Genomic DNA, 57413 nt, shown 5'->3' on the forward strand with positions numbered 1-57413 from the left:
TGGAGATAAAGTTTTTCTGGAACCCTATAACGGCGCCAAGGAACATGCTGCAGACCTTTTAAGTTTGGTTGCTTTAGAAACGGTTGACAATCCTTTTCAACAAGAGAATGTGAAGCGTTTACAAGAGATCGTTGAGAACAGGCTGGGCATAATAGAAAAGACGATAAACATTAAGAGTCGTGGCGGGAGCGTGAGCGTAGATGAATTGCTGAGGGGCAAAGTGTTCATGGATGATGCTCGTAATGTGATCAAAAAAATGCAGGCAGAAGAAAAACGCCTGTTGAGCGCGAGAACCGAAGAGCTGAATAAAATATCGGGCTATACACCTGCACTTATCTTGATTGCTGCCGCGCTGGCGATCTTAATTACCTTTTTCTTCTACAGAAAAGTATCCGGCGATTTCACGATAAGAATGAAATTACAAAAGGAGCTGGAAGAAAAGAATGAGGAGATTGATAACAGGATAGAAGTGATACAAAATATTGCTGGCAAGATTTCTAACGGTGACTACCAGATACGGCTTGATGAGAAAGAGAAAGATGGTTTGGGTAGTTTGGCAATATCCTTAAATGCCATGGCTGAATCCCTTCAATATTCCTTTTCATTGCTGGCAGATAAAGAATGGCTACAAGCCGGAATTGCCAGTTTAAATGATAAAATGGTGGGGGAGAAGAATTTGGAGGTCCTTACCAATGATGTAGTCGAAAATATTGTGGGACACACAAAGAGTGCTGTGGCTGCTTTCTACCTGCTTGGAGAAGATCAGCGCCTACACCTGGAGGGAAGTTATTCCCTAACAGACGTTGAAAAGAGAAGAGTTTTAAAAATAGGAGAAGGTATACCCGGGCAGGTTGTTAAATCTGGTAAATCCATCATCATCGATGAAATCCCGGAGGGAGAGATGACCATCAGCTATGCTTCAGGCTCGACGCCTCCAACAAGCATTGCTGCAATTCCTGTCTTAAGAAATGGGATAATGGTAGGGGTAATTGAATTGGGTTCTTTAAAAGCTTATACGCCGTTGCAGCTTGACTTTTTAGACAATGTTTCTGAGAACATCGGTATCGCCATTCATGTCGCCCAAAATCGCAAGCGCATGCAAGAACTCCTGGAAGAAACCCAGGCACAAGCTGAGGAGTTACAAGCTCAACACAGTGAGTTGGAAGGCCTTAATGCAGAGCTTGAGGCCCAAACCCAGAAAATCCAGACATCTGAAGAGGAGCTTAGGGTACAGCAAGAAGAGTTGCTGCAAAGTAACCAGGAACTGGAAGAGCGTACCAGCCTGTTAGAAGAAAAGAACCAGCTGATACAGGAAAGAAATCTGGACATACAGCAGAAGGCAGAACAGCTGGAACTGAGCACCAAGTACAAGTCGGAATTCCTGGCCAACATGTCGCACGAACTCCGCACGCCACTAAATTCTATACTTTTACTGTCCAAACTCATGTCTGAAAACAAAGACCTGGACGAAGAATATATTGAATATGCAGAGGTAATTCAGAGCTCCGGACAAGGCTTACTGGGTCTGATTGATGAGATTCTTGATCTGTCGAAAATTGAGGCAGGAAAGATGAAGCTGGAGTTTGCAGAAATTAATGTGACCGAAGTGGCCACGGACATGCGCTCCTTATTTAACCCAATAGCCAGAAACAAAAATCTGGAATTGATCATTGACCTGGACGAGCAGGTGAGCAATATGGTTACCGACAAGATGAGGCTGGAGCAGATCTTGAAAAATCTACTCTCCAACGCCATCAAGTTCACTTCACATGGTAAAGTTGCACTGACCATTAGAAAAGAAGAAGCAGATCAATCTGTTGTATTCCAGGTATCTGATACAGGCATAGGTATTCCGGCAGATAAGCAGGGTTTGATCTTTGAAGCATTTCAACAGGCAGATGGCTCAACACGGCGTAGGTTTGGGGGAACGGGCTTAGGCCTTTCCATCAGCAGGGAACTGGCAAAGTTGCTTGGTGGAGAGATAGAACTGACCAGTAAAGAAAATGTAGGAAGTGAATTTACCTTCTCATTGCCTATAGACGGGTCTGTTGTTGAAGTTGAAGAACCTAATCAGCGCATCATAGCAGCGCCCGCTTACTACGAAAAGAAGGCAGAGGTGCCTGAACCGAGATTTACGGTAGAACACATTCCGCAGGAAGTAGAAGACGACAGGCCTAATATCGTGCCGGGTGATAAAGTGATCCTGATCATTGAAGATGATACCTCTTTTGCTAAAATACTGTTAAACTTTACACGCCAGCGAAACTACAAAGGTATCGTTGCAGTGAGGGGAGATCTGGGTATTGAAATGGCAAACTATTATAAGCCAGTTGCCATATTACTGGATATCCAATTGCCTGTTAAAGATGGCTGGCAGGTAATGGAAGAATTAAAATCAAACCCGGAGACCAAGCCTATTCCGGTACACATCATGTCTTCTCTGGAAGTTAAGAAAGAAAGTTTATTAAAAGGGGCGGTGGATTTTATCAACAAGCCCTTTGCGTTAGAGCAGATGCAGCAAATCTTTCAAAAACTGGAGCATGCGCTAAGCAGACATCCCAAAAAGGTTTTAATTGTAGAAGAAAATAAGCAGCATGCCGAAGCGCTGAGTTATTTCCTGAGTAACTATAACATTACTACTGAAGTTGCCGGGAATGTTAAAGAAGGCATAGGCGCCTTGCATAAAAAGGAAGTTGACTGCGTAATTTTGGATATGGGTATTCCGGATAAGAATGCTTATGAAACCCTGGAAACGATCAAGAAAAGCGAGGGGCTTGAAAACCTGCCAATTATCATTTTTACAGGAAAAAACCTTTCTAAGGGAGAGGAAAGTCGCATTAAGCAGTATGCAGATTCTATCGTGGTAAAAACGGCCCATTCTTACCAGAGAATCCTGGATGAAGCCGGACTTTTCCTTCACCTGGTAGAGGAGAAATCAATAGATAAAAACAGGAAGCCTGCTTCTGAGCGCTTGGGCGGATTGTATGAAGTGTTGAATAATAAAACCGTGTTGATAGCGGACGACGATGTGCGTAATATTTTCTCGCTTACGAAGGCGCTGGAACAGCATAAGATGAAGGTTTTAGCTGCTACAGATGGAAAGGAGGCACTTCAAATCTTAAAAGACAATCCGATGGTGGATATTGTGTTGATGGACATGATGATGCCGGAAATGGATGGATACGAGAGTACCAGAGAGATTAGGAAGATGCCTGCATACAAACAATTGCCTGTTTTAGCTGTTACTGCGAAAGCAATGATGGGAGACCGGGAAAAGTGTATAGCTGCGGGTGCTTCGGATTACATTTCCAAGCCGGTTGATATTGACCAGCTGATCTCATTACTTCGCGTTTGGCTTTACGATAAAGTGTAATATGGCTAACAAAGTATTAATAATAGACGACGATAACAGAAATATCTTTGCCTTAAGCGCGGTATTGAAAGCAAGGGGATATAAATGCCTGTCTGCTACTGGCGGTGAAGAGGGTATAGCGATACTTAAGCAGGACAATGAAATTGCAGTTGTACTGATGGACATGATGATGCCCGGTATGGATGGTTATCAGGCAATTGCCGAAATCAATGGAACTGAAGACCTAAAGAACATTCCTGTGATTGCAGTTACGGCACAAGCTATGGTTGGCGACAAGGAACGCTGCCTAAAGGCGGGTGCTGTGGGTTATGTTTCTAAACCGATTAATGTGGACGAATTAACAGGGTTGTTGACCAGATATATACTTTGATTTTGGAAGGGACACAGATAGACGATGAACAGGTAGAGCATTTGCTGTCCGATCTTTTGGAGAATTACGGTTATGATTTCACCGGTTACTCCAGAGCATCTTTAAAGCGGAGGATTAACCGGCTATATGGTTTAGACAAAGCCCTTAGCTTTGCAGAATTTAGGTACAAGATCAACAATGAAAACGCTTACTTTAAAAGGTTTGTAGAACAGATTACAGTAAATGTAACCGAGATGTTCAGAGATCCGGTGTTTTTTAAGACCCTCCGTGATGCGGTATTGCCAACATTGGGGACTTACCCATTTATCAGAATTTGGTTGGCTGGATGTTCAACAGGTGAGGAGGCCTATTCTATCTCCATTCTCTTGAAGGAACTTAACCTGTTGCACAAATCTTTAATATATGCTACAGATCTAAACCCTGCGGTACTTGAAAAGGCCGGGCAGGGTATGTTTGGCATGAGCCAGATGAAGCAATATTCAGAGAACTACATTGCTGCCGGCGGAACAAAAGATTTTTCCAGTTATTACACTGCAAATTATTCCCTGGCTAAATTTAATGAGGACCTAAAAAGTAAAATCATCTTTTCTACCCATAACCTGGTATCTGATCATTCTTTTAACGAGTTTCAACTGATCCTTTGCCGTAACGTACTGATTTATTTTGACCGGGATTTGCAGCATAAAGTGCTGAATCTTTTTGATGATAGTTTGGAAGAACTAGGTTATTTGGCTTTAGGTACAAAAGAAACGGTGGATTTTTCCAGTATCTCCAAGAACTATAAAAGAGTACCCGGCCAAAAAATCTGGAGGAAGAGCAAATGACCCGAAGATGTGATGCGGTGATCATTGGCGGCTCTGCCGGTAGTTTGGAAGTACTTTTAAAGGTACTGCCAGTTCTGGATGTGAACATCACTTTTCCGGTTATTATTGTGATCCACCGCAAGCATGGTACCGATTCGTTACTGCCCGACCTGCTGTCAAGCAGAACCAGGCTTAGGGTAAAAGAAGTTGATGAAAAGGAGCCTATTGCTGCCGGGACTATTTATATTGCACCCTCCGATTATCATTTACTTATAGAGCGTGACCGAACCTTCTCTCTCGATTACTCTGAGAAAATCAATTATTCCAGGCCTTCGATCGATGTTACTTTTCAAACAGCAGCTGAAGTATATGGAGAAAAGCTCACCTGTATATTATTGTCAGGCTCTAATTCTGACGGGGTAAATGGATTAAAAAGTGTAAAATCTTGGGGAGGAACGGTGGTTATTCAAAGCCTGGAATCCGCTCAGGTAGCTTATATGCCAGCCCAGGCTAAAATACATGTAGAAATAGATCAAGAATTGGGAATTGAAAACATCGGAGATTTCATAAATTCACTTAAATAATTTATAAGTTTGTTGACAAAAAAATTAATCATTATCCTAAATGAAGAATAAGAAAGTATTTGTATTTGATGATAACGCTGATATCCTGGAATTGTGCACAATTATATTAGAAGATGCAGGATATGAAATAAAAACATCGTCGACATCTAATAATATAATTGATCAGGTACTTGGTTATACTCCGGATATTATTTTTATGGACAACTGGCTGCCAGATGTAGGTGGTATTGAGGCAACAAGGGAACTGAAAAAGCATGATACTTTAAAAGTAATACCTGTTATCTACTTTTCTGCCAATAACGATGTTAAATCCCTTGCTCAGGAGGCTGGTGCAGATGGCTATTTATCTAAGCCTTTTGACATACAAGAGTTGGAAGACATCATCACCAAACACCTTTCTTAACCTTCCTTACTTAACACCTAAAACATCCACACCCTGTTCAAATACGACATCAACAGGTATGCCTTTTTTTGTGAGCTTATCCAGGTCTGATTGCAGTTCAGGAGCTATGATTGCCTTTTCCTTTTGCGCTTTTTCTACCGCAGCTTTATTACCATTTCCCTGCAGGGTGATGATCATGTTGCCCAGCTTGTTCATGGAGTCTTCAAATTTCAAATAATCAACCTTATAGGTTCCGTTAGAATTCCTGATGAACGCTCCGTTTTCTTTAAAGAAGTTGAAACACTGCATATTGGCCATCCCGTGCGCACTAGCTGCACCAAATCTTACTGAACGTAAAATACCCGCCATGTAGGTAGTGTAAAACTGCTTCAGGTCGCCCTCCAGTTCTCCTTTTTTAAGCAATCCAGTTACCATATATAAACCTAGCACATCTGCCTTGCCTTCTTCCAGCCAGGAGAATTGTTCTTGAAGTGCTTCTTTAACGAAGCCTTTCCCTGTTATGATTTTCTTGATACCTAATCCGTGCGCTACTTCGTGAAACATCACATTGGCAAAGAAAGCATCAAAGTTGATGTATTGTTGTTGCTCTGCATCAATCAATTCTTTGGCAATGGGAACAAGAATTTTGTCAAATTTAGCCTTCATTGCATTCTTTAATTGAGAACGCCTCGTTCCTTTTTTCTGCTGGATCAGCTCATCGTTGGGCAAGTTAACCGCAATGGTTTTGGAACCCGCATTACAATCCCCAGCATAATAGATCACATCATAGGCATTAAGCTCAGAATCGGTACCTGGCTTTTCCTTTTTATACTTTGCTTCAACTGGCAAACCACGTTGCAGTTCTGGTAACATGCTTACGTATTTTGCCAGCCTCTTACTCCAGACCTTGTCTTTCACCAGAACATAAGCTTCGTAAGAAGCCCGGGCATTCAAAAGCTTGTCCTCGTAGTTTTCAATCGGGCCCAGTATGATGTCGAGCGTATTCGTCTTCATGTCAAGCCAGGCGTAGTCACTTGCGGTATAGTTGTCGGATATCAAGGCATCAGCGCGTAGGTTTAGGTACTTTTTAAATCCGGCGTCTTCAGCCAGTAGGGCAGCCTGTTTCAATAATGCTGATGCTTTTTGTAGCTCTGTAGCATAAATAATGTGGTAAGGAACGGACATGTATTTGCCTGGCTGTTCTTCCCTGATCACAGAGTATAAACCATATTTATCTTTTACATCAGAATTCTTTAGGGCATCTTTGGTCATTCCCGCCGGGTAGAAATTAAGGGCGTCTGGCTTCGGACCAATCCCTGCTACAAATGGCTTGTCGCCATTTAACCTGTCCCACGGGCCATAATTTATCCATACAAAAGATTTGGTCTTTTCATCCTTGATTGTGTTCAATAAGCTGTCGCGCTGCGGATAGACTTGTTTCCAATAGATATCATCCATTATTTGAGCTGCCTGTATCAAAAGCGGCAATATTTCCCGCTCGCTGGAGCTCAATTCGTTCACATTGGTGCTCAGTTTTACCTTTTCATAAATATCCAGCCTTTCGTCTACATAACGTTCCAGACTGTCTTTGCCAGATGCAGGCTTACTATTTGTGGCAGACTTGGTTTTAGGTTGATTGCAGGAGGCGATACTTGCTACAGTAGCAAGGCCTGCCATAAATAAACGAGCGGAAGTAGAAAATGTCATAGTGATATTGTATCGATTATTTGCGCCTAAAAGTAGTAAAAAATAGTAATTTCACAGTTTTCAAACCTACCGTCATGAAAACTGGAAATTCACCCGCTATTGCTGTTTTGGTTCTTTTACTACATGTCTTGGCGTCTTGTTCTACGAACAAATATGCTGCCACTAATAAGATTTATAAAACACAGGCAAAAGGCTTTGCCAAAACCATTGGATCTACACCTCCATTAACTCAGGGGGTTGACTCTTTTGCTGTCGATTCTCAACTGTGGGTGGGCTCTATAAACTTCGGTATAAGGAAGCCGAATTTTGTGATCTTACATCATACCGCCCAGAAATCTACTGATCAGACCATTAAAACCTTTACAGTAAAGGGGCAAAGTGAAGTTAGTGCTCACTATGTAGTTGGAAGGGATGGCAAGGTTGTCCAGATGGTGAACGATTATTTACGTGCGCATCATGCGGGAATCGGAAAATGGGGTAATGATACAGATATCAATTCTTCCTCTATCGGGATTGAGATCGATAACGATGGTTTTGAACCTTACAGCGCTGCACAAATTCAAAGCGTGATCAAAGTTTTGGCCACATTGAAGAAGCGCTATAAAATCCCAACTGCCAACTTTATCGGTCACTCAGATATTGCGCCAAGCAGGAAGCCCGATCCACATGATTTTCCGTGGAAACTGCTTGCCAAAAAGGGATTTGGATTGTGGTATGATGATATCTTGAACATGCCACCAGCAGATTTTGATACAAAGCTGGCGCTAAGGATAATGGGTTACGACATCAGTAACTTATCTGCAGCGATCGTGGCTTTTAAACGTCATTTTGTGCAAACCGACATTACGCCGGTACTGACCCCTGCAGATAAGCTGATTTTATTTAATCTCTACAAAAAATATTTGTAGTAAATGGGCTATTTATTTGATTTTGCCCAGGCATCTTTTAAAGAAACTGTGCGGTTAAAAATTAAGTTTCCTGCAGAAGATTGTTTGTCTAACGTATAGTATCCCTTTCTGATAAACTGGTAACGTCCTTCATGATCAGCAGTTTCCAGGAAAGGCTCAATATAAGCCCTGCTAATCACTTCCATACTGTTTGGGTTTAGATAATCTTTGAAATCACCTTCTTCAGCATCAGGAGACTCGACTGTAAACAGGCGATCGTACATTCTGATTTCCGCTGTCTTAGCGTGCTTACTGCTCACCCAATGGATGGTTCCTTTTACGTTGATACCGCTCGTATCTTCACCGCTTTTTGATTCTGGAATATATGAACAGTTGATCTGCGTTACATTACCTTCACTATCTTTTTCAAAACCTTCGCATTTAACGATATAAGCATGTTTTAGTCTTACTACAGCTCCTGGTGCCAGGCGAAACCATTTCTTTGCAGGCTCTTCCATGAAGTCTTCCCGCTCAATCCACAGCTCATTACTGAAAGGAATCTCTCTGGAGCCACCTTTATCTTCAGCCTCTGGATTATTTTCACCAATGAGGATCTCTTCCTGACCTTCAGGGTAATTGTTGATCACTAGTTTAATGGGGTCCAATACCGCCATTACCCTGGTTGCCGTTTTGTTGAGGTGTTCTCTTACACAAAACTCCAGTAAGCTAAGCTCTATTACATTTTCACGTTTCGCTATTCCAATTCTTTCACAAAATTCTCTGATGCTTTCCGGCGTGTAACCTCTTCTGCGAAGTCCGCTAATCGTCGGCATCCGTGGATCGTCCCAGCCACTAACTACACCTTCGTTAACCAATTGCAGCAGTTTTCGCTTGCTCATTACCGTGTAAGAAAGATTCAGGCGCGCAAATTCATATTGCTTTGATGGGAAGATTCCCAGTTTCTCAATAAACCAGTCGTACAATTCCCGGTGCGATACATATTCAAGTGTACAAATGGAGTGCGTAATGGTCTCAATGCTGTCGCTTTGCCCATGAGCAAAGTCATACATCGGATAGATGCACCATTTGTCGCCTGTCCTATGGTGTGCAGCATGTTTAATGCGATAGATAATCGGATCCCGCATTAACATGTTGGTGCTTGCCATATCAATTTTTGCACGCAAGGTACAGGCCCCGTCTTCCAGAGATCCACCTTTCATTTCAGCAAACAAAGCGAGGTTTTCTTCAATACTTCTATTCCTGAACGCGCTGTCTTTGCCGGGTTCTGTGGGTGTTCCTTTCAATGCAGCAATATCTTCTGCTGAACTATGGTCTACATAAGCCAAGCCATCCGTAATCAGCTTAACGGCATATTCATATAGTGTATCGAAGTAATCTGAAGTATATAGTTCGTTCTTCCATTGAAAACCCAGCCATTTAATATCTTCCTGCTGACTATCCACATATTCTGTTTTTTCAGTGACAGGGTTGGTGTCATCAAATCTCAGGTTGGTATAACCGCCATATTTTTTGGTCAGGCCAAAGTTCAGGCAGATTGCTTTTGCATGCCCGATGTGCAAATAACCATTAGGTTCCGGGGGGAAACGTGTAATCAGGGTCTCGTATTTACCCGTATTCAGATCGTTCTCTATGATCTCCTCAATAAAGTTCAACGACTTTTCTTCACTCATAAATCAATAAAATAGGTTCCCAAAGTTAACATAAAACGGCTAATTTACTTACATTTACCATGTACTAAGTATAATTATGGGTAATACTTTAAACAGGCCAATTCGCGTTTTGGTCGCAAAAGTAGGATTAGATGGACACGACCGCGGGGCCAAAGTAATAGCTACCTCCTTAAGGGATGCCGGAATGGAAGTGATTTATACCGGATTGCGGCAAACGCCAGAAATGGTGGTGAATGCGGCATTACAGGAAGACGTGGATGCCATCGGGGTTTCCATACTTTCCGGCGCACATATGACGGTGTTTCCGAAAATTATTGAGGTAATGAAACAAAAAAAACTCAGCAATGTATTGCTTACTGGAGGCGGAATTATACCCGATGCAGATATCAAGAAGTTAAACGAGATAGGAGTTGGGCATTTATTTACCCCCGGAACAACAATGAATACCATTGTGGCCTATATCACTGCCTGGGTTACGGAAAACAGAAATTTTTAGATATGGAATATCAGCACATTCTATCAATCGTAAAGGATCAGGTCCTCTACATTACGATAAATCGTGAGCTTAAATTAAACGCGTTGAATAAAGCAACTTTGAGTGAGCTTGCCGCCGCCATTCGGTTTGCAGAGGAAAACGAAGAAGTAAGATGCGTATTGATTACAGGTTCCGGACACAAGGCTTTTGTGGCAGGTGCGGATATTTCAGAGTTTTCCAGCTTTAATCAACAACAAGGCGAAGCATTGGCCAGAGGTGGACAAGAAATGGTTTTTAACGCCATCGAGAACTGTAGTAAGCCGGTTATAGCAGCTGTAAATGGCTGGGCGCTGGGCGGTGGATTGGAACTTGCCATGGCCTGTCACATCAGGATCGCATCAGACAACGCCAGGCTTGGCTTACCCGAAGTTACGCTGGGTTTGATTCCTGGATATGGTGGCACACAGCGTCTTACGGCACTTATTGGAAAAGGCAGAGCAATTGAAATGATCGTAACTGCCGAAGCCATAACAGCAGCAAGAGCAGAACAAATAGGGTTGGTAAATTATGTAGTGCCACAGGAACAGCTTTTTTCAAAAGCAGAAGATCTGTTGAATAAAATAAAGCTAAGAGCCCCTCTAGCTTTAGCAGCGGCAATCAGATCTGTTAACGCGGCTGGAGAAACAGGGGTTAATGGGTATGATATCGAGATCAATGAATTTGGTAAGTGCTTTGGTACGGCCGACTTCAAAGAGGGGGTTGCAGCATTTCTGGAGAAAAGGCAACCTTCATTTCTTGGTAAATAGTGTAGAAAATATTACCCATAATAAAAATAACTTCATTATATTTATTTCCTAATTGAGCCTCAGCCTATTTGTTATATGAGAAAAATATTAATTGTTGACGATGAAGTAAACATCGGCCTACTGCTATCCAAATTTTTAACCAGAAATTCCTTTATTGTTTCTACCGCAACAAGTGGATTAAGTGCCTTGGAATATCTCGCTAAAGAGACATACGATTTGGTGCTTTGCGATTATCGACTGGAGGATACTGACGGGAAAGAGATGTTGATTAAAATTAAAGAACGTTCTCCCGGTACCGGCGTAATCATTATAACGGGATATTCGGACATTAAACTTGCTGTTGAGCTCATTAAGCTTGGCGCTTACGATTATATCACGAAGCCACTTTACCCGGATGAAATATTAAATACCATAAATAAAGCGATTGAGACTCAAATTGCCCTAAATACCAATTTAAACGATACCGTAAACGAAGCACCTAAACAAAAGGCAGCAAAACAGAGCTACGTACAGGCTGATAATTTTGTAGCCGGTCAGAGCCCAGCCTCTAAGGAACTTTTAAAACAAATTCAGCTTGTTGCTCCAACTTCATATAGTGTTATCTTAACTGGCGAAAGCGGTACCGGTAAAGAATCCGTGGCGAAGGCAATACACCTCAATAGTCCAAGAAAAGACAATCCATTTATTGCAATGGATTGCGGATCGCTCACTAAAGAACTTGCAGGAAGTGAATTTTTTGGGCATGAAAAGGGCTCTTTTACAGGTGCGCTGTATACCAAGATAGGACACTTTGAGATGGCCAATGGGGGTACCTTGTTTCTTGATGAAGTGGGTAACCTTTCATACGAAATACAAGCCGCGCTATTGAGGACTGTACAGGAGCGAAAAATAAAACGAATTGGAAGTACCAAGGAGATTGATTTGGATGTTCGCATTATTGTAGCAACAAATGAAAATCTGGGGCACGCCATCCAAAAAGGAAAATTTAGGGAAGACCTTTACCATCGGTTCAATGAATTTTCTATTGATTTGCCGCCACTCAGTTACAGGGGTAAGGATATTATGGTATTTGCCAATACTTTTTTAAATTTTGCCAACCAGGAACTGAGCAGGAGTGTCCAGGGCTTTTCGGACGAAGTTGTAGAGTGTTTTCTTACTTATAACTGGCCGGGAAATGTTAGAGAGCTAAAGAATGTGGTAAGAAGAGCAACACTGCTTACAGAAACTCAGGAAATACAACTCAAAGCACTTCCTCTGGAGATCTCTACTTATGCTAAAGCTTCGGCAATTGAAAACTCAATTGTACGGGCTGAGAAGCCAAGGGATTTAAAGAATGCGGCATTGGAAGCAGAGTATGATACGATCTTAAAAGTGCTGCGGGAGGTAAACTTTAATAAGACTAAAGCGGCTAAAATCCTTAATATTGATCGCAAAACGTTATATAATAAAATGAGAGCCATTAATCTGGATACCTAGTGTTAACTGCTGTTGTTATCTTCTTTATTTCATCAATTATATTGGGATATTGCCTTTTAAAGAAAACAACAGCAATTGATAAGCTAAAGTATGAGGTTAAGGAACTAACAATCATCAACAGAAAGATTTCTGAGAAACAGGAGCTCCTTAGTCGCGCAGAGCAAATTTCTCAATTAGGTACCTGGGAAATTATAGCAGGCACTAACCAGATCAGCTGGTCTGCAGAGCTTTATAAGATCTACGGATTTCAGGATAACAATTTTGTTCCCAACCTGGAAATAAATCAGCAAGTGATTGCTCCGGAATACCGGGAAAAGGTAAGTAAGGAAATCAATAAGGCAATTGAAAACAATACTTCCTTTGCCGTTGAATATCAGGTCTTGCTGCCTTCCGGGTTGAGAAAGTATGTGCTTGGACAAGGCTATTATATTGAACGAGAGGCTAAGCTAGTAGGCACAATTCAAGATATTACGGAGCTTAAGGAAGCAGTTCTGAAGTTAAAGATAAATGAATCTTTGCTCAGAGAAGCAGAAACAGTTTCTCATAGTGGTAGTTGGGAATGGCGTGAAGGCACAGAATTCATCTTATGGTCAGATGAAATGTACCGTATCCACGGATATCTTCCCCACTCCGTATTTATCAACTTTCAGTTTTATATTACCCTTGTCCATGAAGATGACCGTGAAATATTTTTATCTGCATGTAAAAATGCGGTGGATAGGAAGCAGTCTTTCAAAATAAACTATCGGATTATTGAGCCAAATGGAAAGGTGAAGCACATACTGTCTACAGCCGAATACAGGAGAATTAGTCTGAATGATCAATATGCTTACATTGGAAACACCCAGGATGTAACCGAACTTAGAGAAGCCCAGGTACAACTGGATGAAAAAATGATTGAACTGAGCAGGTCAAATAAAGATTTAGAGCAATTTGCTTATGTGGCTTCGCACGATTTACAGGAACCATTAAGAAAGATTCAGGCCTTCGGCAACCTCCTGAAAGAAAGTCTATCAGGGGTTATTGACAGTGGGGCAATGGATTATTTGAACCGGATACATGGTGCATCTGAGCGGATGCGAAAGTTAGTAGATGACTTGCTGACCTTCTCGAAGGTTGGTCGTGAACAGAAGGCATTTACCCAAGTTGAGTTAAAAGATGTGCTCAATCACAGCATACACGAATTGGATCACCTGATCGAATTAAAGAGCGCAGTTGTAAAAGTTGACGTTCAGCAGCTGATAGATGGTATGGAATCGCAATTGACCCAGTTATTTATAAATTTGCTCAGTAATTCACTAAAATTTAATAAACACGAGCAACCAATAATAGAGGTGCGGACTATGTTGACATACGGACATGAACTTGAATGGTCTGAGGCCCTGCCATCACAGCAATACTGCATCGTTGAAGTATCAGATAATGGAATAGGATTTGAAGACTCAGAAGCGATTAAGATTTTTGATGTGTTTCAGCGGCTTACGTCGAGAGTAGATTACGATGGTACTGGAATTGGGCTGGCGCTCTGCAAGCGGATTGCAGAAAATCATGCCGGGTTTATTGTAGCGAAAGGGGTGAAGGGGGAAGGCGCTACTTTTAAGGTTGTTTTGCCCATAAAAAAAAATAAAAATTGAAATGAAATTAGTAAGGGTATTGTTGATTGACGATGACGAGGAAGATTATATTTTAACAAAAGCGCTATTTGAACAGCTTTCCTCTTTTTACCAATTGTCTTGGGTTGACGCCTATGGCAAGGGTATCAGCGCAATGCGGAAATGTCAATTCGATGTTTATCTATTGGATTATAGACTGGGTAACGGTACAGGAATTGAATTGCTTACAGAAGCCATCAATTCTGGCTGTGAACAACCCATTATTATGCTTACCGGTAAAGGAAGTTCAAGTATAGACGAAGAGGCGATGAACACAGGAGCTGCTGATTATTTAGTAAAAGATGAACTTAGCCCATCGTTATTGGAAAGGAGCATTCGCTACGCGATTAAACACAGCGATGTTTTGAAGTCGCTCCAAACCAGCGAATCACGGTATAGAACAATCTTTGAAAAAGCAAACGACCCGATTATGGTGACGGACCATGACGGAGTGATACTGAACATGAATCCCGGGGGGTTAAATTATTTCGGATATCTGCCAGAGGAGGTCATTGATCATAAGTATAGCATGTTGTTTAAGTATCCGGAAGATGCGGTCAGGTTTATCGATCTACTGGATCAGAAAGGAATACTGACTGATTTTGAGTGTGTCCTGTGTTCCAAGAGTGGAGAAGAGTTCCATTGTAGCCTTTCTTCTTTTATTTATACAGATATGAAACGGGTATCTGAGGTAAGCCATACCATGATTAAGGATCTTAGTTACAGAAAAGGTAAAGAGCAGGAATCTGTACACCTTGGTAAGATGTCTGTATCAGAGCACATTGCAGGTAGTCTGGGAGAAGAGGTTAGAGATCCTTTATCTACGGTAAACCTGGCACTTGATGAACTCAGCGCAGAAGAAGGCATCGTTTCAAATGAATCAGCCCAATCCTACATAGAAATCATTAAGAGCAATTGCGATAAGATCAACAGGGTAATCAGGAACTTTATATCTAGCACTGAAACAAAAAGTCTCAATCTTCAGATGCATTCCATAAGAGACGTAATCAATGAATCTCTTGATGCAGCTGAAGACTTAATTGCCGGACAAAATGTTCAGCTTAGCAAACAGTTAATTGATACTGATGTGGTAATGTTATTAGATAGACCTAAAATTAAGCGGGCCATTTTAAACATCGTACAGAATGCGGTAGAAGCCACAGATAGCTATCCGAAGTATATTTACATTAGTTCCATGATTGAAAATGGTATTTATACCATAGGAATTGAGGATAATGGCACTGGTATTGATTCTGATTTAAAAAGCAGAATCTTTGAACCTTTTTTTACCACCAGGCAACGCGCTTTAGGACTTGGATTGACACATGCTCAAAGGGTTGTGACCAGTCACGAAGGCAATATTGTAGTGAAGCAACTGGGTAGAGGAAGTTTATTTTTACTCCAGCTGCCCCTGGGAAAGGAGGGGTAATTACCAGGCGTTTAATGCATTTAACAGATGTCAATATTTAGCTATAAGCAACGGAACAACATTACTCTTCTTATTATTATAGCTTTAGGCTGCCTGATCTTATATTCGTTACAAGGCATTTTTGGATCAATTCTTAGTACACTTGTGCTCTACACCATATTGAGACCCGGCTATGTGTACCTGGTAGACGTTAGAAAAATGAACAGGAGCGTTGCTGCAATTCTGCTGCTCTTTGTTTCTGTGCTGGTATTGATCCTTCCCTTTTATGCATTGAGCAGTATGGTTATCGAAAAAATCGCTGAACTTCAAAATAACCCTGCATATTTTAAAGACATCCTGATTAAGATGAAGCGCCTTGTGCCAATAGGGGTGGATTCTCAAAATCTGGTTGGGGACGGGTTAAAGAAAGCTGGCGTCTGGGCAACCGAACTTTTTCCATCGATCATTACCGGAGCATTTAACATTATTTTAGGACTGTTGCTAATGTATTTCTTACTGTACTTTATGTTGGTGCAGATGGAAGCTTTTGAACGCGCATTAATTAAATACGCACCATTTAGGGAACAAAATGTACAACGTTTTGCAGAAGAGATGCGCAATACGACTTATGCAAATGTTCTGGGTCAGGGATTTATTGCTTTGGTTCAGGGCTCTCTTGTTGGTATTTCTTTTTACATACTGGGTTATACAGAGCCCGTGTTTTGGGGGGTGATCACTACGTTTATTTCATTTGTTCCCATACTTGGACCACCGGTGGTATTTGTTCCCGCTGCGTTATTGCAGATTGCGAACGGACATAATTTTGCAGGCTGGGCAATGCTCATTTTTGGTTTTGTGGTGATCATCAATATTGATAACGTACTGCGATTTATGATCGCCAAAAGAGTAGGCAATATACATCCCATCATCACGGTAATTGGTGTGGTTATCGGAATTCCGCTTTTTGGTATACTTGGCTTGGTATTCGGGCCACTCCTTATATCATGGTTCATTCTGCTGGTAAAAATATATGAGACCAGCGCAATGGCTTCTGAGAGATTGGAAAGAATTAAAACAATTTCCGAACAGGATTCGTTATAAATGCATAAATTCCCTTGGCAAATTAATTGTTAACTATAAAATTTAAATGAGATGAATGATAATTCAAAAGTATTGATAGGCCTTTTGGCCGGTTTAGCAGCAGGTGCCGCATTAGGATTATTGTTTGCGCCAGAAAAAGGCAGCGAAACAAGGGATAAATTGAGTCAGTCTTTAAAAGACCTTGGTGATTCAATCAAGGATATCGCAGCAGATGAGATCAACAATCTTTCTAGTTTGAAAGACAAAGTAGTAAGTTCTGTTAAGAGTAAGATCAAACAAACTGAGGATGAGTTTGCAGATGATATTGAGCACGCTTAATTAACTACAGAATCAAATATGGAGGATAATAAAGAAAAAAGCATAGAAGATCTTTACGAAGACGCGAAAGCTTATTTAGACACCAGGGTAGAATATACACGATTATACCTTGTAGAGAAGGTGGCCAAGATTTTTGCAGATCTTGTTACTAACGCTGCTGTAGTCATCTGTTTCGTATTGGCTTTCCTGTTCGGGACTTTTACGCTTGCTTTATTCTTATCTGATGTTTTGGGAAGTTACACTCAAGGTTTCGGCTGCGTAGCCATTATCTACATACTTCTTGCCTTGATTGTTTATTATACCAAGGACAAGTACATTGAAAAGGCCATTATCAACTTTACCATCAGGAATTATTTTAACAAACTGGCAGATAAGGATGAAGAGCAAAAAGTATAATATCAACAATATCGAACAGCTTCATGAAATGGTATGTAGCTTAAAGGAGCAGAATGCTATTCAGGGTGAAGCTCTTGTAAAGGATGCTAAGTTGTATATCCACCAGTTTACGCTGGGAAATATGATCAAAAAATATGCAACTCCTTCGGCATTCCTGAAGGCTGATGAGAAATTAAACATCAGTAGCAGTGTCATGTCGCTCGTGCTTCCACTCATTATGAACAACACTATTTTTAGAGGGTCTGGATTAATCACAAAGGCTCTTGTAGGGCTGGCTTCAGGTAAAGTTGGAAAATCTCTTGACGCTGAACACCTATCTGGTATGTTCAATGCGGTGAAGTCATGGTTTGGTGGTTCAAAGAAAAAGAAGGTGACTAAAGGGCCAGGATATGTAGATTATGGTATTCCGCCGGATAGCGAAACTTATTAAATAAAAAAGGGGCTCGAAGCCCTTTTTTTATTATATCGTTGTTTTTATTCTTAATTCCTTTAGCTGCTTATCGTCAATCGTAGATGGACTATCTATCATTACGTCTCTGCCTGAATTATTTTTCGGGAACGCAATAACGTCCCTTATACTGTCTAAGCCAGCAAAAATGGAACATAAACGGTCAAATCCAAATGCTATTCCACCATGTGGAGGCGCACCAAATTCAAATGCATCCATTAAAAACCCAAATTGCTTTTGCGCTTCTTCTGCAGTGAATCCCAGGTGCTTAAACATTAGTGCCTGAAGCGTTCTGTCGTGGATACGAATTGATCCCCCACCAATCTCTGTTCCGTTAACCACCATATCGTAAGCATTTGCCCGTACCTCACCAGGCTGGGTATCCAGCATAGCGATATCTTCTGGTTTAGGTGATGTAAAGGGATGGTGCATGGCATGGTAACGCTCTGTTTCTTCATCCCATTCCAATAACGGGAAATCCAATACCCATAAGGCGCTGAATTTGTTCTTATCGCGCAGCCCAAGTCTTGTTCCCATTTCCAGGCGCAATTCACTTAGTTGCTTTCTAACTTTATCTTTCCCGCCTGCCATTACCAAGACTAAATCGCCAGGATGGGTATTTAGTGCGGCCGACCATCTTTTTAAATCTTCCTCATTGTAGAACTTATCTACTGAAGACTTTAGCGAGCCATCTTCGTTGTGTCTTAAATAGATCAGGCCGGTAGCACCTATTTGCGGGCGTTTGATAAAGTCAGTCAGTTCATCCACTTGTTTACGGGTATAGCTGGCGCAACCTTTTGCATTAATACCAATTACCAGTTCCGCATTTTCAAAAACAGCAAACTCTTTACCTTTTACTAAGTCAGTCAGTTCAACAAATTGCATATCGAACCTAGTATCTGGTTTATCAGATCCATATAAGCGCATGGCATCCGCATATTGCATCCTCGGTACTTCCGGTAATTCGATATCTTTTATTTCTTTAAAAAGGGTTCTTATGAGGCCCTCAAAAGTATTTAGAATATCCTCTTGCTCAATGAACGACATCTCGCAATCGATCTGTGTAAACTCTGGCTGCCTGTCTGCACGAAGATCCTCATCTCTAAAACATTTAACGATCTGGAAATACCTGTCAAAACCAGAAACCATTAATAACTGTTTAAAAGTCTGCGGAGATTGCGGTAATGCATAAAATTCACCAGCATTCATCCTGCTTGGAACCACAAAATCCCTTGCTCCTTCTGGGGTTGATTTAATCAACACAGGTGTTTCCACTTCTATAAAATCTAGCTTATCCAGGTAACGACGTACAGCCTGTGCCATCCGGTGTCTCAATACCATATTATTCCGGATCGGATTTCTTCTCAAATCCAGGTAACGGTATTTCATTCTTAAATCGTCACCGCCATCAGTTTCATCATCTATTAGAAATGGAGGAAGCTTTGCCGCATTTAAAATCTCCAATGCAGTTATTTTGATCTCCACTTCGCCAGTTGGCATTTTCAAATTCTTATTAGAACGCTCTACTACCAAGCCGCTTGCTTTGATCACAAACTCGCGACCTAAGCCGCGGGCAGCCTCACATAGCGCAACATTATCGTCCATATTAAATACCAGTTGCGTTATTCCATAGCGGTCCCTGATATCAATAAATGTCATCCCTCCCAAGTCTCTCGATTTCTGTACCCATCCGCACAAGACTACATTTTCCCCTAAGTTCTTTATCGTTAAAGCTCCGCAAGTAGTTGTTCTTAACATTTTATTTTTTTATTAAGCGGCAAAAATATTGATTTTGAACCACATATTTCAACTGCTCTTGATTTTACTTGGTATATTAAAAATAATTGCATCAAGATGCAACGTTTGAAAAATCAGTGTGTCATATATACAGAACAACGATAACATTGGAAATAGCATACATAGATAAGCATGTTGATCTGGTTGAGGCATGCAGGCAAGGCAGTAGAAAAGCACAATTTGAGATCTACAAATTGTATGCAAAGGCAATGTATAACATCGCTGTCAGGATTGTAAATGACGAGGCTGAGGCACAGGACGTACTTCAGGAAGCTTTTCTGGATGCCTTTACCAGGATTGAATCATTTAGGGCAGAAACCACTTTCGGCCTGTGGCTAAAGCAAATTGTGATCAATAAATCAATCAACCTGTTAAGAAAGCGAAAGGCAGAATTGGTTAGCCTTGAGGGGGTAGATATAGCGGATGAGGAACATGAAGATGAACAAGATTTACAATACAAAGTAAATGAGATTAAAGAAGCTGTTGCGAAGCTGCCTGATGGCTACCGGGTTGTACTTACATTATATCTGTTTGAAGGATACGACCATGAGGAGATTGCACACATTTTAAAAATATCGGAGAATACTTCGCGCTCTCAATTTATGAGGGCGAAAACAAAGTTAAACAGCTTATTAGAAAAAGAAAGGAGCGCAAGATGAGCAAAAAATTAGAGGAGTACATTAAGGGTAACAAAAAGGAATTTGATACGCTTACCCCACCAGATGAGCTGTGGGAAAAGATCGCAGCACAACTGGACCGGCAAAAAAAAAATAAACCTTTTAAACTTAGGTTTGGGTTGAGTATTGCTGCTTCATTAGTACTGGTATTGGGGGTTGCCATACTTTATACAAATCGGAACAGAACCGCCAAAGTTGAAATAGCGGATGTAAACCCGGGCTATGCAAAAAAGGAGATTAGGTTTGCCAGCATGATTGAAGAAAAGCGTGATAGCCTGGAGTTGTACGCTAAAAAGAACCCAATACTTTATGAGAAGTTTAGTGGAGACATAGCGAAGCTTGGGGCGGATTATGAGCACCTAAAGAGCGAATTACAAAGCAGTCCGAACCCAAGGTTTATTGTTAAGGCTATGGTACGGAACCTGGAACTCCAGCTGGAGGTTATCAATCAGCAATTATTAATTATCAACGAAGTAGATCAGTATAAAAAGGAAAATAAAATATGAAAAATCTAATTAGCCTAATAGCCGGCGTAGTTATACTTAACCATACGGTTATTGCTCAAACAACAAATTTAAGTACAGTTCAGGATGTTAACGTAAACATAGCATCAACGGCAAATAAAGATGTCAATACCTCTATTTCTCAGAATCAGAATGAAGACGGTCCTTTTAGGAGTAAGACCTTTACAAAAAGTTTTCCCGCAGATCAATCTGATAAACTGATGCTAAGTAACCAATATGGCTCCATGCAAATCAAGATTTGGGACAAAAGAGAGGTGCAGGTGGATGTGGACATCAAATCTTATGCAAACACGGATGATGAAGCTCAGAAGTTATTAGATAACGTGACAATTGATGCCAGCAAAGCTGGTGATCAGATCACTTTCAAAACCAGGATGGATCAGCAAAACGGTAACTGGGGAAGTGGTAGTCGCAACGGTAAGAGGTGGAGAAGAGAAGTGAGGATCAATTATGTAGTTTATATGCCTGCGGCAAACGCATTAACGCTTTCACAGTCATACGGGAATGTGGTAATGGGAGATCTTTCCGGTGCGTTATATGCTAAAGTACAATATGGTGGTTTCACCGCTCAGAACTTAAGCAATGCCAACAATTATATCTCCGTTCAATATGGCAATTCAACTGTGCAAAGCCTAAATGGGGCAGTAATTAAACAACAATACGGCTCTGGCTTAAACATTGGCACAGTAAATAAACTGGATTTAAATGCACAGTATTCAGGTGTTAAAATTGGCACTATTAAGGGTGACGCAATCATTAAACAACAGTATGGCTCCGGATTAACCATCGGAACAGTAGATGACCTAAACCTTAATGCGCAATACGCTAATGTAAATATTACCAGCATCAGAGGCAATGCAAAGATTGACCAGCAATACAATAACATTACTATCGGTACAGTAGGTAAATTAGACTTAAAGGCGCAATATACCAGCGCTACGATAGGCACCTTGTCAGGAGATGGAAAGTTTGATATGGACTACAACAAACTTACTATTGCGGATATTACTTCTGGGGTAAAAAACTTAGTGGTAGATGGCCAATATCTCAGTATTTCATTGAACTTTGCCGGCGGATATAATGCAGATTTAGATGTGCATACCAGCTATGCCTCGTTCAAATACGGAGACAGGGTTACGGCAAAACAATTAAATGAAACAAAAGATTATTCCTCAACCAAGGATTACACCGGAAAAATAGGCAACGGCGGTAATGCCACAGTTAAAATAAGATCTGATTATGGTTCCGTTACTGTAAAGTAGGCTGGAAACCAAATAGACCAAAAGCTTGTTGAGTAATCAGCAAGCTTTTTTTATCTTAGCGGGCAGCAAAACTTATGATATGGAATTTTTAAGCAGTCCCGAAGCCTGGATATCTCTGTTAACCCTAACGTTGTTAGAGATTGTTTTAGGAATAGATAATATTATCTTCATTTCTATCCTCTCCGGCAAGCTTCCCGCCAATCAGCAAAAAAAAGGCAGGCAAGTAGGTTTAGGCCTGGCGATGATTACCCGTGTTCTGCTTTTGTTGTCACTTACCTGGGTAATGACGCTGACTACCCCATTGTTCAGTATTGGCCCATGGTTTGGTATAACCGATGCGGAATGGTTGCATAAATTAGAAATTTCAGGAAGAGATTTAATCTTGATTGTTGGTGGTCTTTTTCTTATTTATAAAAGCACCCATGAAATTCATGACAAACTAGAAAGCGAAGAAGAGAAAGAAATTAAGGGCAAAGTTTATTCCTTCTCTGGTGTTATCGTACAAATCCTTTTACTGGATATCGTGTTTTCACTAGATTCAGTAATCACAGCTGTGGGTATGGCCGAGCATGTGGAGATCATGATCGCTGCCGTTGTTATCGCGGTAATCATTATGATGTTTTCTGCTGGCGGTATTAGTAATTTCGTAAACAACCACCCAACGGTTAAAATGCTGGCGCTTTCATTTCTATTGCTTATTGGGGTGTCTTTATTGGCAGAAGGCTTTGAACAACACATCCCTAAAGGTTACATCTATTTCGCTATGGCATTTTCTGTATTGGTAGAGATGTTGAATCTTAAAATGAAGAAGAATTCTCAAAAACCGATTAGTCTCAGGAATTCCCCTCAAGATAGAAAAGCCAAATAAATCCTTTTTAAATGATCTCATTTTTTGAAGCCAGCCTGGCCGAACTTTCTATACATAGAATTGGCAATAAAGCGCAGGACGAGCACTACGTGCTGTCAGAGCAATCTATTGCTATAAACGACAACATGTTAAGCACTCTGCTGCAACAGTATTTTCTTAAGCCTTTTGAAAAAACAAACGAGATCTACCATTTTTTTCATCCCAATAACGATTTGAACCTAAATGAGGTTTACCATTTCGCTAAGGGGATATTTGATGACAGTACTGTTTTTCATGAAAATAGCAAGGAACTCGCCAAGCACCTTTATGAAGTATCCGGACATCCTAAAATAAAATCAGGAGAACTTTACCTTGCTTTTTTTGAAAATGTGCAGATTGAAGGAGAGTTACATGATGCGATTGGAATCTTCAAATCAGAAACCAAAGAAACCTATTTAAAGGTTTACCCGCAGAGCGAGGGCTTCGGGCTTAGCTATGAAGAAGATGCCATCAATATCAATAAGCTGGACAAAGGTTGTCTCATTTTTGATACCGATAAGGAACAGGGCTTCCGGGTAGCAGTTATTGATCAAACCAACCGGAGCGGCGAAGCCGTATACTGGAAAGATGAGTTTTTAAAACTTAAAATCCGCAACGATAGTTTTAACCAGACCAATAATGTGCTTGGCGTGTATAAGAACTTTGTGACTGAGCAGCTCGACCACGATTTTGAGATTTCCAAAGCGGATAAGATAGATCTGCTCAATAAATCTATGAAGTACTTTAAAGAGAAGGAAAGCTTTGATATTGATGAGTTTTCTAATGAAGTAATTGGAAACAAAGAGGGAATCGAATCATTCAAGAACTATAAAAAGAGTTATGAAGAGGAGTTTGATGCGGCGATACCAGACAGCTTTGACATTTCCGGCGCAGCTGTAAAAAAGCAACAGCGGGTATTTAAGAGTGTCCTTAAGTTAGATAAGAACTTTCATATTTATATTCATGGCGACAAAGATCTGATTGAAAAGGGTTTTGATGATGATAAGTCCATGAATTATTACAAAGTTTATTTTAGAGAAGAAGAGTAGCTTTTTCATAATAAATTGTAGATTTAGTATTTAGCCAAATTTACAAACCTGAATGAGCACTCAACCTCAACAAAACAGTATTTTCAAAGTGATCGGAGCGTCCTCACTAGGCACACTGATCGAATGGTATGATTTCTACATATTCGGAAGCCTTGCCACTATAATTGGTAGCCAGCTTTTTCCGGCAGATGCCGGAGCTTCTGCACTCATCAATACGCTCGCTATTTTCGCAGCAGGATTCATTGTCAGGCCTTTTGGAGCATTGGTATTTGGCCGCCTTGGCGATCTTATTGGTAGAAAGTACACCTTTTTACTAACGCTGGTTTTGATGGGCGGATCTACCTTTTTGATTGGCTTAATACCTTCCTATTCCAGTATTGGTTACGCTGCACCAATTTTAGTATTAATTTTAAGACTTGTTCAGGGACTTGCCCTTGGGGGTGAGTATGGTGGCGCGGCTACGTATGTTGCCGAGCATGCACCTGCCAACAGAAGGGGATTTTTTACCAGTTGGATCCAGACCACTGCCACTGGTGGTTTATTTCTTTCCTTAGGTATAATTGTGCTCACAAAGAATATGCTGGGCGCTGAGGCCTTTGCCGATTGGGGATGGAGAGTTCCATTTTTGTTGTCCATTCTTCTCGTTGGCGTATCCATCTACATCAGGATGAAAATGCACGAGTCGCCCATGTTCACCAAACTCAAAACAGAAGGTAAAGTCTCCAAAAATCCGCTTAAAGAAAGTTTCAGTAATAAAACCAATTTCAAAATGGTGCTGCTTGCTTTGTTTGGCGCAACAATGGGGCAGGGAGTTATCTGGTACACAGGTCAGTTTTACGCACAGTCATTTATCGAGAACACCTGCAAAGTCGATTTTAATGACTCTCGATATATCTTATTATGGGCTATTGTATTTGCCACCCCATTCTTTGTTATTTTTGGTTCGTGGAGCGATAAAGTTGGTCGCAAGTGGATTATGCTTACCGGGATGTTGCTGGGTATTGTTTTTTACCGCCCCATTTACCAGGAGTTTGTCGACAGTACGGATGTCACTAAAATTGAACTGAGTGAAATTAAAGGTGTTTCGGATCCTGTAATCAAAAAGACACCCATTGTAAATACTTCGGATACATTGATCACTGCCAGTGCGGTTGTAACTTTAAATAATGGCGGATCTTACACTAAAACATCCTCGTTTACTAAGTTTGAAAATCCAAACACGGTAACGTTGATCTCCCCGGAAGTTTATAAAGATAAAAAGCTTTCTACCCCCGTATTTTGGAAGTTTGTAGGATTGGTCTTCTTCCAGATTTTATTGGTAACCATGGTATACGGACCTATAGCAGCTTTTCTTGTGGAACTTTTTCCAACAAAGATCAGGTACACCTCTATGTCTTTGCCCTACCATGTGGGTAATGGAGTATTCGGCGGCTTAGTGCCATTTATTGCAACGCTCATTGCCAGTTTCTCTGGTTCCACACCGTTGTCTGGTTTATGGTACCCGATCGGAATTGCAACACTTAGTTTTATTATAGGGGCTATTTATTTATCTAACAAAAAGCCGGACCACGGTGAAGGCGGTAACTAACTAAAAAGATCATGAACGCGATTAAAAAAGTACTCGGTTTATTCTGGATGATACTCGGTCCGGCATCCATCATATTCCTGTTTATGCAGGCGATGGATAAGATTGGCCTGGCGCCAGAAGGTGTAGCCAAAACCAACACCGCCCTGCAATGGGGTATCATCTTATTTATCTTTATTCCCATCAGTGCTGGGCTCGTCATATTTGGCTATTATGCCTTTAAGGGAGAGTATGACCGACTGCCTGAAGATTAATTAAAGTACCCTTAGCAACAGCCCTTTCAGGTATTCTCCTTCAGGGAAAGAAAGCCTAACAGGGTGATCTTCTGGCTGGTGAAACTGTTTTAGGATCTGTACTTCTTTTCCAGCATCCAATGCCGCCCAGGCAATAATCTGTTTAAAAGTTTCCATATCTACCGCTCCTGAGCAGGAGAAAGTGGCCAATATCCCTCCACTCTCTAGCAAAAGCATACCTAGCCTGTTCAGATCTTTATAGGCGCGTGCTGCGCGGTCTAAAGCTGATCTGGATGGGGCGTATTTAGGCGGGTCAAGGACAATCACCTCAAATTTTTGTCCCTCATCTTTAAAAGCGCGCAATTGCTTATTTACGTCAGATTGGATACTTGTTTGGAGGGTTCCCTCAAAATTATTTAGTTTCAGGTTGTGCGCAAGGGTTTCCACAGCAAGTGCAGAGCTATCTACACTGGTTACTTTTGCCGCTCCATGCAGCATACTATTTAATGTAAATCCTCCGCTATAGCAAAAGCAGTCGAGCACTGTTTTTCCTTTTGTGTATTCAGCAAGGATTTGCCTGTTGTCCCGCTGATCGCAGTAAAAGCCTGATTTTTGTCCGTCGGCGATGTTAATATGATAAATGATGCCGTTTTCTTTAACCTCAACAAATTCAGGAGGTTGTTCTCCCCATAGCAAGCCTTGTTCTGCCTCTAGGTTCTCGTGCTTGCGTGCCGAAGCATCGCTCTTGTCAAATATCCCTATTGGATTTAGTTCTTCTCTTAGAATCTCAATGATGTCGGCTTTTACTATATCTATCCCTGCACTTAATATTTGTACCGAAAGAAAATCAGCATACTTGTCTACAATTAGTCCGGGTAAAAAATCCGCTTCGCTAAAAACAAGCCTACAGGTATTGGTTTGTTCGCCCAAGATCCTTTCTCTTGCCGCAACCGCGATCTTTATTTTTTCCTGATACCATTGTTTGTCAATAGCGGTGTCTTCATTCCATTCCAATAAACGCAACGCTACCCTTGATGTAGCGTGATAATATCCATAAGCTAGAAATTCTTTTGTGGCAGACCATACTTTTACTACTTCGCCGCTTGCTGGTTCTCCTTTTACTTTTTCTATAGCTCCTGAAAAAATCCAGGGATGGTGCAAGACTGCAGCTTTTTCTTTGCCTTTTTTAAGGATAATATCAATCATTCGACAAAGATACCTTATGACTTATATAACTTTATAAAGAAATTTGCTTTAAGGATGAACAAGAAGACGTTAGATTTTTAGGAGTCTCGCCATAAGGTAACTTGTCGAAGTAAAACACCTCTTTTGTGGAGGTAAATGTTTTAAATTTAGTGGACGATAAAAAATTATGGAAGAGATCAATTGGAATGATTTTGATAAAGTAGAGTTGAGGGCAGGGACAATATTAGCAGTGTTTGAGTTTCCGGAAGCAAGAAACCCTGCTTATAAAGTAAAGGTTGACTTTGGCGAATTTGGAATCAGGATGAGCAGTGCACAGATTACTTTTCATTACACTCAGAAAGAATTGGTAGGAAAGCAAATTGTAGGGGTTATTAATTTTCCAAAAAAGCAGATTGGTAAATTTATGTCTGAATTCCTGGTAACAGGCTTCGCAGATGCAGATGGCCATATTGTTTTGACAGCGCTGGACAAGCAAGTACCAAATGGTAGTAAGATGATATAAATCCTATCTTTGAGGTATGAGTTTTTACAATTTTTCAGAAGAAGAGGATCCCGCAGCAGAAGATGAGCATTTTATGCGGTTAGCGTTGCATGAGGCGCAAAAGGCCTATGACGCTGATGAAATTCCCATAGGTGCGATTGTGGTTTGCAAAGGCAGGATTGTTGGCCGGGGCTACAATCTTACCGAACAACTAAACGATGTTACTGCGCATGCGGAAATGCAGGCTTTTACTGCTGCTGCGCAAACCTTGGGTGGCAAGTACCTGAAAGAATGTACATTGTATGTTACTATAGAGCCCTGTGTAATGTGTGCCGGTGCGAGCTACTGGACGCAAATTGGGAAAATTGTCTATGGTGCGAGCGAGCCTAAAAGGGGTTTTTTGAGTAAAGGGGCAGAACTACTTCACCCAAAGACCGTTTTAAAATCTAATGTGCTAGCCATTCCCTGCGGAGAATTGATGACTAAGTTCTTTCAAAATAAAAGAGGGCAAAGTTGACATATTATTGAACAAAACTTAACCCCTGAATGTTATATTTGCTAGAAGAATTGCACCGGAAGTTTATCCTTGCGTTCATCATAAATAAATTTTTAAACTAAAAACATATAATATGGCTTTTGAATTACCTGCGTTACCTTACGCAACAGACGCATTAGAACCACATATCGATAAGCTAACTATGGAGATTCACCATGGTAAACACCACCAAGCTTATGTTACTAATCTTAACAAAGCTTTGGAAGGGAAGCCTGAGGCTACTCAAAGCATTGATGAAATCGTAAAAAATATTTCAAAATTCCCGCCGGCAGTTAGAAATAACGGTGGCGGACACTATAATCACTCTTTATTTTGGGAAGTAATTGGCCCCAACAAAGGTGGTGAGCCAGCTGGAGCTTTGGCTGATGCAATTAAAGCAGCTTTTGGTTCGTTTGCTGATTTCAAAACTAAGTTTGCGGAAGCTGGCACTACTCGTTTCGGTTCTGGATGGGCTTGGTTAAGCGTTGGTGCTGACGGCAAATTGGTTGTCTCTTCAACACCAAATCAAGATAATCCATTAATGGATATTGCTGAAGTTAAAGGAACGCCTATCCTTGGAATGGACGTTTGGGAGCACGCTTATTATTTAAAATACCAAAACAAAAGACCAGATTATATCGCTGCTTTCTGGAATGTTGTAAATTGGGATGCTGTTGCAGACCGTTTCAAAAAAGCAAAATAAGAACTTTGTTTTTATAATTAAGGCGCCTCTGCATCTATTGCAGGAGCGCTTTTTTTTCGTCATCGAAATTTTCTCCTCGGGCTCAACCTATTTTGGTTTCCGAAGTACATGATGTTTTACTGCCCACTCATCCCATATTTTGCTTAACGTAGCCACTTTATCTGGATATTGATCCGCAAGGTTTGTGGTCTCTGATTTATCATTGTTCATGTTAAATAGTCGCCAGTTCTTATCAACCCCTGCAACAACTAACTTCCAATTTTGATAACGCACATATTTGCTGCCTTCGTGTTCATTACACAATGGCCTATCCACGACCAAATCCCTTCCTTTAAAAATAGGCGCCAGACTTTGCCCTTCTAGAGGGGTTATTTCGTTACCACGATATACAGTCGGGTATTTTGCACCTGCAACTTCTATAAAAGTAGCCATAAAGTCCATCACATGACCTATTTGATCCGTTTTACTGCCTTTGTTTTTAATTCCTTTTGGCCATGATATGAGCATGGGCGTATGGACGCCACCTTCAAAACTCTGGTATTTCCAAAGCCTGAAAGGGGTGTTGGCTACGTTCGCCCAGTTGGGGCCAATAGAGAAAAAGGTAGTTTCCGGACCAGGCATCACATCTTTAGCTTTGGAGTAGGATACTAGCCTGCCATCCCTGGTTTCGCCGGGCCTGTCGAAGCCAGGTCCGTAGCCTTCGCTGGATTCAGCACTTGCGCCGTTATCGCTTAAAAAAATAATGATGGTATTGTCGATCTCCCCAGTCTGCTCCAGGGTTTTTAATATTCTACCAATTCCCCGATCCATTCTGTCTACCATTGCTGCATGCACGGCCATCGTCCTTGCATCATATTCTTTATTCGGGTTATTTGCCCAGGTGATGTCGGCCGGATTTCTGTCAGACAGTTTGGTCTTTGTTGTATCGATGATGCCCAGTACCGCCATTTTTTTATACCTGGCTTTTCTTATGGCTTCCCAACCTACTTTATAAGTGTCTTTATATTTTTCGATATCCTCAGGTAGGGCCTGAACAGGCCAATGGGGTGCATTATGTGCCACGTATAAAAAAAATGGCGCATCAGTTTTACTAAAGTCGCGGATGAATCCTGCAGCTTTATCGTTAATGGCGTCTGTATGGTAATAATTTTTCGGCACCGCGGCTACTGGGGTAGTGCCGTTTACCAAGCTAAATGGATCAAAATAATCTACTACACCCCATATCGTTCCGTAAAATTTCTCAAATCCCCTGTTGGTAGGATATTGTGGTAGTGGTGAAAATAGCGGGTGGACGGTTTGGTGGTGCAGCCATTTTAATTGTTCTTCTCTGTTTTTCTGAACAATAGTGTTGGATACGTGCCACTTGCCTGCCATGGCCGTATGATAACCAGCATCTTTTAGTACTTCTGCAATAGTAACTGTATTTTTGCCCAGGTAGCCTTTGTATCCTTCGCTGTTCTCAGGGGTGGTCATATCACCTATCCCAGCATCGTGGTTATACAGGCCGGTTAGCAATGATGCCCGGGTAGGGCAGCATCTGGAGACGTTATAGAACTGTTTAAACTGTATTCCCTGTTTTGCAATGCGATCCAGGTTGGGGGTTTGAATTTCTCCTCCGTAGCAACCCAAATCGGAGAATCCAAGGTCATCTGCCAGGATAACAATTATATTAGGCCTGGTGTCTGGCTTTGGTTTCATGCCTAAAAAAGTAAGCGGTATGGCTGCGGTTAAGAGAATATTCCGCACAAGTGGTATTGCAGGAAAGGATAGCTTCATTCAAATCAATATTTGAATTGAAGATACGAGAAATTACTTAACGCACCTAAAACCTGTGTGCTCAAGACTGGTGTCTTTGGAACTTGTCATCTTGCTATCGATGCGATACCCCTCACAGTAAGTCGCATTACAGAGAAAAGAGCCCCCTTTAACCACTTTTTCCCCATTACTATCGTCGCTGCACCATTCCCAAACATTGCCGGCCATATCATATAAGCCGTAATGGTTAGGGGGGAAAGAAGCGGTAGCCGCCAAGCCATAAACCCCATCTCTTTTCGTATTTTCAGTCGGGAAAATCCCCTGCCAGGTATTTGCTTTCACTTTGCCCTGATCTATGTCTTCATTGCCCCATGGATATTTTGCATTCTCCATACCGCCCTTTGCCGCGGCTTCCCATTCCGCAGCGGTAGGCAAGCGCTTACCTGCCCATTTGCAATAAGCCAATGCATCATCCCATGACAGTTGTACTACGGGGTATTGTTCTTTTCCTTTAATGGTGCTTAAAGCGCCCTGAGGATGTTTCCAATTTGCTCCTTTTTTCCAGATCCACCAAGCACCAGGGTTGCTCATGTTCACCTTCTTACCAAGTGAAGAAAATACCAGCGATGCTGCAACGAGCAAGCTATCCGGAGGTTTAGGCGTTCCCGGTGGCAACTGTTTTCTGAGTTCCTCCCAATCGGGTATGCGCTCTGCAGTAGTCACATATTTTGTTTGCTTCACAAACTTTGCGAATGCTGCATTGGTAACTTCGGTTGTATCCATATAAAATCCCCTGAGGTTTGGCGAAGAGGGGATCCATACCATGCCTGCATTATTTCCTATGCCTTTTTTGATCTCGGAGTTGACAGGATCAACCGGAAATCTCTGGGGTATACCCGTAGTACAATACTCGGTAGTTGGCAAGGCTGTAATGGTATCGGTTTTTTGTGCAGCTTGTTGTTCTGATTCATTACAAGCAGCAATTAGTAAAGAAATTGCTAAAAAGAAAACCAGCGCTCTTTTCATATTAAATGCCAATAATGTCTTTTTTCTTCTTTTGCTTCATATTTTTAGGGATTACGTTTAAAATCTCCTCTTTTAATGCATTTAAAGTTCTTTTTTTAATAAAATTCTTATGCGTTACCAGGCTCACTTCCCTAACGGGTTCAGGTGACCTGAAGTAGCGTATTTTACTCATCTGCTTGTTGCTTAGTTCTTCCAGCGCAAGTTCAGGCAGTAGGGTAGCACCATTGTTCATGTCGACCATCCTTATTAATGTTTCCACACTACCCGTGTTATATGTAAGGCCCTGTATTCTATTCTGCTTAGTAGATCGACAGATGTTAAGCACTTGCGAACGCATGCAGTGGCCCTCATTTAGCAGCCATATATTTTCGTCCTCCAAGTCGTTCGCATCAATAGTTTTCTTTTTAAATAGTTTACTGTTTTTACTAATGTAAGTTACAAAATTTTCATAATAGAGCGGCAATTCATCAATATTGGTGTCAGCCAGTGGGGTTGCCAAGATTCCGCAATCCAGTACGCCGGTTTTCAAATGATGGATAATGTCTTCTGTAGTATATTCCCAAATCATTAATTTCAATTGCGGGTATTTCTCCATCATTGCAGCAATCACTTTAGGCAAAAGGTAAGGTGCTATAGTCGGTATTATTCCGACCTTAAGCTCGCCAATAACGTCTTGCTGCTGACTGTTAATCAATTCTTTAACCTTGAGGCTTTCTTGTAGTATAATTCTGGCCTGTTCAATAATTTGACTCCCAATTTCCGTGGGTGTAACTGGTTGTTTGCTTCGGTCAAAAATCTTTACATCCAGCATTTCTTCCAGTTTCTGTACCTGCATACTCAGGGTAGGTTGTGTTACAAAACACTTCTCGGCTGCACCAACAAAACTTCGGTATGTATCGACTGCAACTATGTATTCCAACTGAACTAATGTCATATAGCTAAATGTTATTTACTTTAGCAAATATATAAATTTCGATTATTTGACCTAATTAAACATTTTGTGGTTAAGTCTACTTTACTTTAGAATGGCAATGAATTTAATGTTGCAAGATTTCTTAAGTTTGTAATAAATACAATTATTGTGGGTAAAGATAAGTTACGAAAATTTGCAGAGATAGATACCTTTTCTAATGTTTATCAAATGGAAGAGGGTAAGGTATTGAAAGGAAAATGGGCTTCCCAACATTTTAATAATGACAACCCGATAATCCTTGAGCTGGCTTGCGGTAAAGGGGAGTATGCTCTTAATCTAGCCAGAATGTTTCCTCAAAAGAATTTTATAGGTATAGATTTAAAAGGCAACAGGATTTGGAGAGGGGCTAGAACAGGTATTGATGAGGGTATTGCCAATTTGGCTTTTCTCAGGATCCAAATCGAGGATATTGTGGATTACTTCGATAAAAATGAGGTAGGCGAGATATGGATTACGTTTCCTGATCCGCAGCCGCAGGAGAGTCGCGAGAAGAAAAGGCTCACTTATCCGGGCTTTCTAAACAAATATAAACAGTTCCTAAAGCCAGAAGGGCGGATAAATCTGAAAACAGATAACGACGGGCTTTATCAATACACCGTAGAAAAAGTGGATGAGCTGGGATTATCATGCTATAAAAAGACAGACCAGTTGTATAAATCTGAATTCTATGATGATGTACTTTCTATAAAAACACATTACGAGCGCATTTATCTTAAGCACGATAAGAGCATCAACTACATTCAGTTTTCGTTAGATAAACTTTAGCTCTATGGAACAATCCTTTTACGATGAGGTTTTTGATTTGGTACGGTTAATCCCGAAAGGAAGGGTATGTTCATACGGGGTGATTGCCAAAAGTTTAGGTTCAGGCGGATCGGCCAGAATGGTTGGCTATGCCATGAGTAACGCGGGACTTGCACACCCTTCTGTACCGGCTCATCGGGTGGTTAACAGTTCGGGGCTTCTTACCGGCAAATTTCATTTCTCGCCACCAGAATTGATGCAGGAACTGCTGGAAAGAGAAGGCATCGTAGTGGAAAAAGATAAGGTAAAAAATTTTAAGCAGGTTTTTTGGGACCCAATGCAAGAATTATAAATTAAAGAACATGAAAGATATTGTCAGATGCAGTTGGTGCGGTAGTGATCCCCTATACATAAAATACCACGATGAAGAATGGGGCAAGCCTGTTTACGACGATAAAACTTTGTTTGAATTTCTTATTCTGGAAGGTGCACAAGCAGGCTTAAGCTGGATCACCGTATTAAAAAGAAGGGATGGATACAGAAATGCGTTTGCAGATTTTGACGTGGAGAAAGTTGCGGCTTTTGATGAAAATGATGTGGAGCGCCTGATGAATGATCCCGGAATCATTAGAAACAGGCTAAAAGTAAACTCCGCAATCAATAACGCAAAGCTTTTTATTCAGATCCAGAAAGAGTACGGCTCTTTTTCAGATTTTATGTGGGGATTTCTGCCAGATAAAAAGCCGATCCAAAATCAAGTACGTTCTATGGGAGACATACCTGCCAGAACTGAGATTTCGGATGCGATCGCCAAAGACATGAAAAAAAGAGGATTTAAGTTTTTTGGAACTACTATCTGCTATGCACATATGCAGGCAACCGGGATGGTTAACGACCATAGGATTGATTGTATCGCCAGATAATTACTTTTTGGCGGCCGCATTGTAATCCTCCACAATGGCGCTAAGAAGTTTTGCGTCGAAAAGTTCGACAGATTTAATCCTATCAGCGATGGCCTCATTGTTGGTAAGCTTTTGTAGAAGAATAGATTTTACGACAGGTGTCCTGGCTGCGGCTGTGCCATTTTCTGCAAAAAGCTCCTGCATTGGTCCGGTTCCAAACTTTTCTATAAAATAAGTTGCAGGAATAATCTGCTTAGGTACTGCCGGAGCGCTATTTCTTCCCCCTCCTATGGAAATTCCGCCACCCATGCCAATACCTCCAAAACCACCGCTTCCCGCACCAATACCTATAGAGGGCCTAAACTTCGCTCTTTTTTGCACAGGTTCCTCAACCTGCAAATTTCCGCCAATTGAGTACAGGTTAACCGCCCCTAGTTCAAGCACTTTAAAAAATCGAATTTCCAAATCTTTCTTAATCAGGATGGGCTTGCTTACGTAAGTCTCCCCGTTCCATACAAACTCTTTGATGTCTTTTGCCTTATACTCTACCAAAGCTTCTGCGTCATTTTTAAAGATCACGCTCGAAAAGTTGGTGGCCTTTATGGTTCCTCTGATAAAATTTCCTTCAGAAATAACAATGATGTCCTGCGCATAAGCGCCAGAAGCAAACAAACAGCAGCACAATATAAAGATAGATCTCATAGCGTTCAAATAACGGAAATTATTGGAGGATTAGTACCTTTATCCAGGTAAGATTATTTTTATATTATGAAAAAGCTTTTTTTATTAGATGGTATGGCGCTTATTTACAGAGCCCATTTTGCGCTCAGTAAAAACCCGCGTTTTACGTCCACTGGGATAAATACCTCTGCTGTAATGGGCTTTACCAATACGCTGCTGGAAGTGCTTAAAAAAGAAAAGCCCTCACATATTGCGGTGGTTTTTGATACCGATGCTCCAACAGAAAGGCATTTAGAATTTGAAGCCTACAAAGCACACCGCCAAGCAATGCCTGAGGACCTCTCTGCGGCTATTCCTTATATTTTCAAACTGATAGAAGGCTTTAAGATTCCTGTCATCACCAAAGATGGCTTTGAGGCAGATGACATTATCGGCACACTGGCTAAAGAAGCAGAGCAGCAGGGTTTTCAGGTATTTTGCATGACTCCTGATAAAGATTTTGCGCAACTCGTTTCTGATAACATATTCATTTATAAACCGGCCAGAATGGGTAACGACATGGAGATTATGGGCGTTCCTGAAGTATTGGCCAAATGGGAGATCGACAATCCACTTCAGGTCATTGATATTCTCGGTTTATGGGGAGATGCGGTAGACAATATTCCAGGAATCCCAGGAATAGGAGAGAAGACAGCCAAATCGCTAATCAAAACCTACGGGTCCGTCGAAAATATCATAGCCAATTCACATGAACTAAAAGGGAAGCAACGGGAAAACGTGGAAATGTATGCTCAACAGGGGATGGTATCAAAAAAACTAGCCACAATTATTTTGAATGTCCCAGTTGAGTTTGATGAGAAGGCGTTACAACTGGAAGAGCCAAGTCGGGAATTATTGGAGCCATTGTTTACAGAGTTGGAATTTAGAACGATAGGCAGGAGGGTGTTTGGCGAAGAATTCTCTGTTGCCGATTCAAGAGGGCAAGCATCCCAACAATTTGATCTTTTTGGAAATAGTACAGAGCAACCTGAAAGTACTACCAAGACCTTTGTTGCCACACCAGAAATGTTCGAAGAAGCGAGGGAGGCAAAAACGATAGAAAACACCCCGCACAATTATAAGTTGATTGCTACTCCGGAAGCAAGAAAGGAATTGATTGAACTATTGCTTCAACAAGAAAGCATTTCATTTGATACAGAAACTACAGGTACAGATGCGAACCTTGCAGAATTGGTCGGCTTATCCTTTAGCATTAAAGCGGGCGAAGGTTATTATATCCCCTTATCAGAAATAAGAGACGAAGCACAATTGATTCTGGATGAATTTAAGATTGTGCTGGAAAATGAGAGCATCATTAAGATTGGACAGAATATCAAATATGATATGCTGATGTTGAAATGGTACGGCGTTTCCGTTAAGGGTAAATTATTTGATACGATGCTGGCGCACTACCTCATAGATCCTGATACCCGCCATAATATGGATGTTCTTTCAGAAAATTACCTTTGTTATACACCCATAAGCATTACCACGCTAATTGGCGCAAAGGGTAAAGGACAAGGAAATATGCGTGATGTTCCTGTGGAGCAGGTGGTGGACTACGCTGCCGAAGATGCGGATGTGACCTTGCAGCTTTCCAAAGTTTTTGCGCCTATGCTGAAAGACTTGAATGCAGAAGACCTGGCTACCAATGTAGAAAATCCATTGATCTACGTACTGGCTGATATCGAGAAAGAGGGTGTTCGCATTGATATGGATACCCTGATAAATTATTCAAAGGAGCTGGAAGTTGATATTCGTCGCTTTGAGCAAAGCGTATTTGACAAATGCGGTGTTAAATTTAATTTGGCCTCCCCCAAACAACTTGGAGAAGTGCTTTTTGAAAAGCTATGTTTAGATCCTAAAGCTAAAAAAACCAAAACCGGGCAATATCAAACCGGGGAAGATGTTTTGCTGGCTTTGGCCAGTAAAAGTGATGTGGTACAAGATATCCTTGACTTCCGGCAGCTTCAGAAACTAAAATCGACCTACGTAGATGCGCTTCCTCTGATGGTCAATCCGAAGACTGGGCGTGTACATACCAGTTATAACCAAGCGGTTGCTGCCACAGGTAGGCTAAGTTCCAATAATCCGAATTTACAGAATATTCCGATAAGGACAGAGCGGGGAAGGGAAGTACGTAAGGCATTTATACCAAGGGATGAGAACCACGTTTTATTATCTGCGGATTATTCCCAGATTGAACTTCGTATCATAGCAGACATTAGCAAGGAAGAGAATATGCTCGATGCGTTCAATAAAGGAATTGACATCCATACCGCTACAGCAGCTCGCGTTTATGGAATAACCATTGAAGAGGTGACTTCTACCCAGCGGAGAAATGCAAAGGCAGTTAACTTCGGAATTATTTACGGGCAAAGTGCTTTCGGCCTCTCACAAAATCTGGGTATTCCACGTAAGGAAGCTGCCGAGATTATTGAACAGTATTTTGCGCAATATCCTGGAATTAAAAGATACATGTCGGACACCATGAATTTTGCGAGAGAGAATGGTTTCGTCGAAACTATACTAGGCCGCAGACGTTACCTTAGGGACATCAATTCTGCCAATCAAACAGTTAGAGGCTTTGCAGAGCGAAATGCGATTAATGCGCCAATACAGGGCTCTGCAGCGGACATGATCAAAGTAGCGATGATCAATATACACAGGGATATTCAAGAAAAAGGTTTGCAGTCAAAAATGACGATGCAGGTGCATGATGAATTGGTTTTTGATGTTCTTAAATCAGAAATAGCAGTTATGAAAGAGATCATCATGTGCAGGATGAAAACAGCGATCAAGACAAATGTACCAATTGAAGTAGAAATAGGAGAAGGTGAGAACTGGCTGGCGGCCCATTAGGAACCGCCAAACATTCCACCTAAACCACCAAGCATGTCTTTCGTCATGGCGGACATTTCAGTTGCACTTACTTGGTCGGCCTGGGCTAGGGCTTTATTAATTGCAGTTAATAGAAGCTCTTCAATTTCTTCTTTGTCTGCGCCTTTATAAAATTCATCATCGATGTCAATTGCTGTTATCGCTTTATTTGCTGTAGCAGTAACTCGGATTGCCCCAGCCTCTACCTCGCCAAAAACAGAAATAGTATCTAATCTTGCTTTTATTTCATCAGCCTTTTGCTGTGCGGCCATCAATTTATCAAACATATTTATTGGGTTTTATACGAAACAAAATTAAGCCAATTTGGTTTAAACCAACTCATCAAAACAAAAAAAGCGGTCTGCCATTAGGCAAACCGCTAATATCATAGGTAAATGATATGTTTTTACAGGTATACAAACACAAGTACGTAAGAAATACACTAATGGTTTCCTGTTCGTTGAGATATAATCAATCCACAATAAGTAGTTACTTGGAATAAGATTTGTGTTGAATTACTTAGTTTTACAATCAAATATATGATCATGAAAGCTTTTTTAGGAACAGGATTGTTGGGCTCAGGTTTTATTAGGGCAATGCTCCGTAAAGGGGATTCGGTACAGATATGGAACAGAACACTGGCAAAGGCCAAGCCGCTGGAAGCAGATGGGGCCTTAGTTTTTGAAAATGTTGCTGAAGCTGTTAAAGGGGCGCAATTTATTCATCTCACGTTAAAAGACGATGCTGCGGTAGATGAAGTTTTGGAAGCGGCGAAATCTGGTTTTGGTCCGCAAGCTATAATCATAGACCATACTACTACTTCTGTTGAGGGGGCCATATCCAGAACAAAAAAGTGGTCTGATTTAGGTTACACTTATCTGCATGCCCCTGTATTTATGGGCCCGGTAAATGCAGAGGAGAGTACAGGAAATATGTTGGTTTCCGGTAACCAAGAGGTAATTGGGAATTTAAAAGAGCAGCTTTCTGCAATGACCGGAAAACTGGTAAACCTTGGCGAAACAGAAGGTAAGGCGGCGGGTATGAAGCTTACAGGAAACCTGTTTTTAATCGCGCTGACTGCCGGTTTGGCTGATGCACTATCGCTGGCCAAGGCATCCGGTATTACCGCTGATGAAGTTACTGACTTATTTACTGACTGGAATCCTGCAGCTTCGTTAACAGGGAGATTGAAAAGGATGTCTGGTGGAGATTTTTCACAGCCTTCATGGGAACTGGACATGGCAAGAAAAGACGCCGGCCTGATGCTGAGCGAAGCAAGTAATAACAATGTTCCACTAACAGTAATACCCGCTGTTGTAAAATTAATGGATAGATTTATTGAGAAAGGATTGGGTGATCAAGACTGGATGATCATAGGAAGCAAGTTGCCTCAGTAATGAAACCTTTGGCAGTTTCATGCTAATGTTTTCTCTTGGCCCGTTCATACTGGACAGGCCAGCTTACATCTGTATCAAGCACTTTTGCTGCGTGTAACGGGAAATAAGGGTCTCTTAAGAGTTCTCTTGCCATGAAGATCAAATCTGCTTTTGAAGCCTGTAAAATGTCTTCCGCCTGTCGTGGCTCCGTAATGAGACCAACGGCACCTGTTAATACATTCGCTTGTGCTTTAATCTGCTCTGCAAATTGCACTTGGTAGCCAGCAAAAACTGGGATTTGCTGATGGGGCGCCAACCCTCCGGAAGAACAGTCTATAAGATCTATTCCTTTGTCTTTTAAAATTGAGGATAGCTGAACTGACTCTTCAGGTGTCCAGCCCCCTTCTACCCAGTCGGACGCGGAAATCCTTACAAATAATGGGTTCTCAGCGGGCCACACTTCTTGAATAGCGGATACAACTTCAAGCAATAATCGGATTCTGTTCTCGAAACTTCCACCATACTGATCTGTCCTTTGATTACTAATTGGCGAAAGGAATTGGTGTAACAAGTAACCGTGGGCTGCGTGAATCTCAATAACACGATATCCTGACTGTAAAGACCTTTTCGCAGCCGCCTTGAAATCGGATTTGATTTTTTCTATTCCTTCAAATGTTAATTCAATTGGCATTTCATCACCTTCATGGAAAGGAATGGCACTTGGGGCAACTGGTTTCCAACCACCCTCACTTTCCCGGATGCAATCGCTTCCATTCCATGGTACATCAAAGCTTGCTTTTCTACCTGCATGTGCCAGTTGTATGCCTGCAATAGATCCGTTTTGATGAATAAAATCAGTTATCTGTTTCAGCATCGGAATGTGATCGTTACTCCATATCCCCAAATCGCCGGCAGAAATTCTGCCCTCTGGCGAAACTGAAGTAGCTTCTTGTATGATGAGCCCCGCACCGCCAATGGCTCTGCTGCCGAGGTGTACCAGGTGCCAGTTGGTTGCAAATCCTTCTTCTGCCGAGTATTGGCACATAGGAGAAACTGTGATGCGGTTTTTTAGATAAACGTTTTTTATTTCGAGCGGTGAGAATAGTAAAGACATTTCTTAGTTTTTGATCAAATTAACACAGTTTTACCTGAATTGGTTTGTTCCTCAGATAATCAAAACATTGCCGTGACAAGTATGTTAAAAAAGTATTGCTAAAATGTAAAAAATCAAAAATGTATTGCACAACTCAATATTTATTTAAACCTTTGCGCCTCAACTCATTTAAAGAATTATTATAAACAGAAAATGACCCATCACCAAACACATAAACTTTACGCTGTGCAAGCAAATAATTTTGCTTCAGGGGATATGTTTATTGAGCGTTTGCAGCCCATATTTTTTGTGATCACAAACCGGCAAAATTACACGCCGCGCATTTGAGTAAATCTCTGGAGATAACCCAGTAGATTCCACAGAGGATTGCCTCTCAAAAAACAATTAATCAGAACATTTATTTTTTTTCGTTAACTAATTAATGAATACAAACGATTTTATAGTGCAGGTTGCACTTCCTGAACATCGTGTCTTTGCAGAAGAAATTTGCGAGGAAATGGCAGAATCGGCAAAAGCCCGTGGTACGGGAATTGCCAAGCGTTCTCCGGAGTATGTTGCAGGAAAAATGGCAGATGGTAAGGCCGTAATTGCATTTCATAGGGATGGATCCTGGGCAGGGTTCTGTTATATAGAAACATGGTCTCATGGTCAATTCGTTGCCAATTCAGGTTTGATCGTTAGTCCGAAATACAGAAAAGCCGGACTTGCTCACGCTATCAAAGAGAAAATATTTGAACTTTCGAGATTACTTTATCCTAAAGCGAAGATATTCGGATTAACAACCGGGCTCGCTGTGATGAAGATCAATTCTGATCTGGGTTATGAGCCGGTAACCTATTCTGAGCTTACGCAAGACGAGGATTTCTGGAAAGGTTGCCAGAGTTGTGTTAACTTTGAAATCCTAACGATGAAGGAACGCAAAAACTGTATGTGTACTGCGATGCTGTACGATCCAGTTGAGCAGAAGCATGATGCTGCAAAGAAATTTGCCGAAGAATTGCAAAAGAACCCGACATTATATGAACGCTTTATGAGCATTAAGCAAAAGCTGGTTGTAAGATCGAAACCTCAAAATAAAGGATTGAAATCCCTGTTTTTATTATTTACCATATTTTTTAAATAGCCGTAATATTAAGATGAAGAAGAAAGTTGTTTTAGCGTTTAGCGGAGGTTTGGATACCTCATTCTGTTGCATTTATCTGGCTCAGGACCGCGGTCTTGAAGTTCATTCCGTTATTGTGAATACCGGCGGTTTTTCTGACGAGGAATTACAGGAAATTGAAAAGCGTGCATACTCACTCGGCGTAGCGTCGCATGCTGTAGTTGATGAAACTGAGAACTATTATGATAGCTGCATAAAATATTTAATTTACGGCAACGTGCTTAAAAACTCGACTTACCCGCTATCGGTAAGTGCAGAGCGCGTTAGTCAGGCAACCGCAATTGCCAACTACGTTAAAAAAATAGGCGCTGATTACGTAGCACATGGCAGTACCGGAGCAGGAAATGACCAGGTGCGTTTTGACATGATCTTTAACATTATTATTCCGAATGTTGAGATCATTACCCCAATTAGAGATTTAAAATTATCCCGCGAAGCGGAAATTGAATACCTGGCAGAACGCGGGGTAGTATATAGTGCTGAGAAAGCAAGGTACTCCATTAATAAGGGTTTATGGGGAACTTCGGTTGGCGGTAAGGAAACCCTTACTTCTAACGAAACACTCCCTGAAGAAGCCTGGCCAACCCAAATTACCGAGACAACTGCTCGTAAAGTGGAGCTGACTTTTGAGAAAGGTGAGCTGGTGGCAATTGATGGGCAAACTTATGAGCCGGTAAGGGCAATTCAGAAATTACAGGCCATTGCACAACCTTTTGGCATTGGAAGAGACATCCATGTTGGTGATACCATTATTGGTATTAAAGGCCGTGTTGGTTTTGAAGCTGCGGCACCTATGGTGACCATCAAAGCTCACCACACTTTAGAGAAGCACACGCTTACGAAATGGCAACTTTCCTGGAAAGAACAATTGTCCTCTTTCTATGGTAATTGGTTGCATGAAGGGCAGTTTCATGATCCAATTATGCGCAACATAGAAGCCTTTTTAGCAGACACACAAAAAGTTGTGAGCGGAAAGGTTTTTGTAGAGTTATTGCCATATCGTTTTAATATTATAGGTATTGAATCTAAACACGACCTAATGAGCAATAAGTTTGGTAGCTATGGAGAAATGAACAATGCCTGGAGCGGTGAAGATGTTAAAGGCTTTTCAAAGATTTTTGGAAATCAGGTGATGATCTGGCACAAAGTTAATGGTGATGAAAGTTAGGGCAGGGATAGTTGGCGGTGCTGGATATACTGGTGGTGAAATGATTCGCCTATTGGTTAATCATCCTAATGTAGATATCATTTTTGTAAATAGCAGCAGCAATGCCGGTAACCTGATCTCTGATGTGCACACAGATTTGATTGGGGATTCTGATCTTCGTTTTACTTCAGCGCTACCAAGTGATATTGATGTACTGTTTTTATGCGTTGGACATGGTGATGCGAAGAAGTTTTTAGAAGCCAATAAAATTGCTGAGGGCATTAAGATCATTGATTTAAGTCAGGATTTTAGACTGAGGGAGAATGCAGGTAAAAACTGGGTATATGGCTTGCCGGAACTAAACCGCGATCATATTAAAGCGGCAAATTTTGTTGCCAACCCTGGATGTTTTGCTACCTGTATACAGCTGGCCTTGCTTCCACTAGCAGCGAAAGGTTTGTTAAATGCTGAAGTTCATATTAATGCGACTACCGGGTCTACAGGCGCTGGCCAAAGTTTGGCAGCGACATCTCATTTTAGCTGGAGAAACAATAACCTTTCGGTTTATAAGGCATTTGGTCACCAACATTTAAACGAGATCGGCGAAAGTATTAAACAATTATCGCCAATCTTTAACAGCCCCATTAATTTCATTCCGCAGCGCGGGGATTTTACCAGGGGTATTCTAGCGGCGATTTATTTAGACAGCGATCTGACAGAAGAAGCTGCGCAGCAACTGTATGAAGATTATTATGCTGACCATCCATTTACACATGTAAGTAAAAAAAATATAGATCTTAAACAGGTTGTAAATACCAATAAAGGATTAGTACATGTGGAGAAACACGATGGTAAGCTATTTATAGTGAGTATTATTGATAATTTGTTAAAAGGAGCCAGCGGACAGGCAGTGCAAAATATGAATTTAATGTTTGCGCTTGAGGAGCGGCAAGGCTTAAATCTCAAAGCAGCAGCATTTTAATCTATTTTCACATTTAAACTATTTACAATGAACTTATTTGACGTTTATCCACTAAACAATATAGAAATTACCAAAGCATCAGGCAGCAATGTTTGGGATGCTGAAGGACAGGAATACTTAGACCTTTATGGCGGTCATGCGGTAATATCCATCGGTCACACCCATCCGCATTATGTTAAACGTGTAACTGATCAATTGAATAAGGTTGGCTTTTACTCCAATTCTGTACTGATCCCATTGCAGCAAGAACTGGCGGTAAAGTTAGGGCAGGTTTCTGGAAAAGTCGATTATCAATTGTTTTTGTGTAACTCAGGGGCTGAAGCTAATGAAAATGCACTAAAACTAGCCTCATTTTACAATGGCAAAAAAAAGGTAATTGCTTTTAAAGGCGCATTCCATGGTCGTACGTCTTTGGCCGTATCCGCTACAGATAATCCAAAAATCATTGCCCCGGTAAATGAGACGGATAATGTAGTTTTTCTTCCGCTTAATGATGAGTTAGCTTTGAAAGAAGCATTTGCAGCTTTTGGGAATGAGGTTACTGCAGTGATCATTGAAGGTATACAAGGCGTAGGGGGTATAAAAGAGGCATCAGTGGAGTTTTTAAAGTTGATCCGCTCGCTTTGCAATGATTACGATTCCGTATATATTGCAGATAGCGTGCAGTGCGGCTATGGAAGAACAGGCTTGTTCTATTCTCACGACTATGCGGGAGTTGAGGCAGATGTCTATACCATGGCGAAGGGTATGGGTAATGGTTTTCCGGTTGCGGGCATCACCATTGCGCCAAAATTTAAACCTTGGCATGGCATGCTTGGTACAACGTTTGGTGGTAATCACCTTGCCTGCGCAGCGGCATTAGCAGTATTGGAGATTATTGATGAGGATAATCTCATGGAAAATGCTGCACGAATAGGAGCTTACCTAATTGCAGAATTGAAAAAAATTGAAGGAATTAAGGAAGTGCGTGGAAGGGGATTAATGATAGGGATAGACTTACCGGAATCCTTACCGAATGTTAAAAAAGACTTGTTATTTAAACATAAGATTTTTACAGGCGAGGCAAAGCCTAACGTGATCAGGTTGTTGCCTGCACTGAATTTGACCATAGCACATGCTGACCAGTTTCTTAGTGAATTTAAAATAGCTTTAAAAGGATGAACCAGTTTACCTCAGTACACGATGTACACGATATTAAACAGCTGTTAAAGGATGCCTTAATTTTAAAGGAAAGTCCTTATTCCCTGCAAGACTTGGGAAAGAATAAAACTTTAGGACTAGTATTTCTAAACCCAAGCTTGCGCACCCGCTTAAGTACTCAAAAAGCTGCGCTTAATTTGGGGATGAACGTGATGGTGATGAACATGGACAAAGAAGGCTGGGCCCTGGAAACACAAGATGGTATAGTAATGAACGGCACCACCGTGGAGCACATCCGGGAAGCAGCCGCAGTTATGGGGCAATATTGCGACATACTGGGTTTACGCTCGTTTCCGAAACTGGTTAATCGTGACGAGGACTACAATGAGGACTTTTTTACGAAGTTTATTAAGTACTGTGGTGTACCGGTGGTTAGTTTGGAAAGTGCGACAAGACATCCTCTACAGAGTTTGGCTGACCTGATTACCATTAAAGAAACCTGGAAGGGTGAAGGAAAACCTAAAGTTGTCCTGGCCTGGGCTCCTCATATTAAGGCATTGCCGCAAGCCGTTCCAAACTCTTTTGCAGAGTGGATGTGTAAAGCGCAGCAAGACGGGATGATAGATTTTACAATAGCTCAACCAAAAGGTTACGAACTGAATGAGGATTTTACGCCTGGAGCAACGATAACTCATAATTTAGATGAAGCTTTGGTGGGGGCAGATTATATTTACGTTAAAAATTGGTCGAGCTACAAAGAATACGGCAAGGTGCTGACTTACCCGGAGGGCTGGATGTTGAACAATAGCAAGCTGGAAAGCACTAATGATGCAAAAGTTATGCATTGCTTGCCCGTTCGGCGAGACCTGGAACTTTCTTCCGAAATATTGGATGGCCCTAACTCGCTGGTAATCCATGAAGCAGGAAACAGGCTTTGGGCAGCACAAGCAGTATTAAAACATATGCTGGAAGGTTTGAAATAGAATACATGAAAAAGCTAAGCGTTATTAAGATTGGCGGAAACGTAATAGACAATTCTGAGAAGCTGCATCAGTTTCTACTTGACTTCACTGCTTTGCCAGGAGAAAAAATACTGGTACATGGGGGCGGTAAAATAGCAACCGAATTGAGCGACAGCTTAGGTATCGCACCTAAATTGATTGAAGGCAGACGTATTACTGATATAGAAACTTTAAGAATTGTGACGATGGTATATGCTGGCCTAATCAATAAAAATATTGTGGCGCAGCTACAGGCTAAAGGCAGTAATGCCATTGGGCTTACCGGTGCAGACGGTAATATTATCAAGGCGGTTAAACGCCCAGTTAAAGAAATTGACTATGGATTTGTGGGTGATCTGGATGAAAACTCAGTTTCAGCGGATGCTCTTGACAAGTTATTACAAGCCGGAATGGTACCCGTTTTATGTGCAATAACTCATGATGGAGATTCCCAACTTCTAAACACTAATGCAGATACCATTGCCTCGGCTGTAGCGGTTGCAATGGCGAAGAGCTATGAAACCACTTTGATTTATTGCTTTGAAAAGAAAGGAGTAATGCGAGACATTGATGATGACAATTCTTTGGTACGCGAGATAAGGATGGGAGAATTTGAGGGTTTGAAATCAGCAGGAGTAATATCAGGCGGAATGATACCGAAGTTGCACAACGCCTTTGAGGCCATTAAAAGTGGGGTAGAGGCGGTATATATCGGGAAAGCGGATGAACTTTCGCAGACAGATCTGCAAAATTTTGGAACCAGATTAATCAACTAGATATGAACCAGTTTAAAGGCAGTATTGCCATATTAGGTAGCGGAAACATTGGCATTTCCCTAGCCAAAGGGCTAGTGAAAGCAGGTTATGCAGACGCTGGACAAATTAGTCTGACGAGACGTAATATCGCCAATTTAAGCTCCCTGGCAGCCCAGGGATTTAAGACGAATACCGATAATGCTGCCGTAACAGCAACGGCTGATTTGATTGTTCTTGCCGTATTGCCGCAACAATTAAATCAGTTGCTTGATCAAATTGTGCCATCTGTAAATATTGAAAAGCAGGTATTCATCTCTGTGGCTTCTGGCGTGAGTTGTGCTGATATCCGGAACAAACTTGGAAGCAAAGTTCAGGTGATTCGCGCGATGCCCAATACAGCTATTGCAATTGGTCAATCAATGACCTGCGTGGCGACCGATAATGCCACTTCAGAAAATATAGCCGAAGTTACCCGGATGTTCGAAACGGTGGGGTCAGTTGTAAAAATTAACGAAGATCTGATGACTTCTGCCACGGCATTATGTGCCTGTGGTATAGCTTTCTTTTTAAGAGCGATCAGGGCGGCATCTCAAGGTGGTGTTGAAATTGGTTTCCATGCTGATGAGGCTCTCAAAATGGCCGTACAAACGGCAAAAGGAGCAGCTGATCTGTTGCTGCAAATGCAATCTCATCCAGAACAAGAAATAGATAAAGTAACTTCGCCAAAAGGCTGTACTATTGCAGGGCTAAATGAGATGGAACACAATGGTTTTAGCTCATCATTAATTAAAGGAATCAAGCTGTCTGCTTTAAAAGCGGGCGCTTTGTATACCAAAGAATAAACAAAAACGACCAACACATGATAGAGAAACTGCAAAAGGATAGCCTGGAATTGTTAAAACAGTTGATCCGGATACAATCATTCAGTAAAGAGGAAGATAAGACTGGTGACGCCATTGAACAGTTTTTGCAGCAGCGTGATATTAAAACCCATCGTAAACTTAACAATATATGGGCATACAATAAACACTTTGATGCTTCTAAGCCTACCGTTTTGCTCAATTCTCATCATGATACTGTTAAACCCAATTCCGGTTACACCCGCGACCCCTATGATGCATTAATTGAGGAAGATAAGCTTTTTGGACTAGGCAGCAATGACGCTGGTGGATGTCTGGTATCTCTTATCGGCACTTTCCTCTATTTTTATGATCAGCAAAATCTGGCTTATAACATCTGTCTTGCCGCAACAGCAGAGGAAGAGATATCTGGTAACGATGGTTTAGAGTGTATATTGCCAGATCTTGGCGAATTGGATTTTGCCATAGTTGGAGAGCCAACACAGATGAACCTTGCCATTGCAGAACGTGGCCTATTGGTTTTGGACTGTGCTGCCACTGGCAGAGCGGGGCATGCAGCCAGGGAGGAAGGTGATAACGCAATTTACAAAGCGCTCAAAGATATTGAATGGTTTAGAAACTATAAATTTTCTAAAGTATCAGACGTTTTTGGTCCGCTGAAAATGACGGTAACGATCATTAATGCAGGCTCTCAACACAATGTGGTACCCGCAACTTGCACATTCACCGTGGATGTGCGCGTAACTGATGCTTACACGAATGAGGAAGTGCTGAAAATTATCCGTACAAATGTAGATTGTGAAGTAACTCCCCGCTCCATAAGACTTAAACCCTCTTCAATTGACAAGGAGCACCCATTGGTTCAAGCTGGTATAGCATTAGGAAGAACTACATACGGCTCGCCCACTACATCAGACCAGGCATTGTTAAGCATCCCATCTGTAAAAGTTGGTCCCGGTGATTCAGGGAGGTCGCATATGGCAGATGAATTTATCTATGTTGATGAAGTGGCAGAGGGGATAGCCCTATATATTGCTATGCTTAAACCGGTTATTGGAGGTAAATAGCTTTATTCGAGATCGGTTTTATCTAAGCGTATGTTATAATCACCCTTGGCAATTTTCTCCGCAACATTACCAATTGTGGTGATTTGCTTTAATTTATTTGCTTCTTTAACTACAAGCTCATTTTGGAGATCAGCAGCTAATCGGGCATCCCGGCGAACCCTGAAATAAAATACGATGCTGATAATCATTGCGATAAAAGACGCGATACCTACTATTACAGGTGTGTAGGTGGCAAATTTATCCATCTCTGCATTTCTGGTAATCATCAATTTTTTCTCACGGTTTACCATGTTAGTTATCGTTCTCCTAATTGAATCCATTACTGATTTTCCCTGGAGGAGCATCGCCGAAGTTGGGGGTATTCCTCTTTTTTTATCGACTATTGAATTACCAATCAAATCGAACTTGTGCTTAATCAAAGTCTCTAAATGTGGCATCTCCCGTTGTTGAATTGGGTTATCTCTTGTGAGAAGCTGGATATTTGTTAAAAGCTCTGCCACATCACTTTTTGCGCCTGTGTATGGTTCAAGAAAACTCTCATCGTTGGTTAGGAGAAACCCGCGCTGTCCCGTTTCTGCATCTTTCATCCTGGAAATCAAATTGTCTAACCCAGTTTCTACCTGAACCGTATGGTCTACCCATTTCTGGCTATTCAACAGTTGCTCAATGCTGATGTAGGAAAGTACAGAACTGATGATCAGGATCACTAAAGTGAACCCAAAGCCGATCAACAAGTTGCGCTTAGAGCGTTTGCGAATATTTTTCATGATAAGAAAATTTTAGATGAATTTGGTCATAAATATAAAAGTATTATGTTTGTAATTGGTACTCTTGAATGTCTAAGTCTAAATTTCTCTCCTTTAGCCAGCGTTGGCGGTATCTAATAGGAACAACTGAAGAGTTTTCTATGGAGGCCCGGATATTCCATAGCATTTCGATTATTATTTTTGTTGCCCTTATTATTCTCACTGGTTATAATCTCTCTACCACATTACATTTATCTGCACTGATATCTGCTATTATTGTTGTTTTACAGGCATTTCTATACTATATAAGCCGCTTTAGGGGTATGCTAAATTTGGCAGCATCGCTTTCTGCAATTGAAATAAATATAGGTATTACGTTTGCCTACTTCTACAATTCAGGCATATCTGGGAGTATCCTGTTGCTTTTTGCTTTAACACTATTTTTAATTGTAGTGGTGATTCCAAAGAAGCAGCGGTTGTTTTGGTATTTGCTAAACCTGGCGATAATGGGCACTCTTGTTTACCTGGAGTACCTGGATCCCGGAGTAATAAAGCAGCATTATGCAAACCGGGGCGAGATGTTTACTGATGTAGTTTTCACCTACATTGTTGTAGTTACACTGCTGTATATTTGTACAGTACAATTGCGCAGGAATTATGATGAGCAAAAGCAGTTGGCCGAAGAGAAGGCTGGAAAGCTTCAGTTGATGAATAGCCAAAAAGATAAACTATTCTCGATCATCTCTCATGACCTGACAGGTCCGCTAGCCTCCCTAAAACAATACCTTTCTCTACTTAACGATATAGAACTTACCCCACATGAAAGAAGCGTAGTTGAAAGAGATCTAGCCCGTTCTTTGGGGGATGCCCAGTATTTATTAGAGAATTTGCTACACTGGACCAAAAGCCAGATGGAGAATGACCAAATGTTTCTTGAGAAGCTAACTTTGAGGCAGGTATTAGGACCTACTGTGCTAATGTTTCAGCAAACTGCGCTAGCTAAGGGGGTGCGTTTTCTTACGGATATAGACGAACTTACTGTAATTAGGGCCGATAGAAATATGTTCCAGTCGGTAATGCGAAATTTGTTAAACAATGCAATAAAATTTACCTATGCTGAAGGGGTGGTTGAATTGAAGAGTGAGGTTAGTGATGGCCGATGTGTTTTATCAGTTCGCGATAATGGGACTGGTATTTCTCCGGAAAAACAGGCTAAAATATTTACCATGAATATTGTTTCCAGCTACGGTACGGAATTGGAAAAGGGCACCGGATTAGGTTTGATGCTATGTAAAGACTTTGTTGACAAACAAGATGGGCGTATCTGGTTTGAAAGTACGCCCGAAAGCGGAACAGTCTTTTATGTTTCGATGCCTGTTGTATAAAAAGGCGTGTCGTTTGGGCATGTGATTCTCCTTATTTTTATGATATTTGCACATAGTTTGCCGCAGCTTGCGGTTCAATAATGAAATTTAAATGAAGATCTGGCAGAAGAACGTAACCGTTAATAAAGATATAGAAACATTTACTGTTGGCAAAGACAGGGAACTGGATTTACAAATGGCTGCATTTGATGTGCTTGGTTCATTGGCGCATGTGCAAATGCTAGAAAGTATTGGCTTGCTTACTGCCTCCGACCTAGCATCGATACAAAAAGAACTTAAACACATTTATATTGAAATTGAAGCGGGCAGTTTTACTATTGATGACACTGTAGAAGACGTTCACTCTCAAGTAGAGTGGTTACTTACCCAGCGAATAGGCGAAGCCGGCAAAAAAATACACAGCGGCCGCTCCCGTAACGATCAGGTATTAGTTGACCTTAAGCTTTTCTTTAGAGACTGTATTGAGGAAATGGTCGGAAATACCACTCTTTTATTTGGGCAGCTCATTGCATTGAGTAATATACATAAAGATAAATTACTTCCGGGTTATACACACCTGCAGATTGCCATGCCGTCGTCGTTCGGACTGTGGTTTGGTGCTTACGCTGAAAGCTTGGTTGATGATATGGAATTGATGCTTGCAGCATGGAAGATCTGTAACAAGAATCCGTTGGGTTCAGCCGCAGGCTATGGTTCTTCATTTCCCCTTAACCGAACGATGACTACTGAACTGCTAGGGTTTGAGCGGTTAAACTACAACGTTGTATACGCGCAGATGGGCAGGGGGAAAACAGAAAGGATATTGGCACAGGCCATGTCGTCAATTGCTGCAACGCTGGCAAAAATGGCGATGGATGTTTGCTTGTTTATTAGTCAGAATTTTGGTTTCATTAGTTTTCCGGATGAATTGACAACTGGATCTAGCATTATGCCTCATAAAAAGAATCCTGATGTATTTGAACTGATCAGATCACGTTGCAACAAGATCCAGGCTTTGCCTAATGAAATTGCTATGATGATTACTAATTTGCCATCTGGATACCACAGAGACCTACAACTGCTTAAAGAAAATCTTTTCCCAGCTATAACTTCGTTAAACGAATGCTTGGGCATAGCAACATTTATGCTGCAGAATATTACGGTAAAAGATCATATCCTTGATGATAAAAAATATGCCTATCTTTTTAGTGTAGAAGTAGTAAATGAGCTTGCACTTAAAGGAACACCTTTTAGAGAAGCGTATAAGGTTGTTGGCGAAAGTATAGAGAACGGCACGTTTTCACCTACAAAGACTGTAAATCATACCCACGAAGGAAGTATAGGCAATTTGTGCAATACCGAAATTGAAGATATGATGACAGCCATATTGGATCAGTTCCAATTTGATAAAACTAAAGAAGCTATAAAGCAATTGCTGGCTTAAGTTAAAATATTAATCCTATAAACATTAAGAAATGAAAGTATCAGTATTGGCTAGTTCTCTTATCGGATCGGAGATCATTAAAATAGGTAACGAAGTTAATGAGATGAAGCGCAAAGGTGCACAGATTGCCAACCTGACCATAGGGGATTTTGACCCCGCAATATTTCCAATACCGGAAGAATTGAAAGAGGGGATCGTAAGTGCCTACAATGCACATCAAACCAATTACCCCCCTGCTGATGGCATATTGCTCCTACGTGAAACCGTATCTGAAATCTTAAAAGATAGGTTTGGTTTGGAATACAGCACTTCCGAGATCTTAATTTCCGGAGGGTCCAGGCCGCTGATTTATGCCACCTACCTGGCATTGATTGATCCAGGCGATACAGTTGTTTTTCCGGCGCCGTCATGGAATAATAACCACTATTGCCATTTGACTTCAGCTAAAGCTATAGCAGTTGAAACTGACGCTGAAAATAACTTTATGCCAACGGCTGCGCAGCTGAAACCACATCTTAAAGGGGCAACATTGTTAGCATTGTGTTCTCCGCTAAATCCTACAGGTACAATGTTTACTGCAGCGCAACTTGCTGAAATATGCGATGCGGTGATAGAAGAAAACCATTCCAGGGGTCTGAATGAAAAGCCATTGTACATGATGTATGATCAAATTTACTCACTACTTACCTTTGGTGTAGACCATGTAAATCCGGTTAGTTTAAGGCCTGAGATAAGAGACTATGTCATATTTGTAGATGGCAGTTCTAAATGCCTTGCAGCGACCGGAGTGCGGGTAGGTTGGGGCTTTGGCCCGGCAGATATTGTAAACAGGATGAAAGCACTTGTAGGGCATATGGGTGCCTGGGCACCTAAAGCGGAGCAAGTTGCCATGGCAACTTATTTTGGACAAAAGGAAGTGTTAGATGGCTTTTTATCATCTTTTAAGTCGAAGGTTCAAGACAGTTTAAATGCTTTATACAGCGGTTTCATTAATTTAAAGAAAGAGGGTTTTGATGTGGATGCTGTAGAGCCAATGGGCGCCATTTACTTGACCATTAGGATTAACTACATCGGAAAATCTACACCAGATGGAGAACTTTTGAAGAATAGCGCTGACGTTAATTTTTACCTGATTAAAGAAGCTAAGGTTGCGTTAGTACCGTTCTCTGCATTTGGTAATGAGGAAGACATGCCTTGGTACAGGGCCTCTGTGGGCGCCTGTACGTTGCAGGACATTAAAGATATGTTGCCAAGAATTAAAGCAGCACTAAGCAAACTAAAATAGAGTCAACATATGAGAAGGCAACTGGTTACAGTTGCCTTCTTTGTATTATTTGAATTCAGATGTTTTGTGAAATTCAATATCAGGATAATCGCGCATAGTCATATTGATCATGAAGTCGTTGTCTGCAAGAAAAACAGGGTTGCCGTCTTTATCTTCGCCAATATGCTGTTGCTTTCTTTTTAAGAATTCTTCCAGCTTTTTCTTATCCTTGGAAGTTACCCAATTTGACCGGCCATAGCTGAGCATTCTAAAGTGCGCTTTAGCCCCGTATTCATGTTCTAGTCTAAAAGCAATAACCTCAAATTGAAGTTCACCAACTGCGCCAATGATTTTTCTATTGCCGGGCTGTTGAGTAAATAATTGTGCAACTCCTTCTTCAGTTAATTGCTGTATTCCTTTTTCCAGTTGTTTTGTGCGCAGAGGATCTCTGTTTTCTACCTCTTTAAATATTTCCGGAGAAAAGCTTGGTATTCCTTTAAACTGGAGTTTTTCCCCCTCAGTTAATGTATCTCCGATCTTGAAATTTCCACTGTCGTACAATCCTACAACGTCACCAGGCCAAGCCTCTTCAACAATACTTTTCTCATTAGCCATGAAATCCATTGGGTTTGAGAATTTTAGTTTTTTATCTTGTCTGGAGTGATAATAGAATTTATTTCGTTCAAATTTTCCGGAGCATATCCTTAAAAATGCAATCCTATCGCGGTGTTTCGGATCAAGATTTGCATGAATCTTAAATACAAAGCCAGTGAAGTTTTTCTCATCCACCATTACTTCACGCTGCTCAGCTTCCCTGCTTTTTGGACTTGGGGCAATATTGATAAACGTATCCAGCAACTCTTTTATTCCGAAGTTGTTGATGGCACTGCCAAAAAATACAGGTGCTAACAAACCTTCAATGTACATGCTTTTATCAAGTGAGCCATATACGCCTTCAACCAATTCCAGATCGCCTTTTAAACCCTCTAGCTCTTTTGGCTTAAGGAAGTTTGCAAGATTTGGATCGTTTAAATCGCCCACCTCAATTACTGGTTCGCTGATCTTGGTTTTATCAGCCTCGAAAAGATTTAAGTGTTTGTTATAAATGCTGTACACCCCTTTGAAGGTGTGACCCTGACCAATTGGCCATGACAATGGGCAAAGACTGATGTTTAATTTACTCTCAATTTCGTCAAGCAGGTCGAATGCGTCTTTACCTTCTCGGTCCATCTTATTAATAAAGATAATAACCGGTGTGTTTCTCATACGGCAAACTGCCATCAGCTTCTCTGTCTGCTCTTCTACCCCCTTAACGCAATCTACAACAAGAATAACGCTATCAACTGCAGATAATGTGCGATAAGTATCTTCAGCAAAGTCTTTGTGACCCGGGGTATCCAGAATATTTATTCGTTTACCGCTATATTCAAAACCCATCACGGAAGTTGCAACGGAAATTCCACGCTGCTTCTCTATTTCCATAAAGTCTGATGTACTGCTTTGATTAGCCTTATTTCGTTTTACAGCCCCTGCAGTATTGATGGCGCCACCAAAAAGCAGGAATTTTTCAGTAAGGGTTGTTTTTCCCGCATCTGGGTGACTAATAATGGCGAATGTTTTTCGTTTTTCTATTTCTGGATGAATCATAAAGAATTAAACAGCTGCGCTCTCTGAGCTTTTGCAAAGCTGCAAAGATAATAAAAAAGCCGGCTGTGTGCCGGCTTTCTTAATGCTTTGAAAATGTTATCCTCGTCCTCCTCTGGACGACCTGCCAGATGAAGTGCTTCCCCTACCTTCGTTTCCTGAAGATCTGCTCGGTGCAGAACGCTCCATGCGTTGAGGTGCCTGTTGGACTTCCGGTCTTCTCTCCATCCGTTGTGGCTGAGCTTGTTGTTGCCTTGGTTGTTCTTGCCTAGCTTGTACCTGCCTGTCAGTTTGAGGCTGTCTTTCTGCCTGAACTTGTTGGTCTACTTGGGCGGCTCTCTGACCTTGATCAGGCCTAACTTGCGGCTGTGCCTGATCTTGTCTTCCAACTCGCTCTGGCCTGGCTGTTGCAGCCCTTTCGTCCCTTTGCTGCTGATCCCTTTGCGGCTGGGCTTGTTGTATATTTCTATCCGGTCTGTTGCCAACTGGCTCTCTGTTCGCTGTGATTCTGTCGTCACCTCTTACCTGTCGATCATAGCCATTACCTTGTCTACCATCCTGCGAAGAACGATCAGGTCTGGCTGTTGCATAACCTTCACCTCTTACTGACTCTCTTGGGCCTGTAACCCCAGTATTTCCTGCTCTGCTGCGACTAGGCGAATACATATTAATCCTATTGCCATCAAAGTTGGTCCTGCTTGGTCTTGCAGTTCTGTTAACACTGTAAACAGGTACGTCCCTTCCGGTATATCTTCTAATATCATTTGCTCTTGGGCCACTTGAATAATAGCGGTTATTCCTGACATAGGTGTTGTTTATGATTGTAGTATTGTTAATAATTACAACATTTCTGCGAGAATAATAACGTGGGAAGCTATTGTAGTAGATATTTCGTTGTGGCACGAATACCCACCATAGATCAGGAATGTTAATATTTACGTTAACGTTCATACCCGGACCCATTGGTGCCCATCCATAATATCCACCTCCGCTTCTCCAGCTTACCCATGCCGGTCCCCACACTGTATCGGGAATCCAAACCCACTGGCTGTATCGATTATAAACCCAACGGCCGTAGTGAAAAGGTGCCCAGCCCCAATCATAGTCCGATACCCAAGTGTTGCCATATTCGGTCATCGCCCAGCGGCCGTTGCTGTAATAAGGCCTAAATTCGCCCTGCTCGACGTCAGGTCTCCATACATATCCGTACTGAGGATCCTGAATCCAAGTTCCATAAGGAGATAATTCATCATAGAAGGACTGCATGGACACGTCCTCGTCTTGTGCCATAACCTTTTGTGTGGTTCCGGTTAGAAGGAGCATGAGCCCCAGCACAATAGCCGGTAATTTGATCATGTGTTTCATTTTGTGTGTGTTTTAAATTTACCTAACAATCTTTGTATATCAATTTGAGTTCCAAACCAACTCAAAGTTTAACGCTTTATAAAATATTACATTATGCTTATGGATGATAACGTAATTATATTGGTTTAAGTCTTGTATGTGCGAACATATAATCTGTTATTAATGTATCAATTTACAAAATACTTTTTGTAAGGACGATCCTTAAGCAAACAAGGTTGCACGTAGATTACAATAATTTAGCACCTTTGTAGCAAAAGAAAAAAAATACCGCATTTTGCAGTAATTAATATCATTTAAAATAATTTATGGAAAAAGGTACACTCTTTTTGATCCCTGTCCCTCTGGCGGAAAACGCAGCAAGCAAATCTTTTACAGCTTACTTAGGTGATACCATCAATTCTTTGACCACCTATATCGTCGAAAACGAGAAAACAGCCCGAAAGTTCTTAAAGGAAGCAGGGATAAAAACGCCCCAGTCTGACCTGACCATTCATGATTATGGAAAACATAAGAGAAATGATTCTATGGTTCCATATTTTAAGGAACTGATGACAGGTAAAGACGTTGGTTTAATGAGTGAAGCTGGATGCCCTGGTGTTGCAGACCCCGGAGCAGAGGTTGTGTCCGAAGCTCATAAACGAGGAATAAAGGTAGTTCCCCTGGTTGGCCCCAGTTCATTGCTTCTTGCGCTAATGGCTTCCGGTTTCAATGGGCAGAGCTTTACTTTTCATGGTTATTTGCCTATCGATAAAGTGGATCGTGTTAAACGGATCAAAGAATTGGAGCAGTTGGCTCAACAACATAAACAGACGCAAATTTTTATTGAGACCCCTTTCAGAAATAATCACATGTTCGAGGACATTTTAAAAAATACAGCCGCCCAAACATTACTTTGTATAGCCAGTAATATGACCAGCGAACACGAGTTCGTTAAAACAATGTCTGTAGGACAGTGGAGACAGGAGCGGATTGACCTGCATAAGAAGCCAACGATTTTCTTGCTATATCGCAGTTAACGATACATGTTCTTGCTGTCAATAAAATTCAATACAGCGTCTGGAACAAAATATTGGACATTCTTTCCTTCAGCAATTGCTTTTCTGATAAATGTAGAGGAGATGTCCATTTGGGGTGTCTCTGTGATAGTTACTGCAGGGTGTTTTTGCC

General features: G+C 41.3%; 56 protein-coding genes (2 of these 56 cut by a window edge). 42 read left to right on the top strand and 14 right to left on the bottom strand.

Annotated features, from left to right (window positions below):
• The 5 genes in view from ACXZ1K_RS03715 to ACXZ1K_RS03735 are tightly spaced (at most 40 nt apart) and all read left to right on the top strand, a layout consistent with a single transcriptional unit that may run on beyond the window.
• Positions 1 to 3373 carry the 3' portion of a response regulator gene (locus ACXZ1K_RS03715; protein ID WP_458972037.1) on the top strand. Its footprint begins 212 nt before the window's first position, so 3373 of the gene's 3585 nt are visible here — the last part of the coding sequence; its start codon lies beyond the left edge, outside the window; it ends in the stop codon at positions 3371 to 3373.
• A 1-nt stretch (position 3374) separates the two neighbouring features.
• The gene (locus ACXZ1K_RS03720) at positions 3375 to 3743 is read left to right on the top strand and encodes a response regulator (RefSeq protein ID WP_458972038.1); all 369 of its coding nucleotides are present in this window, start codon (positions 3375 to 3377) and stop codon (positions 3741 to 3743) included.
• Complete coding sequence (locus ACXZ1K_RS03725) at positions 3743 to 4567, top strand: CheR family methyltransferase (RefSeq protein ID WP_458973229.1); 825 nt, start codon at positions 3743 to 3745, stop codon at positions 4565 to 4567. Before ACXZ1K_RS03720 ends, ACXZ1K_RS03725 begins: the two co-directional genes overlap by 1 nt.
• Positions 4564 to 5130, top strand: a complete 567-nt coding sequence (locus ACXZ1K_RS03730; protein ID WP_458972039.1) for a chemotaxis protein CheB — start codon at positions 4564 to 4566, stop codon at positions 5128 to 5130. The genes ACXZ1K_RS03725 and ACXZ1K_RS03730 overlap by 4 nt, the downstream gene beginning before the upstream one ends.
• 40 nt (positions 5131 to 5170) lie before the next feature.
• The gene (locus tag ACXZ1K_RS03735; protein WP_458972040.1) at positions 5171 to 5533 is read left to right on the top strand and encodes a response regulator; all 363 of its coding nucleotides are present in this window, start codon (positions 5171 to 5173) and stop codon (positions 5531 to 5533) included.
• 6 nt (positions 5534 to 5539) lie between these two features.
• On the opposite strand, the gene ACXZ1K_RS03740 is transcribed toward ACXZ1K_RS03735, so the two are convergent.
• Positions 5540 to 7219: a dipeptidyl-peptidase 3 family protein gene (locus ACXZ1K_RS03740; protein WP_458972041.1), complete on the bottom strand. Its 1680-nt coding sequence runs from the start codon at positions 7217 to 7219 to the stop codon at positions 5540 to 5542.
• Positions 7220 to 7293: 74 nt separating this feature from the next.
• Here ACXZ1K_RS03740 and ACXZ1K_RS03745 point away from each other — a divergent pair, with 74 nt between their 5' ends.
• Entirely contained in the window at positions 7294 to 8127 is an 834-nt protein-coding gene (locus tag ACXZ1K_RS03745; RefSeq protein WP_458972042.1) for an N-acetylmuramoyl-L-alanine amidase, read from the top strand.
• Between the two features lie 8 nt (positions 8128 to 8135).
• Here ACXZ1K_RS03745 and ACXZ1K_RS03750 read toward each other — a convergent pair whose 3' ends face one another.
• A complete protein-coding gene (locus ACXZ1K_RS03750) occupies positions 8136 to 9797 on the bottom strand; it encodes a glutamine--tRNA ligase/YqeY domain fusion protein (RefSeq protein ID WP_458972043.1) in 1662 nt (553 codons plus the stop codon).
• A gap of 76 nt (positions 9798 to 9873) precedes the next feature.
• On the opposite strand from ACXZ1K_RS03750, the gene ACXZ1K_RS03755 reads away from it, so the two are divergent.
• From ACXZ1K_RS03755 to ACXZ1K_RS03795, 9 genes are all read left to right on the top strand, one after another.
• Positions 9874 to 10293 (top strand): cobalamin B12-binding domain-containing protein, encoded by a 420-nt coding sequence (locus tag ACXZ1K_RS03755; protein ID WP_458972044.1) that lies wholly within the window; start codon positions 9874 to 9876, stop codon positions 10291 to 10293.
• Positions 10294 to 10295: 2 nt separating this feature from the next.
• Entirely contained in the window at positions 10296 to 11078 is a 783-nt protein-coding gene (locus ACXZ1K_RS03760; protein WP_458972045.1) for an enoyl-CoA hydratase/isomerase family protein, read from the top strand.
• Positions 11079 to 11153: 75 nt separating this feature from the next.
• Positions 11154 to 12554, top strand: coding sequence for a sigma-54-dependent transcriptional regulator (locus ACXZ1K_RS03765; protein ID WP_458972046.1), 1401 nt, complete (start codon positions 11154 to 11156; stop codon positions 12552 to 12554).
• Entirely contained in the window at positions 12554 to 14188 is a 1635-nt protein-coding gene (locus ACXZ1K_RS03770; RefSeq protein ID WP_458972047.1) for a sensor histidine kinase, read from the top strand. The genes ACXZ1K_RS03765 and ACXZ1K_RS03770 overlap by 1 nt, the downstream gene beginning before the upstream one ends.
• 1 nt (position 14189) lies before the next feature.
• Positions 14190 to 15635, top strand: coding sequence for a two-component system sensor histidine kinase NtrB (locus ACXZ1K_RS03775; RefSeq protein ID WP_458972048.1), 1446 nt, complete (start codon positions 14190 to 14192; stop codon positions 15633 to 15635).
• A 27-nt stretch (positions 15636 to 15662) separates the two neighbouring features.
• Entirely contained in the window at positions 15663 to 16715 is a 1053-nt protein-coding gene (locus ACXZ1K_RS03780) for an AI-2E family transporter (RefSeq protein ID WP_458972049.1), read from the top strand.
• A gap of 51 nt (positions 16716 to 16766) precedes the next feature.
• Positions 16767 to 17033, top strand: coding sequence for a YtxH domain-containing protein (locus ACXZ1K_RS03785; protein WP_458972050.1), 267 nt, complete (start codon positions 16767 to 16769; stop codon positions 17031 to 17033).
• 18 nt (positions 17034 to 17051) lie between these two features.
• Positions 17052 to 17429, top strand: a complete 378-nt coding sequence (locus ACXZ1K_RS03790; RefSeq protein ID WP_458972051.1) for a phage holin family protein — start codon at positions 17052 to 17054, stop codon at positions 17427 to 17429.
• Positions 17410 to 17859 (top strand): hypothetical protein, encoded by a 450-nt coding sequence (locus ACXZ1K_RS03795; RefSeq protein WP_458972052.1) that lies wholly within the window; start codon positions 17410 to 17412, stop codon positions 17857 to 17859. Before ACXZ1K_RS03790 ends, ACXZ1K_RS03795 begins: the two co-directional genes overlap by 20 nt.
• Positions 17860 to 17889: 30 nt before the next feature.
• On the opposite strand, the gene aspS is transcribed toward ACXZ1K_RS03795, so the two are convergent.
• Positions 17890 to 19635 (bottom strand): aspartate--tRNA ligase, encoded by a 1746-nt coding sequence (aspS, locus tag ACXZ1K_RS03800; protein WP_458972053.1) that lies wholly within the window; start codon positions 19633 to 19635, stop codon positions 17890 to 17892.
• A gap of 146 nt (positions 19636 to 19781) precedes the next feature.
• Here aspS and ACXZ1K_RS03805 point away from each other — a divergent pair, with 146 nt between their 5' ends.
• The 7 genes from ACXZ1K_RS03805 to ACXZ1K_RS03835 all read left to right on the top strand — a co-directional run bounded on the left by ACXZ1K_RS03805 (position 19782) and on the right by ACXZ1K_RS03835 (position 25911).
• A complete protein-coding gene (locus ACXZ1K_RS03805; protein ID WP_458972054.1) occupies positions 19782 to 20333 on the top strand; it encodes an RNA polymerase sigma factor in 552 nt (183 codons plus the stop codon).
• Positions 20330 to 20857 carry a hypothetical protein gene (locus ACXZ1K_RS03810; protein WP_458972055.1) on the top strand — a complete coding sequence of 176 codons (528 nt, stop codon included), beginning with the start codon at positions 20330 to 20332 and terminating at the stop codon, positions 20855 to 20857. Before ACXZ1K_RS03805 ends, ACXZ1K_RS03810 begins: the two co-directional genes overlap by 4 nt.
• Positions 20854 to 22137, top strand: a complete 1284-nt coding sequence (locus ACXZ1K_RS03815) for a DUF4097 family beta strand repeat-containing protein (protein ID WP_458972056.1) — start codon at positions 20854 to 20856, stop codon at positions 22135 to 22137. Before ACXZ1K_RS03810 ends, ACXZ1K_RS03815 begins: the two co-directional genes overlap by 4 nt.
• Before the next feature lie 79 nt (positions 22138 to 22216).
• On the top strand, positions 22217 to 23005 hold the full coding sequence (locus tag ACXZ1K_RS03820) for a TerC family protein (protein ID WP_458972057.1): 789 nt from the start codon (positions 22217 to 22219) through the stop codon (positions 23003 to 23005).
• 11 nt (positions 23006 to 23016) lie between these two features.
• Positions 23017 to 24072 carry a nucleoid-associated protein gene (locus ACXZ1K_RS03825; protein WP_458972058.1) on the top strand — a complete coding sequence of 352 codons (1056 nt, stop codon included), beginning with the start codon at positions 23017 to 23019 and terminating at the stop codon, positions 24070 to 24072.
• A gap of 52 nt (positions 24073 to 24124) precedes the next feature.
• Entirely contained in the window at positions 24125 to 25660 is a 1536-nt protein-coding gene (locus ACXZ1K_RS03830) for an MFS transporter (RefSeq protein ID WP_458972059.1), read from the top strand.
• A gap of 11 nt (positions 25661 to 25671) precedes the next feature.
• The gene (locus tag ACXZ1K_RS03835; protein WP_458972060.1) at positions 25672 to 25911 is read left to right on the top strand and encodes a DUF6814 family protein; all 240 of its coding nucleotides are present in this window, start codon (positions 25672 to 25674) and stop codon (positions 25909 to 25911) included.
• Here the strand turns inward: ACXZ1K_RS03835 and ACXZ1K_RS03840 are convergent, their stop codons facing one another.
• A complete protein-coding gene (locus ACXZ1K_RS03840; RefSeq protein WP_458972061.1) occupies positions 25912 to 27096 on the bottom strand; it encodes a class I SAM-dependent rRNA methyltransferase in 1185 nt (394 codons plus the stop codon).
• 166 nt (positions 27097 to 27262) lie between these two features.
• Between ACXZ1K_RS03840 and ACXZ1K_RS03845 the strand changes: the two genes are divergently transcribed.
• The 3 genes from ACXZ1K_RS03845 to ACXZ1K_RS03855 all read left to right on the top strand — a co-directional run bounded on the left by ACXZ1K_RS03845 (position 27263) and on the right by ACXZ1K_RS03855 (position 28815).
• Positions 27263 to 27598, top strand: coding sequence for a tRNA-binding protein (locus ACXZ1K_RS03845; RefSeq protein WP_458972062.1), 336 nt, complete (start codon positions 27263 to 27265; stop codon positions 27596 to 27598).
• Positions 27599 to 27614: 16 nt separating this feature from the next.
• Positions 27615 to 28094 carry a nucleoside deaminase gene (locus ACXZ1K_RS03850; RefSeq protein WP_458972063.1) on the top strand — a complete coding sequence of 160 codons (480 nt, stop codon included), beginning with the start codon at positions 27615 to 27617 and terminating at the stop codon, positions 28092 to 28094.
• A gap of 112 nt (positions 28095 to 28206) precedes the next feature.
• Positions 28207 to 28815 (top strand): superoxide dismutase, encoded by a 609-nt coding sequence (locus ACXZ1K_RS03855; protein WP_458972064.1) that lies wholly within the window; start codon positions 28207 to 28209, stop codon positions 28813 to 28815.
• A gap of 87 nt (positions 28816 to 28902) precedes the next feature.
• Here ACXZ1K_RS03855 and ACXZ1K_RS03860 read toward each other — a convergent pair whose 3' ends face one another.
• From ACXZ1K_RS03860 to ACXZ1K_RS03870, 3 genes are read right to left on the bottom strand one after another with little or no spacing between them, the layout of a single operon-like run.
• Positions 28903 to 30591 carry an arylsulfatase gene (locus ACXZ1K_RS03860; protein WP_458972065.1) on the bottom strand — a complete coding sequence of 563 codons (1689 nt, stop codon included), beginning with the start codon at positions 30589 to 30591 and terminating at the stop codon, positions 28903 to 28905.
• A 33-nt stretch (positions 30592 to 30624) separates the two neighbouring features.
• A complete protein-coding gene (locus tag ACXZ1K_RS03865) occupies positions 30625 to 31596 on the bottom strand; it encodes an SUMF1/EgtB/PvdO family nonheme iron enzyme (protein ID WP_458972066.1) in 972 nt (323 codons plus the stop codon).
• A gap of 1 nt (position 31597) precedes the next feature.
• Positions 31598 to 32530, bottom strand: coding sequence for a hydrogen peroxide-inducible genes activator (locus ACXZ1K_RS03870; protein ID WP_458972067.1), 933 nt, complete (start codon positions 32528 to 32530; stop codon positions 31598 to 31600).
• 147 nt (positions 32531 to 32677) lie between these two features.
• On the opposite strand from ACXZ1K_RS03870, the gene trmB reads away from it, so the two are divergent.
• The 3 genes from trmB to ACXZ1K_RS03885 are packed head-to-tail and all read left to right on the top strand — an operon-like array spanning position 32678 to position 34236.
• A complete protein-coding gene (trmB, locus tag ACXZ1K_RS03875) occupies positions 32678 to 33334 on the top strand; it encodes a tRNA (guanosine(46)-N7)-methyltransferase TrmB (protein WP_458972068.1) in 657 nt (218 codons plus the stop codon).
• A gap of 4 nt (positions 33335 to 33338) precedes the next feature.
• Positions 33339 to 33665, top strand: a complete 327-nt coding sequence (locus tag ACXZ1K_RS03880) for an MGMT family protein (RefSeq protein WP_458972069.1) — start codon at positions 33339 to 33341, stop codon at positions 33663 to 33665.
• Positions 33666 to 33675: 10 nt separating this feature from the next.
• Positions 33676 to 34236, top strand: coding sequence for a DNA-3-methyladenine glycosylase I (locus ACXZ1K_RS03885; protein ID WP_458972070.1), 561 nt, complete (start codon positions 33676 to 33678; stop codon positions 34234 to 34236).
• Here ACXZ1K_RS03885 and ACXZ1K_RS03890 read toward each other — a convergent pair whose 3' ends face one another.
• The gene (locus ACXZ1K_RS03890) at positions 34237 to 34917 is read right to left on the bottom strand and encodes a hypothetical protein (protein WP_458972071.1); all 681 of its coding nucleotides are present in this window, start codon (positions 34915 to 34917) and stop codon (positions 34237 to 34239) included.
• Positions 34918 to 34983: 66 nt separating this feature from the next.
• Here ACXZ1K_RS03890 and polA point away from each other — a divergent pair, with 66 nt between their 5' ends.
• Positions 34984 to 37797, top strand: coding sequence for a DNA polymerase I (polA, locus tag ACXZ1K_RS03895; protein ID WP_458972072.1), 2814 nt, complete (start codon positions 34984 to 34986; stop codon positions 37795 to 37797).
• On the opposite strand, the gene ACXZ1K_RS03900 is transcribed toward polA, so the two are convergent.
• A complete protein-coding gene (locus ACXZ1K_RS03900) occupies positions 37794 to 38102 on the bottom strand; it encodes a YbaB/EbfC family nucleoid-associated protein (protein WP_458972073.1) in 309 nt (102 codons plus the stop codon). The two genes, polA and ACXZ1K_RS03900, sit on opposite strands and share 4 nt — an antisense overlap.
• Positions 38103 to 38360: 258 nt before the next feature.
• Between ACXZ1K_RS03900 and ACXZ1K_RS03905 the strand changes: the two genes are divergently transcribed.
• A complete protein-coding gene (locus tag ACXZ1K_RS03905) occupies positions 38361 to 39212 on the top strand; it encodes an NAD(P)-dependent oxidoreductase (RefSeq protein WP_458972074.1) in 852 nt (283 codons plus the stop codon).
• 22 nt (positions 39213 to 39234) lie between these two features.
• Here the strand turns inward: ACXZ1K_RS03905 and namA are convergent, their stop codons facing one another.
• Positions 39235 to 40305 (bottom strand): NADPH dehydrogenase NamA, encoded by a 1071-nt coding sequence (gene namA, locus ACXZ1K_RS03910; protein WP_458972075.1) that lies wholly within the window; start codon positions 40303 to 40305, stop codon positions 39235 to 39237.
• A gap of 421 nt (positions 40306 to 40726) precedes the next feature.
• Between namA and ACXZ1K_RS03915 the strand changes: the two genes are divergently transcribed.
• The 8 genes from ACXZ1K_RS03915 to ACXZ1K_RS03950 are packed head-to-tail and all read left to right on the top strand — an operon-like array spanning position 40727 to position 48419.
• Positions 40727 to 41428 carry a GNAT family N-acetyltransferase gene (locus ACXZ1K_RS03915; RefSeq protein WP_458972076.1) on the top strand — a complete coding sequence of 234 codons (702 nt, stop codon included), beginning with the start codon at positions 40727 to 40729 and terminating at the stop codon, positions 41426 to 41428.
• Positions 41429 to 41441: 13 nt separating this feature from the next.
• Positions 41442 to 42635: an argininosuccinate synthase gene (gene argG / locus ACXZ1K_RS03920; RefSeq protein ID WP_458972077.1), complete on the top strand. Its 1194-nt coding sequence runs from the start codon at positions 41442 to 41444 to the stop codon at positions 42633 to 42635.
• The gene (gene argC / locus ACXZ1K_RS03925; protein WP_458972078.1) at positions 42625 to 43596 is read left to right on the top strand and encodes an N-acetyl-gamma-glutamyl-phosphate reductase; all 972 of its coding nucleotides are present in this window, start codon (positions 42625 to 42627) and stop codon (positions 43594 to 43596) included. Before argG ends, argC begins: the two co-directional genes overlap by 11 nt.
• 27 nt (positions 43597 to 43623) lie before the next feature.
• Entirely contained in the window at positions 43624 to 44757 is a 1134-nt protein-coding gene (locus ACXZ1K_RS03930; RefSeq protein ID WP_458972079.1) for an aspartate aminotransferase family protein, read from the top strand.
• Positions 44754 to 45719: a Rossmann-fold NAD(P)-binding domain-containing protein gene (locus ACXZ1K_RS03935; RefSeq protein ID WP_458972080.1), complete on the top strand. Its 966-nt coding sequence runs from the start codon at positions 44754 to 44756 to the stop codon at positions 45717 to 45719. The genes ACXZ1K_RS03930 and ACXZ1K_RS03935 overlap by 4 nt, the downstream gene beginning before the upstream one ends.
• Before the next feature lie 5 nt (positions 45720 to 45724).
• Positions 45725 to 46513 (top strand): acetylglutamate kinase, encoded by a 789-nt coding sequence (gene argB, locus ACXZ1K_RS03940; protein ID WP_458972081.1) that lies wholly within the window; start codon positions 45725 to 45727, stop codon positions 46511 to 46513.
• A gap of 2 nt (positions 46514 to 46515) precedes the next feature.
• On the top strand, positions 46516 to 47334 hold the full coding sequence (proC, locus tag ACXZ1K_RS03945) for a pyrroline-5-carboxylate reductase (RefSeq protein WP_458972082.1): 819 nt from the start codon (positions 46516 to 46518) through the stop codon (positions 47332 to 47334).
• 17 nt (positions 47335 to 47351) lie between these two features.
• Entirely contained in the window at positions 47352 to 48419 is a 1068-nt protein-coding gene (locus ACXZ1K_RS03950) for a M20 family metallo-hydrolase (protein ID WP_458972083.1), read from the top strand.
• Positions 48420 to 48421: 2 nt separating this feature from the next.
• On the opposite strand, the gene ACXZ1K_RS03955 is transcribed toward ACXZ1K_RS03950, so the two are convergent.
• Positions 48422 to 49186 carry a CHASE3 domain-containing protein gene (locus ACXZ1K_RS03955; RefSeq protein WP_458972084.1) on the bottom strand — a complete coding sequence of 255 codons (765 nt, stop codon included), beginning with the start codon at positions 49184 to 49186 and terminating at the stop codon, positions 48422 to 48424.
• 68 nt (positions 49187 to 49254) lie between these two features.
• Between ACXZ1K_RS03955 and ACXZ1K_RS03960 the strand changes: the two genes are divergently transcribed.
• The 3 genes from ACXZ1K_RS03960 (at position 49255) to ACXZ1K_RS03970 (ending at position 53258) form a co-directional block, all read left to right on the top strand.
• Complete coding sequence (locus ACXZ1K_RS03960) at positions 49255 to 50550, top strand: sensor histidine kinase (protein WP_458972085.1); 1296 nt, start codon at positions 49255 to 49257, stop codon at positions 50548 to 50550.
• 91 nt (positions 50551 to 50641) lie between these two features.
• Positions 50642 to 51973 carry an argininosuccinate lyase gene (gene argH, locus ACXZ1K_RS03965; protein WP_458972086.1) on the top strand — a complete coding sequence of 444 codons (1332 nt, stop codon included), beginning with the start codon at positions 50642 to 50644 and terminating at the stop codon, positions 51971 to 51973.
• A gap of 31 nt (positions 51974 to 52004) precedes the next feature.
• Positions 52005 to 53258 (top strand): pyridoxal phosphate-dependent aminotransferase, encoded by a 1254-nt coding sequence (locus ACXZ1K_RS03970; protein WP_458972087.1) that lies wholly within the window; start codon positions 52005 to 52007, stop codon positions 53256 to 53258.
• A 45-nt stretch (positions 53259 to 53303) separates the two neighbouring features.
• On the opposite strand, the gene ACXZ1K_RS03975 is transcribed toward ACXZ1K_RS03970, so the two are convergent.
• Both ACXZ1K_RS03975 and ACXZ1K_RS03980 read right to left on the bottom strand, forming a co-directional pair.
• Positions 53304 to 54884: a peptide chain release factor 3 gene (locus ACXZ1K_RS03975; protein WP_458972088.1), complete on the bottom strand. Its 1581-nt coding sequence runs from the start codon at positions 54882 to 54884 to the stop codon at positions 53304 to 53306.
• Positions 54885 to 54980: 96 nt separating this feature from the next.
• A complete protein-coding gene (locus ACXZ1K_RS03980) occupies positions 54981 to 56237 on the bottom strand; it encodes a DUF6600 domain-containing protein (protein WP_458972089.1) in 1257 nt (418 codons plus the stop codon).
• A gap of 314 nt (positions 56238 to 56551) precedes the next feature.
• On the opposite strand from ACXZ1K_RS03980, the gene ACXZ1K_RS03985 reads away from it, so the two are divergent.
• Complete coding sequence (locus ACXZ1K_RS03985) at positions 56552 to 57262, top strand: SAM-dependent methyltransferase (RefSeq protein WP_458972090.1); 711 nt, start codon at positions 56552 to 56554, stop codon at positions 57260 to 57262.
• Here ACXZ1K_RS03985 and nadD read toward each other — a convergent pair.
• On the bottom strand, positions 57259 to 57413 hold the end of the coding sequence (gene nadD, locus ACXZ1K_RS03990; protein WP_458972091.1) for a nicotinate (nicotinamide) nucleotide adenylyltransferase. 418 nt of this gene lie beyond the right edge of the window; the window shows 155 of its 573 coding nt (coding positions 419-573); its start codon lies beyond the right edge, outside the window; the stop codon is at positions 57259 to 57261. The two genes, ACXZ1K_RS03985 and nadD, sit on opposite strands and share 4 nt — an antisense overlap.

Source organism: Pedobacter jaeyakensis (assembly GCF_054461315.1).

What these genes read in the sequence shown, in the direction of transcription:
- ACXZ1K_RS03915 (WP_458972076.1), top strand. Translation starts at nt 40,727, where the DNA reads ATGAATACAAACGATTTTATAGTGCAGGTTGCACTTCCTGAACATCGT.
- ACXZ1K_RS03930 (WP_458972079.1), top strand. Translation starts at nt 43,624, where the DNA reads ATGAACTTATTTGACGTTTATCCACTAAACAATATAGAAATTACCAAA.
- ACXZ1K_RS03900 (WP_458972073.1), bottom strand. Translation starts at nt 38,102, where the DNA reads ATGTTTGATAAATTGATGGCCGCACAGCAAAAGGCTGATGAAATAAAA.
- proC (WP_458972082.1), top strand. Translation starts at nt 46,516, where the DNA reads ATGAACCAGTTTAAAGGCAGTATTGCCATATTAGGTAGCGGAAACATT.
- argC (WP_458972078.1), top strand. Translation starts at nt 42,625, where the DNA reads ATGAAAGTTAGGGCAGGGATAGTTGGCGGTGCTGGATATACTGGTGGT.
- ACXZ1K_RS03950 (WP_458972083.1), top strand. Translation starts at nt 47,352, where the DNA reads ATGATAGAGAAACTGCAAAAGGATAGCCTGGAATTGTTAAAACAGTTG.
- polA (WP_458972072.1), top strand. Translation starts at nt 34,984, where the DNA reads ATGAAAAAGCTTTTTTTATTAGATGGTATGGCGCTTATTTACAGAGCC.
- ACXZ1K_RS03720 (WP_458972038.1), top strand. Translation starts at nt 3,375, where the DNA reads ATGGCTAACAAAGTATTAATAATAGACGACGATAACAGAAATATCTTT.
- ACXZ1K_RS03810 (WP_458972055.1), top strand. Translation starts at nt 20,330, where the DNA reads ATGAGCAAAAAATTAGAGGAGTACATTAAGGGTAACAAAAAGGAATTT.
- ACXZ1K_RS03985 (WP_458972090.1), top strand. Translation starts at nt 56,552, where the DNA reads ATGGAAAAAGGTACACTCTTTTTGATCCCTGTCCCTCTGGCGGAAAAC.
- ACXZ1K_RS03840 (WP_458972061.1), bottom strand. Translation starts at nt 27,096, where the DNA reads ATGATTGATATTATCCTTAAAAAAGGCAAAGAAAAAGCTGCAGTCTTG.
- namA (WP_458972075.1), bottom strand. Translation starts at nt 40,305, where the DNA reads ATGTCTTTACTATTCTCACCGCTCGAAATAAAAAACGTTTATCTAAAA.
- argH (WP_458972086.1), top strand. Translation starts at nt 50,642, where the DNA reads ATGAAGATCTGGCAGAAGAACGTAACCGTTAATAAAGATATAGAAACA.
- ACXZ1K_RS03845 (WP_458972062.1), top strand. Translation starts at nt 27,263, where the DNA reads ATGGAAGAGATCAATTGGAATGATTTTGATAAAGTAGAGTTGAGGGCA.
- ACXZ1K_RS03820 (WP_458972057.1), top strand. Translation starts at nt 22,217, where the DNA reads ATGGAATTTTTAAGCAGTCCCGAAGCCTGGATATCTCTGTTAACCCTA.
- ACXZ1K_RS03885 (WP_458972070.1), top strand. Translation starts at nt 33,676, where the DNA reads ATGAAAGATATTGTCAGATGCAGTTGGTGCGGTAGTGATCCCCTATAC.
- ACXZ1K_RS03905 (WP_458972074.1), top strand. Translation starts at nt 38,361, where the DNA reads ATGAAAGCTTTTTTAGGAACAGGATTGTTGGGCTCAGGTTTTATTAGG.
- ACXZ1K_RS03935 (WP_458972080.1), top strand. Translation starts at nt 44,754, where the DNA reads ATGAACCAGTTTACCTCAGTACACGATGTACACGATATTAAACAGCTG.
- ACXZ1K_RS03825 (WP_458972058.1), top strand. Translation starts at nt 23,017, where the DNA reads ATGATCTCATTTTTTGAAGCCAGCCTGGCCGAACTTTCTATACATAGA.
- ACXZ1K_RS03790 (WP_458972051.1), top strand. Translation starts at nt 17,052, where the DNA reads ATGGAGGATAATAAAGAAAAAAGCATAGAAGATCTTTACGAAGACGCG.
- ACXZ1K_RS03860 (WP_458972065.1), bottom strand. Translation starts at nt 30,591, where the DNA reads ATGAAGCTATCCTTTCCTGCAATACCACTTGTGCGGAATATTCTCTTA.
- aspS (WP_458972053.1), bottom strand. Translation starts at nt 19,635, where the DNA reads ATGTTAAGAACAACTACTTGCGGAGCTTTAACGATAAAGAACTTAGGG.
- ACXZ1K_RS03970 (WP_458972087.1), top strand. Translation starts at nt 52,005, where the DNA reads ATGAAAGTATCAGTATTGGCTAGTTCTCTTATCGGATCGGAGATCATT.
- ACXZ1K_RS03730 (WP_458972039.1), top strand. Translation starts at nt 4,564, where the DNA reads ATGACCCGAAGATGTGATGCGGTGATCATTGGCGGCTCTGCCGGTAGT.
- ACXZ1K_RS03850 (WP_458972063.1), top strand. Translation starts at nt 27,615, where the DNA reads ATGAGTTTTTACAATTTTTCAGAAGAAGAGGATCCCGCAGCAGAAGAT.
- ACXZ1K_RS03785 (WP_458972050.1), top strand. Translation starts at nt 16,767, where the DNA reads ATGAATGATAATTCAAAAGTATTGATAGGCCTTTTGGCCGGTTTAGCA.
- ACXZ1K_RS03780 (WP_458972049.1), top strand. Translation starts at nt 15,663, where the DNA reads ATGTCAATATTTAGCTATAAGCAACGGAACAACATTACTCTTCTTATT.
- ACXZ1K_RS03835 (WP_458972060.1), top strand. Translation starts at nt 25,672, where the DNA reads ATGAACGCGATTAAAAAAGTACTCGGTTTATTCTGGATGATACTCGGT.
- ACXZ1K_RS03955 (WP_458972084.1), bottom strand. Translation starts at nt 49,186, where the DNA reads ATGAAAAATATTCGCAAACGCTCTAAGCGCAACTTGTTGATCGGCTTT.
- ACXZ1K_RS03765 (WP_458972046.1), top strand. Translation starts at nt 11,154, where the DNA reads ATGAGAAAAATATTAATTGTTGACGATGAAGTAAACATCGGCCTACTG.
- ACXZ1K_RS03960 (WP_458972085.1), top strand. Translation starts at nt 49,255, where the DNA reads ATGTCTAAGTCTAAATTTCTCTCCTTTAGCCAGCGTTGGCGGTATCTA.
- ACXZ1K_RS03980 (WP_458972089.1), bottom strand. Translation starts at nt 56,237, where the DNA reads ATGATCAAATTACCGGCTATTGTGCTGGGGCTCATGCTCCTTCTAACC.
- ACXZ1K_RS03775 (WP_458972048.1), top strand. Translation starts at nt 14,190, where the DNA reads ATGAAATTAGTAAGGGTATTGTTGATTGACGATGACGAGGAAGATTAT.
- ACXZ1K_RS03760 (WP_458972045.1), top strand. Translation starts at nt 10,296, where the DNA reads ATGGAATATCAGCACATTCTATCAATCGTAAAGGATCAGGTCCTCTAC.
- ACXZ1K_RS03975 (WP_458972088.1), bottom strand. Translation starts at nt 54,884, where the DNA reads ATGATTCATCCAGAAATAGAAAAACGAAAAACATTCGCCATTATTAGT.
- ACXZ1K_RS03855 (WP_458972064.1), top strand. Translation starts at nt 28,207, where the DNA reads ATGGCTTTTGAATTACCTGCGTTACCTTACGCAACAGACGCATTAGAA.
- ACXZ1K_RS03795 (WP_458972052.1), top strand. Translation starts at nt 17,410, where the DNA reads ATGAAGAGCAAAAAGTATAATATCAACAATATCGAACAGCTTCATGAA.
- ACXZ1K_RS03740 (WP_458972041.1), bottom strand. Translation starts at nt 7,219, where the DNA reads ATGACATTTTCTACTTCCGCTCGTTTATTTATGGCAGGCCTTGCTACT.
- ACXZ1K_RS03880 (WP_458972069.1), top strand. Translation starts at nt 33,339, where the DNA reads ATGGAACAATCCTTTTACGATGAGGTTTTTGATTTGGTACGGTTAATC.
- ACXZ1K_RS03735 (WP_458972040.1), top strand. Translation starts at nt 5,171, where the DNA reads ATGAAGAATAAGAAAGTATTTGTATTTGATGATAACGCTGATATCCTG.
- ACXZ1K_RS03745 (WP_458972042.1), top strand. Translation starts at nt 7,294, where the DNA reads ATGAAAACTGGAAATTCACCCGCTATTGCTGTTTTGGTTCTTTTACTA.
- ACXZ1K_RS03815 (WP_458972056.1), top strand. Translation starts at nt 20,854, where the DNA reads ATGAAAAATCTAATTAGCCTAATAGCCGGCGTAGTTATACTTAACCAT.
- ACXZ1K_RS03750 (WP_458972043.1), bottom strand. Translation starts at nt 9,797, where the DNA reads ATGAGTGAAGAAAAGTCGTTGAACTTTATTGAGGAGATCATAGAGAAC.
- argG (WP_458972077.1), top strand. Translation starts at nt 41,442, where the DNA reads ATGAAGAAGAAAGTTGTTTTAGCGTTTAGCGGAGGTTTGGATACCTCA.
- argB (WP_458972081.1), top strand. Translation starts at nt 45,725, where the DNA reads ATGAAAAAGCTAAGCGTTATTAAGATTGGCGGAAACGTAATAGACAAT.
- ACXZ1K_RS03755 (WP_458972044.1), top strand. Translation starts at nt 9,874, where the DNA reads ATGGGTAATACTTTAAACAGGCCAATTCGCGTTTTGGTCGCAAAAGTA.
- ACXZ1K_RS03865 (WP_458972066.1), bottom strand. Translation starts at nt 31,596, where the DNA reads ATGAAAAGAGCGCTGGTTTTCTTTTTAGCAATTTCTTTACTAATTGCT.
- ACXZ1K_RS03830 (WP_458972059.1), top strand. Translation starts at nt 24,125, where the DNA reads ATGAGCACTCAACCTCAACAAAACAGTATTTTCAAAGTGATCGGAGCG.
- ACXZ1K_RS03870 (WP_458972067.1), bottom strand. Translation starts at nt 32,530, where the DNA reads ATGACATTAGTTCAGTTGGAATACATAGTTGCAGTCGATACATACCGA.
- ACXZ1K_RS03890 (WP_458972071.1), bottom strand. Translation starts at nt 34,917, where the DNA reads ATGAGATCTATCTTTATATTGTGCTGCTGTTTGTTTGCTTCTGGCGCT.